This is a genomic window from Nannocystis sp. (genome assembly GCF_016714285.1).
Taxonomy (GTDB): Bacteria; Myxococcota_A; Polyangia; order Nannocystales; family Nannocystaceae; genus Nannocystis.
Window position 1 is genome coordinate 228,929 of sequence record NZ_JADJNN010000038.1, and the last position, 55,712, is coordinate 284,640.

Genomic DNA, 55,712 nt, shown 5'->3' on the forward strand with positions numbered 1-55,712 from the left:
TGGCCGAGCAGGGCCGCGAGGTCGCAGCCGTCGACGTAGTCCATGACGAGGTAGCGCACGCCGTCCTTCTCGCCGTCGCCGTGGACGGAGGGGATCCCCGGGTGGTTGAAGGCCTGCAGCAGCTTGATCTCGTGGTCGAACTGCGCGGCGAGGTGGGCGTGGTCCGGGCTGCGGCTGGGCAGCAGCAGCTTGACCACGTACGAGGGGGCGCCGTGCTCCGGGTCGTCCTCGTGGCGCGCCAGGTACAGGCGGAAGCTCGTGCTGCGGGTGGCCAGAGGCCGGACCAAGCGAAACGTTCCGAGGCTCTGCAGCTCCATGGGCCCCGTGAGTGTGCATGTCGGAGATCCAGCTGTCCATCGCCCGGAGCCTGGTAAAACTCGGGGCCGATGGTCGACCCTTCGCCTCCGGTCGTGGTCCTCGGCGCTGGCCTCACCGGGCTGTCCGCGGCCTACCACATGCGCCGCCCGACGCTGCTCGTGGAGCGGGGCCCCCAGGTCGGCGGGCACGCCCGCAGCGTGCGGCAGGACGGCTTCACCTTCGACGTCACGGGCCACTGGCTGCACCTGCGTGAGCCGCAGACCCGGGCGCTGGTGGAGGGGTTGTTCGCCCCGGGCGAGCTGGTGAGCGTCGAGCGGCGCACGCGGGTGTACACGCACGGGGCGCTGCTGCCGTACCCGTTCCAGGCCAACCTGTTCGGCTTGCCGCTGCCGGTCGTGCAGGAGTGCCTGGTGGGCTTCGTGGAGGCCCGCGAGCGGGCGGCGCGGGGCGAGCAGCCCGAGCCGAGCTTCGAGGCCTTCGCCGAGGCCCGCTTCGGTCGGGGGATCGCCCGCCACTTCTTCGTGCCGTACAACACCAAGCTGTGGGGCATGCACCCGAACCGGCTGACGGCCGAGTGGGTGTCACGCTACATCCCGATCCCTGACGCGGCCCAGGTGATCGGCGGGGCGATCGGGCTGGCGCAGGAGGGGCTCGGGTACAATGCCAACTTCCTGTACCCGCGGGCTGGGGGCATCGACGCGCTGCCGCGGCGCCTGGCGGCGGCGCTGCCGGCCAGCGCCCAGGTGCTGCTCGGCAGCGACGTCGAGGCGATCGACCCCGGGCAGCGGCGGGTCAAGCTGACGGCCGAGGCCGACTGGCGCAGCTACGCGGCGCTGGTCTCGACGATGCCGCTGCCCGAGCTCATCCGCCGGATCGTCGGGGTGCCGGCGGCGGTGCGCGAGGCGGCGGCGGCGCTGCGCTGGGTCGGCTGGCGCTACCTCGACGTCGCCACGCGCAGGCCCGTGCCGGCCGACTACCACTGGGTCTACGTGCCGGAGCTGCGTTACCCGTTCTTTCGCGTCGGGGTCTACTCGAACGCGGTCGCCAGCATGGCGCCGCCGGGCTGCAGCAGCCTGTACGTCGAGCTCAGCGCGCGCGAGGGGGCGATCGATCTGGCGGCGGTACTGCAGGGGCTCGTCGAGGTCGGCGCGCTGGCTGCGGTCGACGACGTGCTGTTCACGGCGGTGCGGGAGATCGAGTATGCCTACGTGGTGTTCGACGACGCCCACGCCGCGGCCACGCGCACGATCTTCGCCTGGCTCGAGCAGGTCGGGATCCGCAGCTGCGGGCGCTACGGGGCGTGGGTCTACAACTCGATGGAGGACAGCGTGATCCAGGGCCGGGAAGCCGCGGCCTGGGCCATGACCAGCGCCTCGGGACAGGTCGCAAAGGACAGGTCCGTATGACCGATATCGCGCCCGAGATCTCGGTGATCATCCCGGTCTACAACGAGGAGGCGATCCTCGCGAGCAGCGTGCTCGAGCTGTCGCGTGGGCTCGACGCGGCGGGGCTCGTGCGCCACGAGATCGTGATCGCGGAGAACGGCAGCCGCGACCGTACGCGGGAGATCGCGGCCGAGCTGGCCGCGGCGCACCCGCGGGTGCGCACCTTCTCGTGCGCGCGGCCCAACTACGGCGCGGCGCTGCGGGAGGGCATCGAGGGGGCACGCGGCGAGTACGTGCTGTGCGAGGAGATCGACCTCTGCGACCTGGACTTTCATCGGCGCGCGCTGGAGCTGCTGCGATCTGGCGAGGCCGAGCTCGTGATCGGCAGCAAGGCGATGCCCGGGGCCCACGACCGGCGGCCGCTCGGGCGGCGGGCGGCGACGCGGATCTACAACGGGCTGCTGCGGGTCACGCTCGGCTTCCACGGCACCGACACGCACGGGCTCAAGGCGTTTCGCCGGGCCGCGCTGCTGCCGGTGGTCGGGCGTTGCATCGTCGGTCACGACGTGTTCGCCTCGGAGCTGGTGATCCGGGCCGAGCGTGAGGGGGTGCGGGTGCGCGAGATTCCGGTCGAGCTGGCCGAGAAGCGGGCGCCCTCGGTGCGGCTGCTGCGGCGGGTGCCAAAGGTGCTGCACAACCTCGGGCGTTTGATGGCGGCGATCCACCTCGGGGTCGGTCGACGGGAGGACGCGTGAGCGCGCAGAGCACGATCGTCAGCGTCGACCTCGACGACGTCGCCTGCTACCACGCGATCCACGGCCTGCCTGCGCCGGCGTCGGCGAGCGCGGGGGTGGTGCTCGAGCGCTGCTTGCCGCGCTTCCTCGAGCTGTTCGAGGAGCTCGGGGTGCGGGCCACCTTCTTCGTGATCGGCCGCGACTTGCAGCGCGACCTGGCGACCGGCGGGCGCGGGGCGGCGCTGCTGCGCAAGGCGCTGGCGGCCGGGCACGAGCTCGCCAACCACAGCTTCGCCCACGCCTACGACATGGTCACGTGGACGCCGGCCGCGATCTACGACGACCTGCGGCGCTGCGACGTGCTGCTGCGCGGGCTCGGGGCGCGGCCGCTGGGCTTTCGTGCGCCGGGCTACACGCACGACGCCGCGCTGCTGCAGCAGGTCGCGGCGCTCGGCTACCGCTACGACGCCTCGCTGCTGCCGTCGCCGAGCTACTACGCGGGCAAGCTGGCGGTGCTCGGGTGGATGGCGGTGAGGGGCGAGCGCTCGCGGTCGCTGGCGCGGGGCTGGCGGAGCTTCATCGGGCCGACGCGGCCGCACTTCATGCCCGAGTGCGGGCTGTGGGAGGTGCCGGTGAGCGTGTCGACGGTGCTGCGGCTGCCGATGGTCGGCACCTTCGTGATCGGCGGGCGGGCGCTGCTGCTGCGGGAGGCCGAGACGCGGCCGTACCTGCACCTCGAGCTGCACGGCATCGACCTCGCCGACCCTGACAGCGACGGCTACGACGCGGTGTTGCGCAAGCGTCAGCCCGAGCTGCGGGTGCCGCTGCAGCTGCGCCTGGATCGCCTGCGGCGGCTGCTCACGGCGCGGGGGACGGGGACCTCGATCGGCGGCGCGTTCGCGTCGTAGTGCACTGGCCGGCGGCGGCTCACGGCGCGGGGGATGGGGGCTTCGCTCGGCGGCGCGTTCGCGTCGTCGTGCTCTCGCGGCGCACCGCCATGGTCGCGAGGGCGTCGGCCTCCTCGTTGCCGCTGTGGCCGGCGTGGCCGCGGACCTTGAGCAGCTCGACGTCCGGCGTGGTCACCATGCGCTCCTTGATCGCGGTGATGAGCTCGAGGTTGGCCTTGGCCTTCCAGCCGCCGACCAGGACGCCGAGGCTCCACGCGCTGTCGGTGTAGATCAGCACGTGGGCGGCCTGCTCCTCGGGCTTCAGCATCTCGAGCGCGCGGAGGATCGCCGTCAGCTCGGCGATGTTGTTGGTGCCCTCGCCGATGAACTCGGAGTGCTCGAGGATCTCGCCGTCGGGGCGCTCGAAGAACACGCCGATGCCGGCGGGGCCCGGGTTGCCGCTGCAGGCGCCGTCGGTGTGGATGATGATGGTCGTCGGGCCGACCGCCTTGATGGGGTCCTCACGGACGGCCTGGCTCGATACTGCCGGGGCTGGTGCGCCGCCGAAGTCCTCGTCCGGGAGGATCTCGCTGTCCGTCTCGATCAGGTTGTCGGGGGCGGCGCGATAAGACTTGGTGGCGCCCAGGCGGTAGCGCATCTCCACGCGGCCTCGGTGTACGATCGGCTTGCCGGTGGCGAGCACCCGTACGAACACTGTTTGGTCCTTGAACTGGAACTGCTTCCAAGCCATGGCGGATCTCCGAGGGGGAGGGCGAGGCGCCGCTCAAATCGAGCCGCAGCAGCGGTCCAGGGCGGCGTGTGCGGAGCCTCGGAGTACCATGGATCAGTGCGGCTGAACCGGCGAAAAGGCACGCCTTTGGCGCGCTGCGCCCCCGGTTTTTTTGTTGCGGCGGCCAATTTCGGGGGGTACAAGGGCCCCCGATATGAAGCGAACGATCTCTGTGTCCATCGCCGCAACGGCGCTCTTCGGCCTTGTCGGCCTCACTGCATGCCCCGGTGGTGGCGCGACGGGCACCAGCGGCAAACTGATCCCCGAGCAGGCCACGATCATGGTCGGCATCGATGTGGGCGGTCTGATGAAGACCAAGCTCTACACCGACAACAAGGCCGAGTTCGAGAAGCAGTCGGAGTACAAGGAGATGGCGGACGCCGCGAAGGCCTGCAATCTCGACCCCGAGAAGGCGCTCAGCTCGATCCTCATCGGCACCGACGGCAAGGCCAACGTGGTCGCCGTGCTCAAGGGTGAGGGTCTCGGCGTCGAGGCGAACCTCAACTGCATCGCCGAGAAGGGCAAGGAGAAGAACGGCGGCAAGGTGCCCTTCACGATCGCCGACGACGGCGGCAAGAAGATCCTCAAGATGGAGGGCGACAAGGGCACTGGTTACATCGTCGACGGCACGACCCTGGTGTTCGCCAGCGCGGCGTGGACCGGCGCGGTGAAGGACCTGATCGACGGCAAGGGCAAGCCCGCCATCGACGGTCCCAACAAGGACCTGTTCGCGCGCGCCGACCAGAGCAAGCACATCTGGGCCGCCGGTCTGGTGCCCGCGGAGCTGGCGGGTGGGGCCAAGAGCGTCGGCGCCGAGCCGAAGGACATGTCGGGCTCGCTCGACCTGAGTGACGGCATTGCGATCAAGCTCGCGGTCGGTCTGGCCTCGGCCGACCAGGCCAAGGAGCTGAAGAAGAAGGCGGACGAGGCGATGCCCGGCGCCAAGATCGGCGCGGCGATGGTCGGTCTCCCGGCGAAGGCCGTCGAGACGATCAAGATCGACACCAAGGACAACCAGATCACGCTCGAGGCCTCGCTGACCAACGACGACATCAAGACCCTGAAGGAGAAGGCTGGCGCCCTCCTCGGTGGTTTCGGTGGCGGCATGGGTGGTGGCGGCATGGACGACGCGCCCCCGCCGATGCCGGTCGAGCCGGTGGCTCCGCCGCCGTCGGCTGCTCCGGCCGAGCCGGCGCCCGCGCCGGCTCCGTGAGCCCTGCCGCGAGCCAGGGGTTTGCGGGGGCTTGCGATGTCTCCGCGGATCTCGTAGACAACGGCGGCCCGATCCAGGTGGATCGGGCCGCGTTGTTTTTTCCCTTGTAGCTGCCTGGTGGCGGCGACCATCGAGGTGAACCCCATGTCCAAGCCCTCTCCCCTTCAGAACGTCAAGAAGCTGTTCGGCTCCAAGGAGCAGCTCATCGCCAAGGTCATCGACCTGCTCACTCCCGGCGACGGCGAGTCCCGCGAGGCCTTCAGCAAGCGCCTGAAGTACGTCGCCAACGCCAAGCTCCTGCGCCTCGCGCAGGTCGGCGAGAAGATCAAGAGCCTCGGCGGGCGCGAGGCGCTGGTCGCTAAGCTCGCGGAGCTCAAGGGCGAGGCCAAGGACAAGGACTTCGTCGCCTCGCTCAACAAGCTGTCGTTGCCGCGCCTGCTCGACAGCGTGCAGAGCCTGAGCAAGAAGGTGAAGCCGGCCGGGAAGCCCGCTGGGAAGCCCGCCGCCAAGCCCGCTGGGAAGCCGGCCGCCAAGGCCTGAGTAACCCTGTCCCGAGGGACGGGTCGAAGCCGCGTTGCTCGTCGGGCGACGCGGCCTTCGTCGTGTGTATCGAGGCTGTCCGAGGGACAGCTGACGAGCCCGCGCTGCTCCGCATGTCGGGGCGACGCAAGGCCTTCGTCGTGGGTCAGCGGCCGACGCCGAGCAGGTCGAGGAGGCCGTTGACGAAGGTCAGCGGGTGGGGCGGGCAGCCGGGGATGTAGAGCTGGGGGGTGAACTCGCCGAGGAAGCTGCGATCGACGGCGTAGGCGTCCTGGTAGGGCGCGCCGCTGATGGCGCAGGAGCCGGCGGCGATGACGAGCTTGGGGGCGGGCATGCCGTCCCAGGCGAGGCGGAGGGCCTCGGCCATGTTGGCGGTGATCGGTCCGGAGAGGACGAGGCCGTCGGCGTGGCGCGGTGAGGCGACCCAGTCGATGCCCCAGCGGCCCATGTCGAAGTTGACGTTGGCGCTGGCGTTGAGCTCGAGCTCGCAGCCGTTGCAGCCGCCGGCGGAGACCTGGCGCAGCTTGAGCGAGCGGCCGAACAGCTTCTTGAAGGTGGCGGAGGCGAGGAGGGGGGTGAGGGCGCGGTCGCCGTCGCGGCGGACGAGGGTCTCGCGCGAGGTGCTGGCCATCTTGAAGTCGTTGCTGAACGAGAGCTTCTTGTCGGGGCAGACGTCGGCGCACTCGCCACAGAACACGCAGAGGCCGAGGTCGAGGCGGAAGGGATCGAGGGCGATGGCGCTGGTCGGGCAGAGGTCGCGGCAGGCCGAGCAGCCCTCGCGGCAGGGGCCTCGGCGACGTGCGGGGAGGCCACGAAAGCCCTTCGGGCTCGCGGCTCGCACGTCGGGGATGAACTGCCAGCCCTGGGACCGGCGGACGCGGATGGAGTGCAGCATGGGTCCTCTCAGAGGTCGGTGCCGGCGTACGACAGGTCGAAGCTCTTGTTGCAGATCGGGAAGTCGGAGATCTCGTTGTTGCGGACCGCGAGGGCCAGGCCGAACCAGTTCTGCAGCGACGGGTCCTGGACCTTGTAGTGGCGCAGGCGGCCGGCGGCGTCGGTCTCGATCGCGTGGACGATCGGGCCGCGCCAGCCCTCGACCACCGCGAGGGCGAGCGAGTCGGGCGCGAGCGGGCCGATCAGGACGCGGGTGCGGGTGAGGGTCGGTGTTGCTGGCGAGCAGCTCCTGCAGCCAGCGCACGGACTCGTCGATCTCGCGGATGCGGAGGACGAAGCGGGCCCAGCAGTCGCCGGTGGGCTCGACCACGCTGCGCACGGGACGGGCCGAGAAGGCGGCGCCGGGCAGCAGGCAGCGCATGTCCATGTCGATGCCGCAGGCGCGCGCGTGCATGCCGACCAGGCCGATGCCGGCGGCCTGCTCGCGGGTGACGACGCCGGTGGTCTTGAAGCGGTGCTGGACGGTCTTGGACTCGCAGCTGAGGGCGTTGCACTCGCCGATCTCGCGGGACAGTTGCGTTAGGACCTTCTGCAGGTCGTCGACGAGGGCCGGGGTGATCGGCGCACGCCGCCGCCGGGCGCAGCCAGTCGCGGCCGAAGCGGCTGCCGCAGACCCGCATCGACGCGTTGATCGCGGCGGTGCGGATGCGGCCGTAGGTGGAGGAGCCCTGCAGGAAGCCGATGTCTGTCGTCAGGCCGGAGAGGCCGACCAGGTGCATGGCGATGCGCTCCAGCTCGAGGCCGACGGCGCGGTTCTGCTCGACGGTGGGGTCGACGGTGACGCCGGCGAGCGCCTCGATCGCGCTGGCGTGGGCCCAGGCGTAGGCGATCGAGGAGTCGCCGGCGATGCGCTCGACCAGCGCGGGCAGGTGGGCGAGCGGGCGCTCGAGCAGCAGGCGCTCGACGCCGCGGTGCTGGTAGCCGTTGTGGATCTCGAGGTGGTAGACGACCTCGCCGTGGCAGCTGAAGCGGAACGCGCCGGGCTCGATCACGCCGGCGTGGATCGGGCCGACGTTGACCTCGTGGACCTCCTTGCCCTCGATGTGGAAAAACGCGTAGTCGTTCATGCGCCCGAGGTTCTTGCCCTCGAAGCGGACCGGCTTGAGCCAGGGGTGGCGCTTGAAGCCGATGCCGTGCTGCTCGTGGATCTCGCGCTCGAACACGTGGAAGGCGGGCAGGTTGCGGGTGATGGCGAACAGCGGGTGGTCGCGGTGGGCCGCGCCGCGCAGCAGCTGCAGGCCGTCCGGGCCGAGCAGCGCGGCGGTCAGGACCAGCTCGCTGGCCCTCGTCGCCGGGGCGGGCGTAGTAGGTGATGAGCTGGGCGCCGGCGGTGACGCGGTGCCACAGCTCGCGGGTGAAGTCGTCGGCGGGCAGGGTCGGCAGCTCGGCGACGCGGGCGAGCGCGGTGGGGCTTCGGGTCGTCATGGCAGGCCTCCGGGGCTGTGGGCGGACAACGCCGACGCGAGGCGAGGAGGTGGTCGACTGCGGGTCGTCATGGCAGGCCTCCGAGGCTGTGAGCGACCTGGCGCAGCAGGTCGTTGAGGGGCGTCGGCATGTAGATGCCGAGGGTGAACAGCAGCAGCAGGAACAGGGCCTTGGGCGCGAGGTCGACGACGGACTCGCGGTGGCGGTCGTGGGCGCGGGGGTGGGTGGCCCAGATCATGGGGAACATGCTGCGGCCGGTGGCGACGAAGACGATGAGGAGGATCAGGCACAGGGCCGAGAACAGGATGGTCTGGCCGGCCTCGATCATGCCGCCCATCATCACCAGCTCGCCGACGAAGCTGCCGAAGGGGGCGAAGCCGAGGAGGGCGAAGGTGCCGAACATCAGGAAGATGCCGGAGAAGGGCATCTCGGTGAGAGGCCGTCGACCCCATCGGTGCGCTTGGTGCCGAAGTGCTCCTCGATCTCGCCGGCGGTGAGGAACAGGCGAGCCTTGATCAGGGCGTTGCTGACGGCGTAGAGGAGGGCGCCGTAGATGGCGCTGCCGCCGACGCCCGGGCCGGGGCGATCGCGCCGGCGTGGTTGATCGAGGCGAAGGCGATGATGCGCTTATAGTTGCGGGTGGCGACGATGTTGATCGCGGAGACGACCATCGAGGCAAGGCCCATCGCGGTGAGGACGCCGCGGATGGCTCCTGGTCGCTGGCGCCGAAGGTCTGAGGACCGGAACAGGGCGACGAAGCGATGTTGAACTGGACCGCGGCGAGCAGGTGGTGACCGGCGGGCGGGCGGTGTCGTAGGTGTCGGGCAGCCAGCTGTACATCGGCGCCAGGCCGAGCTTGGTGCCGTAGCCGAACAGGATCAGCAGGATGCCGAGCTTGTGGGCGAAGTTCTGCGAGTCGCGGCTGGCGAGGTCGAACTGGTCGAGGAAGAAGGACAGGCCCTCGTGCTGGCTGGTGATCTCGACGCTGCGCGCTCGAGGCAGACGAAGCCGAGGAAGGTGAGGGAGAGGCCGACGGTCGAGAGCAGCAGGTAGCGCCAGGAGGCGCGCCAGGCCTCGCCGGTGCGGTCGTGGGCGATCAGCGGGACGGCGAAGAGGTGGTCGCCTCGACGAAGGCCCAGGCCATGAGGAGGTGGTTCGACAGCACCGCGAGGTTGGCGGCAGCCATGAAGCCGAGGGCGTAGCCGGCGAAGCGGTGGCCGAAGCCGCGGTGCCCGTCGGGGCGCGCGTGGGTCAGCATGTAGGCGGCGACGCCGAGGAAGACCAGGTTGATCAGGCTGGTGAACAGCTGGGCGGTGGCGTCGAAGACGAAGTAGTTCTCGCCGAAGCCGAGGCCGAAGTAGATGACGGCGGTCGCCGGCGTGACGACGGTGAGGCCGATGCTGACGCCGAAGGTCGCGACCGCGATCAGCAGGAGCAGTTGGAGGGCGACCCGGCGGAGCGGGGGCAGGAGCATCAGCAGCGCCGGCGGCCGGCAGCAGGGCGGTGAGCAGGATCGGGTTCATACGTCCTCCGCGGGGAGCTGGGCGGCGGCGGCCGGCAGCAGGGCGGTGAGCAGGATCGGGTTCATACGTCCTCCGCGGGGAGCTGGGCGTTGGCCGCGTTGGGCGCGTTGGCCTCGTTGGCCTCGTTGGCCTCGGCCGTCTCGAGGCGGCGGAGCAGCACGCCGCCGAAGGCGATGATCGACATCAGGAAGACGCCGGTGAGGGCGAGCTCGACCGGGAGGGCGACGTGGTGCTTGAGGAGGAGCTCGGAGCAGGACCACGCCGTTCTCGATGGTGACGGCGCCGATGACCTGGCCGATCGGCCGGGTCTGGAGGTGAGCACGTAGAGCCCGAGCAGCACGGCGGTGAGGGCGACGCCGAGGTGCAGCGAGGGCAGGGTGTCGACTGGCGGGATCTTGAAGCCGAACCACAGCGCGGTGATGACGATGAACACGGCGATGCCCCAGAACACCAGGTTGCTCGGGACCAGCTCGAGCTCCGAGGAGCGCACGCGGCCGGCGACCATGCGGTGCAGGAAGTAGGGCACGAACAGGCCGCGCAGGACGACCAGGTCGGCGATGAGGACCCAGACGGCGATATCGTCGCCGTGCTGGCCGAGGTTCTGGTAGGCGATGATCGCCAGCAGGAGGCCCTGGAGGCCGAGCATGCGGAACATGACGCGCCAGGTGCGGGCGAACAGCGGGGCGATGACCGCGATGAGGATCGCGACGAGCAGGACCATCACAGCGAGCCTCGGTGCGCAGGGTGACGAGGACCAGCGCGATGGCGCTGGCGAGCACGGCGACGCCGGCGTAGGCGGGCAAAGTGCGCATGCGCAGGCGGGCGATCAGGGACTCGATGGTGCCGACGAGGACGGCGACGGCGAGGGTGAGGCCGAGCGCGACGCCGGCGGCCAGGTGGGGCTGCGCGGCCCAGGAGATGGGGTTTAGCAGGGTGGCGAGGAGGCCGGCGCAGATCGTGATCTTGAGGCCGGCGGCGTACTGCAGCATGGCCAGGTCGGGGCCGCGTGGTCGAGGATCGCGACCTCGTGGATCATGGTGAGCTCTAAGTGGGTCATGGGGTCGTCGACGGGGATCCGCGCGGCCTCGATCTGCAGGAGGATCATGAGGGCGACGAAGCACAGCGCCTTGATGCCGAGCGCGAAGGGGCCGAGGTCGCCCCACGAGAGCAGCGCGGCGAAGCTGGCCCCGCCGGTGGCCAGCAGCAGGGTGCCGAACACGAGGAACAGGGCCGGCTCGATCACCGCGCCGTAGGTGGCCTCGCGGGCGGCGCCCATGCCCTCGAAGGCGCTGCCGACGTCGAGGGCGGCGAGCAGAGGAAGACGCGGCCGAGCGCGAGGACGTAGGCGAAGGCGACGAAGTCGCCGGCGAAGGCGAGCGGCGAGGCCGGGCCGAGCATCGGGGACAGCATGCCGGCGACGAGGCCGGTGGCGACGGCGACGACGGGCCCGAGGCGGAAGACCTCGCTGCTGACGTTGCTGTAGACCGGGCGCTTGCGCAGCAGGCGGCGCATGTCGTGGTAGGGCTGGAGCACCCGCGGGCCGCGGCGTCCGGCCCAGATCGACTTGACGCGGTTGACGAGGCCGAGCATGACGATCGGCAGCAGCAGCGCGAGCAGCTGGGCCCCGGCGAGGGCGAGTTGGACGGTGGTCACAGGCTACCTCCGGCGATCAGGAAGGCGACCATCAGCACGAGGGTGATGAAGCCGGCGGCGAAGGAGTGGGGGGTGGTCTCGGGCAGGCGCTCGGACAGGCGGGTGACGGTCTGGGCCGCGGTGCCGAGCACGTGGAACATGCGGTTCCTCGACGCCGTCGACGTTGTGGGTGCCGATGCTGGCGCGCTCGGGGAAGAAGCCCTGCGGCAGCTTGAAGCGCTGAAGTACTGCAGCACGCCCTCGAAGGTGTTGCCGAACTGCGAGGCGAAGGAGGCGCCGGTGTACTGCATGCGCGGGGTCGCGGCGGTGTAGCCGCAGCCCCAGGTGACGTGGGCCTCGCTCTCGCGGTTGATCGCGCGGCGCAGCAGGCCGACGAGGACCAGCGCGAGCAGCAGGCCGCCGCACATCCACGCGACCGGGGCGAAGGCCTGGGCCGGGGCGGCGAGCAGCGGGGCCGGGGCGGCCAGGCCCTGGGCGCGCAGGAGGTCAGCGACGGGGACGCGGGCGAGGCCGATGGCGCCGAGCGGGACGGCGGCGACGGCGAGGATGCCGAGCAGGTGGACGCCCATGGTGAAGCGCATGGGCGCGGCGGCCTCCTCGTGGGCGACGCAGGCGGGGGTCACGGGGGACGCCGAGGAAGGCGATGCCGAACGCGCGGGTGATGGCGAGGGCCGAGACGGCGCCGACGAAGGCGAGCAGGGTCATGACGGCGAGCAAGGCCGCGGTCGAGGGCGGTCGGGACCTGCTCGCTGACCAGGCCGCTGTAGATGATGAACTCGCTGACGAAGCCGTTGAAGGGCGGGAGGGCGGAGATCGCGAGGCTGCCGACCAGGAAGAACAGGGCGGTCAGGGCATGACGCGGCGCAGGCCGCCGAGGCGCTCGAGGTCGATGGTGTGGGTCGCGCGGTAGATGGCGCCGGCGGCGTAGAACAGCAGGCACTTGAAGATCGCGTGGTTCAGGATGTGGAGCAGGCAGCCGGTGAGGCCGAGGACGACCAGCAGGGGGCGCTGCCAGGTCAGGCCGAGGTAGGCGAGGCCGAGGCCGATGCCGGCGATGCCGACGTTCTCGGTGGAGGAGTAGCCGAGCATGCGCTTGATGTCGCGCTGCGAGACCGTGTAGAGGACGCCCATCACGGCGGAGAGGGCGGAGAAGCCGACGACGTACCAGCCCATCCACGCGGGCGGGTGGTCGAGCATGCCGGTGAACTTGATCATCCCGAACAGGCCGGCCTTGTGGATGACGCCGGACATCAGCGCGGAGACGTGGGCGGGGGCGGCGGAGTGGGCCCGCGGGAGCCAGGTGTGGAACGGGAAGAAGGCCGACTTGAGGCCGAAGGAGGTCATCAGGACGATGAAGGTGACGTCGCGCTGGAAGGTGTCCTGGGCGAGGAAGTTCGCCATCATCGAGAGGTCGTGGGTCTGGCTGGCGCCGGTGCCGATGACGAAGGCGGCGACCAGGAGCAGGAAGCTCATGTGGTCGAGACCAGGTAGTTGAAGCCGGCGAAGCGGATCTTCTGGTTCTCGTAGTCCCAGATGACGAGCAGCCAGGCGGCGAGGGCGGCCAGCTCCCAGCCGAGCAGGAAGGCCAGCGAGTTCTCGACGGTGTAGATGATGATGAACGACAGCGAGGTCAGGTTGAGCAGGCTGAAGTGGGCGCCGACGTGGCGCTTGCTGGCCATGTAGGGCTTCAGGTAGCCGAGCGCGTAGATCGAGCCGAGCAGGGTCATCGGCAGCGAGAAGCAGAGGAAGAAGGCGTCGAGCGCCTCGATCTGCAGGCGCACGTCGCCGAGCGGCGCCGGCCAGTGCAGCAGCAGCTCGGCCGGCGGAGCGCCGAACAGGATCGGCAGCGCCTCCGGCGAGCACGAGCGCCGTGGCGATCACCTGCGAGGTGACGGCGAGTCCGGCCCGCAGCGGGTTGCCGCGCAGGACGAGCGCGAGGAAGGCCCCGACGAGCAGGGCGAGGGTTGCGACGAACAGCAGCATCTTGGTCCTCCACGCGGAACAGCCCGGCGATCCACGTCCCGCCAGGCGCTCCACCCGTCAATCACGACGACGAAACCAAGTAACCGCAAGCGATCGACCGACGCAAAGACAAAAGCGGCGCGGCGCGGCGGGTCAGGCGCCCGCGCGGCGCGGAAGCCGGGCCGATCGCGGCACGCAAGCTTTCGATCGGGATGCCGATGCGGCGACCCGAGCGACAGCAGATGTCCTTTAGGACAGGTCCACCGCGACATCTCGCGTGTGTTCGGCTCAAGAGCGCAGCGCGCGAGGAGGGCCGCGGATACAGCAGGCACGGAGCCTTTGATGCCGTGGTCCAGTCTCGCGAGGCCACGCGCAGCGGTGCACAGCGCCACGGAGCGGGGAGATCTCCGCAGCGGTTGCGCGGTCGTCGGTCTCGCAGTCGTCCTCGAGGTCCTCGCTGGTGTCGAGGAGTTCGGCCGCCTGGCTCTCGAGCAGACGCGCGGGTGTTGGGGCAGGCGGTGAGCCACGCGAGACCTGAGCCTCGCTGGCACAGCCAAGCCGCTCCGAATGGGTCTCGCTCAACGCCGGTGACAGCAACCACAGCAGCACGCCGAGGGCCGGCAACGCGGCCAAGAGCGGACGGAACGCCGTGTACAAGCGGGACATCGCGGCCAGAAAACCATGGCCACGTTACTCTCCCTGGGTGCACGCGAGAAGCGACATGCGCCACTGATACAATAAATCGTAATACGTATTACAAATAGCAAGATTTTCGTGACCGGACATGTGTAGCAGGACACTTGAGATGCGAGACTTATAGGGCGCCATATGAATCGTGTGTGTAACTTCACTTATCATTGTTCCGCGGGCCTGAAGCCCCGGCAGGCGAGCTGACTAAGCTCTTGCACCGGCGCATGTCTACTCCCGACCCCACGCAAGGTCCCCGAGGACGTCTTCGGGCGGCGCTGGAACAGGCTGCCCACTGGCTCCCCGTCCAGGCACCGCTCGAGGTGTTCGTGCACAACAACCTGCTGGTCGCGTTCCAGCACCTGCCGTTTCATCGGGCGATGGTCGAGGCCCGGCGAAAGTTGGGCGTTCGCGGCTATTGGCCGGAGGAGCGCTACCAGGAGGCATTCGCACGCGGTCGCATCACGGATGAGGACCTCGACGCGGTGTTTGCCGACGAGCCGCTGTCGGATGCCCCGATCGCGGTGAATTTCCCGTCGGCGCGGACGGTCGGGCGAACCGCGACGCGGCACACGATCGGCGCCGAGACGCCGGCCGACCTGCACTGGCAAGTGGTGGAGAAGGCGGCGACCACCGACTTCGCGGTCGGGGTGCCGGACGCGGCGCGCACGGCGATCGTGATGAGCACCGAGGACTGGTTGCGGCCCCAGCTGGCCCACTACCTGGCCGGCCCGACGCGGAGCGGCGGGGAGGCGCTGGCGCGCTTGGTGGTCGGGTGCCCGCCGTTTCGCACGCCGATGGGGGAGCTGACGGCGCTGTTTGGCGATCGGCTGCGTGTCGAGGCCTTCGCCGAACGGCGCGAGGCGGTGGCCGTGCGGGCGCTGTGGACCGCGTGCGTCGATGCCTGCGCCCACTACGACGGGATGCCGGTGATCGGTTCGCGGGTGCTGTGGACCCACCGCGAGCTGTTGCGGGCCTGCAGCGATGAGGACGCCAACGATCCGGTGCACGCGCTGCTGATCCCGCTGTGCGCGGCCTTTCTTGACCGCGGGCAGTCCCACTGGTCGATGCCAGACCGGGGTGACGGGTTCTTGCAGGCGTGGTTGCGGGTCACGCTCGCGGGCGTCTCGATCCGGCCGAGCTGGCTCGCGGGCATCGGCAGGCGGATGCGTGGGTGGCAGGCGCGAGGTGTCACGGCGGAGGACGTGGTGCTCGAGGTGCTGGAGGAGCTCGGGGTGGCGCCGGACGAGGTGGAGGCCTATGTCGAGCGCACGCTGCTGCAGCTGCCGGGTTGGGCCGGGATGTTCTACCGCCTCGAGAGCGCACCGGGCCCGATCGGGCGCTCAGCCGCGAAGATCGAGCTGATCGACTTCCTCGCGGTGCGGCTGACGCTCGACCTGTTCGCGTTGAGGGACATCGCCCGGCGCCTCGGCCATCGCGGGCCCGCCGCGGCGATCCGCGACTTCTGCCGGGGTCAGCCGCGGATCGCCCCGCCGGCGGTCCGTGGCCCGCATGACACTGCGTGGCCGCTGTTCCTGCTCGCGCAGTACACCGGCGTGTCGGCGCCCACGATCCGCGACGCGACCCGCGGGGCGATCGACGCGGTGATCGCCTGCCTCGACCGCCACGATGACATGACGCGCATGCGCCTGTGGCACGAGGCCTACGAGCGCCATTACCGGTGCGAGCTGCTCGACGCGATCGCGGCCAACCTGCGCTCGGTGGCCATGCCGAAGCAGCCGCCGCGTTTCCAGGTCTTGCTGTGCCTCGACGACCGCTTCGAGTCGTCGCGCCGCTATCTCGAGGAGATCTCGCCCGAGGTCGAGACCTACGGCGGCCCTGGCTTCTTCGGCGTCGCCTTCGCGTACCAGGGCATCGATGACCCGCGGACCTTCCCGCTCTGCCCGGTCATCGTCACGCCGCAGCACCGCATCGACGAGACGCCGCTGACGCAGCAGTACAACCTCGCCGAGCTGCGCAAGCACCGGCTGGCGCAGCTCGGCAGGGCGACGACCCTGTTTAGCCGGGCCTCGCGCTCGCTGTGGCTGGGGCTGCTGGTGAGCATCATCAGCGGGCTATTTTCGCTGGTGCCGCTGCTGCTGCGGGTGTTCGCGCCGCGCACCGCCGGTCGGCTGAGCGCCGGGCTGCGCCGGCGCTTCCTGCCGGAGCCGAAGACGCGGTTGACGCCGGCGCGCATCGGCGCCGAGAAGCTGGCCGACGAGCAGCTGTGGGATGGTTTTTCGGTCGACGAGATGACGGCGCGGGTGGCCTCGTTGCTCGAGAACCTCGGGATCACGAAGCGCTTCGGCAAGCTGATCGTCGCGCTCGGGCACGACACCTCGGCGGTAAACAACCCGCTCCTGGCGGCCTACTCCTGCGCGGCCTGCGGTGGCCGCAGCGGGGCGCCGAACGCCCGCTACCTCGCCAGCATCGGCAACCGACCCGACGTTCGTCAGCGCCTCGCCGAGCGGGGGATCGTCATCCCGGCGGACAGCACCTTCGTGGCCGGCTGCTACGACACCTGCGCCGAGCGCATCACGTGGATCGACGAGGAGCTGCTGCCTGCGGCGGCGCGGGCGGAGCTGCGGGAGCTCGATGTGATCCTGGCCGAGATGTGCCGGCGCAACGCGCTCGAGCGCTCGCGTCGCTTCGCCTCGGCGCCGCGGCACCCGACCCCGGCGCGGGCGCTGCGTCACGTCGAGGGCCGGGCGCTCGACCTCAGCCAGCCGCGCGCCGAGCTCGGCCACGCGACCTGCGCGTGCAGCATCGTCGGTCGGCGCGAGCTCAGCTACGGCCTGTTCCTCGACCGCCGGGCGCTGCTCATCTCATACGACCCGACGATCGACCCACAGCACAAGATCCTCGAGCGCACGCTGGCGGCGACCAGCCCGGTCGGCGCCGGCATCAACCTCGACTACTACTGCTCGTCGGTCGACCCCGGCAAGCTGGGCTCGAGGCAAGCTGCCGCACAACGTGACAGCCCTCGCCGGGGTGATGAACGGGGCGGCCAGCGACCTGCGTACGGGGCTGCCGACGCAGATGACCGAGCTGCACGAGCCGGTGCGGCTCGAGGTGGTGGTCGAGTCGACGCCGGCGGCGCTGCAGGGCATCCTGACCCGCCAGGCGGCGGTCGCGGAGCTGGTCCTAAACGAGTGGGTGCGGGTGACGGCGATCGACCCGGAGACCCGCGAGATGTTCACGTACGACGCTCGCTTCGGCTTCCGCAAGTATGAGCCGCGGCCGGTGCACTTGCCGGAGGTCGCGTGCTCGCAGGACTGGTACGTGGGGCGCATGGACTGCGTCCGGCCGGCGCGGATCGTGACGCCCAACCTGCGCGAGGTGAAGCATGCTTCCTGACATCCTCTCGGCTGGCTTCGCGCTGGCGCCGGTGTGGCCCGCGATCGCGGCGATCGTGATCACCGCCTTGCTGCTGCTGCCGCGGCGCCCGAGCGAGGGCGTCGTCGTGGGCATCACCCGCGCGGCGATGTGGTTGTGCTTCGCCAGCGCGCTGTGCGGGCTGCTGTTGTGGTTCACGAGCGGGCCGGTCGATTACCGCGTCGGTAACTGGTACGCGGCGGCGGAGTACAGCTTCCCGCTGGTGCTGTTGTTCGACGGTCTGTCGGCGGTGATGTCGGTCTTCGTCGCGTTGATGCTGATCACCACGGTCCGCTTCTCGGCGACCTACATGCACAACGAGGCGGGCTTCGTCCGCTTCTTCCTGCTGACCCTGTTCTTCGCCGCGGGGATGCAGCTACTGGTGCTCGGCGGCAGCGTCGAGCTGCTGTTCATCGGCTGGGAGTTTGTCGGCATCACCTCGGTGTTGCTGGTCGCGTTCTTCCACGAGCGGGCCGGGCCGGTCCAGGCGGCGCTGCGCGTGCTGGTCACCTACCGCGTCTGCGACATCGGCCTGCTGTTCGGCGGACTGTGGCTGCACCACTGGCTGGGCACGACGGTGTGGGTCGAAGCCTTCGCCCACGTGGGCGAACATCCCGGAGGGATCGCGGCGGTCGGGGTGGCGCTCGCGCTGGTGTTCGCGGCGATGGGCAAGTCGGCGCAGTTCCCTGTCGGCGGCTGGTTGCCGCGGGCGATGGAGGGGCCGACGGCCTCGAGCGCGGTGTTCTACGGGAGCCTGTCGGTGCACGCGGGGGTGTACCTGCTGATCCGTGCGGCGCCGCTGATCGAGCAGTCGCTGGTGGCGCGGCTGATGCTGATCGTGATCGGCCTGACGACCGCGGTGATGGCCGCGCTCAGCAGCCAGGTCAGCGCCGACGCCAAGTCGGCGGTCGCGTACGCGACCGCGACCCAGGTCGGGCTGATGTTCGTGACCTGCGGGCTCGGCTTCTACACGCTGGCGACCGTGCACCTCGTCGCCCACGCGACGCTGCGCTACTACCAGTTCTTGCGCACGCCGAGCGCGCTGCAGGACGCGCTGTGGCAGCAGGCCGCGCTCGGGCGCACCGAGTCGGACGAGGCCGCGGCGCGGTGGGAGGGCGTCGCGCTGCTGCGACGGCGGGCGCTGTACCGGCTGGCGCTCGAGCGCTTCGCCGGGGAGGCGGCGCTCGACCGCTGGATCGCGCGCCCGGTGATGGGCGTCTCGCGCTACCTCGACGGGCTGGAGCGTCGCTTCCTCGCGCTGCACTCGCCGAATGGCCCGGCGGCGCCGCTGCCGACGATGGCCCCGGACTTGGGCCTGGGGCCAGAGGTCGAGGCATGAGCGGCTTCTTTGGCGTAGCGATCCCGCTGCTGTGGGTGCTGCCCCTGGTGGCGGCCTTCGTGGTCCAGTTCATGATCCGCGAGACTCGGCGCCAGCGTCAGGTGGCGATCGTCGTCGCGGGGGCGGTGTTCGCCATCGCTCTGGCGATGTTCGCGATCAACGGCTGGCTCGAGGACTTCGCCCGCGACGACGTCGAGTCGGGGGCGGTCTTCATGTCGTTGCACTTTCACATGGCGGTCGACGGGCTCAACGCGATGCTGTTGCCGATGACCGCCGCGGTCGCGTTGGCGACCTTGATCTCGACGCCGCGCTCCGACCTGCGCGGCAACACAGCGGCGCGGATCCTGGCGATCGAGGGGACGCTGCTGGCCAGCTTCATGGCCCTCGACGCGGCGCTGCTGTCGCTGTTCTGGGTCGCGTCGATGATGCCGCTCTGGCAAGACAGCCGGCGCAGCCACTCGCGGCCGCTGCACGTGGTGATGACGCTGTCGATCGTGGCGACCGCGGGGGCCCTGCTGGCGGCGCTGATCTTGATGGCGCAGCAGGGCGCGGCGGCCGGGCTGGCGGCGCCGCTGGACCTGCTGGCGATCGCGCGCTCGAACGTCGTGATCACGCCGCTGGTCGGCTGGTTGTTCCTGTTTGTTGGGTTGCTGCGCATGGGTATCTTTCCGGCGCACCTGTGGCTCACGGCGTCGGCCTGGCGGGCGCCGGGCTACTCGGCGATGCCGGCGCTGTTCACCTCGCTCGGCTCCTTCGGGCTCGCGCGCGTGGTGATGCCGCTGTTCCCCGGGCTGTGCCAGGACGTGTCGGCGCCGCTGGTGATCATCGGCGCGATCACGGCGCTGTACGGGGCGCTGCTGGCGATCGGACAGTACGATCTGCGGCGCTTGATCGGCTACTTCTGGGTCAGCCAGATGGGGCTCGTGCTCACCGGTCTGGCGACGCTCAACGCTCCGGGGGTCGCCGGCGGGCTGCTGCAGGCGATGTCGTCGGTGGTCGAGGTCAGCGGGCTCATGCTCATCGCGCTCGAGGTCGAGGCGCGGGCGGGCACCACGGACATGCGCCTGCTCGGCGGCCTGGTGCGTCGGGCGCCGCGGATGGCGACGGGCTTCTTCCTGCTCTCGGCGGCCGCGGTCGGCTTCCCCGGGACGATCTCCTTCGTCGCCGAAGATCTCGCGATTCAGGGTCTGCTTCATCAACACGAGGTGGCCGCGGGCGTGCTGCTCGTGGTCACGGCGCTCAACGGCATCACCCTGTTCAAGGCGTTCAAGCAGACCTTCCTCGGGCCGGGCTCGCAGCACGCCAAGGACCTGCGATCGTTCGAGGACCTGCGCGGCTGGGAGTACCGCGCGTCGGTGGCGATGATGGTGACCTTGCTGGTCGGCGGCTTCATGCCGCAGCCGCTGCTCGGGGTGCGGGCGGGGGTGGTCGACGCGCTCAAGCAGATCTCGCACGACGGTGTGGTCCGCGAGGACATGCGCTGACGCGTCACTGCGACGCGTTCACGCAGAGCTCGCACGACGGTGTGGTCCGCGAGGACCTGCGCTGACGCGTCACTGGACGGTGGCGAGGAAGCTCGCGGCGGCGGCGGCGAGCCTGGCCGGGTCCTTGATCGGTCGGGAGCAGGCGCTGTCGGTGCAGAGGTAGACCGCGGCGGCGCCGATGTCGGGGTAGCGGGCGCCGGGCGGGCTGACGCTGACGAGGGTGCGTGGATCGTCGAGGCCGAGGGCGGCGCGGTGCAGGGCGGCGCGGGCCGGGTCGTCGGGCTGGCCGACGATCGTGACGTCGACGGGGTGAAGGTCGCCTCGGCGAGGGCGAGGGCGTACTGGCCGAGCATGCGGCCCTCGTCGGCGATCGCCTGCGGGTCGGACACGGCGCGCAGGGCCTGATCGCGGCGTCGGCGTGGGATGAGGGGGCGGGCAGGTGGTCGATCTGGCGGTGCAGCTCGAGCAGGAAGCGGGCGGCCATGCCGTTGTCCTCGATCGGCTTGCGGCGCTCGGCGAACACGCCGACGGCCCCGGGTCGCGGGTGTGGGCGAAGAAGCCGCCGTGCTCGCGATCTTCGAGGGGGCGCGCATGAGCTCGCGAGGTCGAGGGCGTGCACGAGCCAGCGCTCGTCGCCGGTGACACGATGCAGCGCGAGCAGGGCGCGGCCGACGGCGGCCTGGTCGCGCAGGTGCAGAGGGCCGGGCAGGTCGGCGTCGTGGCGAAAGCCGCCGCCGGGCTCGCGGTGGGCCGAGAGCAGGCGCTCGCCGGCTTGCAGGGCCGCGGCGAGGGCGTCGTTGTCGGGGCCGCCGTCCGGGCCGGGGACGCTGGCGTGGAGCTGACACAGCGCGGAGATCGTGCGGGCGTTGATGTCGGCGTAGCGGTGAGGGTCGACGCGCGGGATGCCGAGTTTGCGGCGATCGGCGTCGCCCCGGGCGTAGTACTCGGGGCCGGGCACGGGCTCGGCGTCGGGCGCTGGAGGTCGGCGTCCTGGCTGGTGAAGAAACCGCCGCCCGGGTGCTGCATCATGCCGAGGATGTAGCTGCGCTGGCGGTGGGCGGCGCTGCGCCAGCGGGGCTCGGGGCTGCGGAGGTGGGCGCGGGCGAGGGACTCGAGCGCGCCGGCCTGGATGGCGCCGATCTTCTCGTAGTGGGGCCGGTCCCACGCGCCGCCGACCGAGTACTGGTACATGCCGCCCCACACCGGGTCGATGAGCTGGATCTCCGCGGCGATCGTGGTGAGCGCGCGGGCCTGCCATTCGGGGGCGGCGAAGACCCGGGCGCGCAGCAGGGCGAGCTCGTCGAGCGCGGCCAGCGGGTACTTCTGGCCGCGACCCCAGCCGCCGTGCTCGTGGTCGTAGGCGGCGTCGAGCTGGGCCCAGGCGGCGCGGCGCAGGGCGACGAGGTCGGTGTTCGCGGGTGCGGGCGCGGGGCCCCGGGCGTCGGCCCTGGAGGCTGCCGGCAGCCTGCTCGGCGACCAGCTTGCGCAGCAGGGCGGCGAACTCGGCGGGCTCCTGGAAGCCGCGCAGCTCGAGCACGGGGCGGGCGTCGCTGGTGAGCACGGCGGTGGCGGGCCAGCCCCACTCGGCGTAGCGCTCGGCGAGGTCGGGGCGGGCGTCGGCGTCGACGCGGATCGGCATGAAGTGGTCGCGCAGCAGGGCGGCGACCTGCGGATCGGCGTAGGTGCGGTGGTCCATCACGTGACACCAGTGACACCAGCTGGCGGCGACGTTCACGAGCAAGATCCGTCGCTCGCGGGCGGCGCTGGCGAAGCTCTCGGGTCGCCACTCGTGCCAGGTGAAGCTCGCGGCGGCGGGGGCCGGCGTGCTCGCGGTGAGCGGCGGTGCTGCGGCGCAGGCGTGGCTCAGGGCGAGGGCGAGGAGCGCGGGCGAGAGCCTGGCCAGGAGCGAGCAGGGGCGGGACATGGCGCTAGCGTACGTCGGGCGGGGGGGGATCGGGTTGAGTTGCGGCCTGTCCTGGGGGGGGTCGGGTTGGTGCGGCCTGTCCCTGGGGACAGATGGCTAGCTGGGGGGGGGGACGGGAGATCGGGTTGGGTGCGGCCTGTCCCGGGGACAGGGATGTCCCGGGGCAGGTTGTGATGGCTGTCTCCGGGGACAGGTCAGCCGGGCGGCGAGACTGGGACGCTCTCGGCGGGTGGGGCCTCGCCGGGCGGTGGGGCGAGGGGACGGTCTCGGCCGGAGTTGTGGCGGGCGGCGGGGCGGGGCCCTCGGGCGGCGGGCGACAGGCTCAGGCGGCGGGGCGGGTGCGGGCTCGGGCGGCGGGGCGTAGCCGGCGTTCGGCAGGGCGTAGCCCGGACTCGGCGCGGGGGCGGGCTGCTGCGGCTGGGTGAGGTGTACGGGTCCTCGGGGGGCGGCGCCTGGTGGCGCTGACGGCCGACGCCGAAGCCGAACACGAGGCCGGCGCGGATGCCCCAGCGCAGGCCGCAGGCGCCGAAGAAGACGACGTTGCTGGTGGCACCGGCGTAGCTGTAGGCGGCGTCGCACTTGTCGCCGGGGAAGCGCATCGAGAAGTTGACGCCGATGTCGAGGGCCATGCGGCGGCCGATGCCGATGAGGAGGCCGGGGCCGGCGTTCCACTCGCCGACGACGCCGCGCTTGTGGTTGAGGAAGACCGGGCCGACGCCGCCGTAGATGTACGGGGTGAAGCGGTAGCTGCGGTAGAGCATGACCGTCACGCCGGGGATCATGCTGAACTCGTTGGTGGGGATCTGCTTCTCGATCCCGGGGTAGTCCTGCTTGTAGTAGCTGGGCAGGAAGGTGCTGAAGTTGCGCAGCTGGAGGCCGAGGGCGAGGTTGTTGACGAAGAAGTAGTTGAGGCCGGCGGCGACGAGCAGGTTGCCGCCGCCGCCGCGGTAGAAGGAGCCGCCGAGGCCGAAGCTCGGCATCAGGGTGCCGCGGGTCCACGGCTTGTCGTCAGGCTTCGGCGAGAAGGGCCGGGCCGCGGCCAGCGAGGGCCACGCGAGCGCGGCGACGACGAGCGAGACGGTGAGGGGAAGGGCGCGCACTGGGACCTCCGGACAGGCGAGTGTGGCACGCTCCGGGCTCGGCGTGCAGGCGGCCTGGGCTTCGCCCCGGGGGGGGCCCGGGGGGGCAGGGGGTGGGGGGGGGGGGGGCGCGGCGGCCCCGGGGGCGGGGCGCCGCCCGGCGGGGGGCCGGGGGGGGGAGGGGGGGGGGGGGGGGGGGCGCGGGGGGCAGGCGGGCCTGGGCTCGTCGCGTGGGGCGCATGGGCACCAGGTTCGCGCCCCAGGAGGCCACCATGGAGATAGTGCTCGGACCGATCCTTCGACTGCGCGCCGTGGAGCCAGCGCCGGCCCGCTGGCGCGTCAGCGTGCTGGTCGTGGTCACCGGCGCGGAGGCGCCGACGCTGACCTGGACCAGCAGCGCCCGCGAGACCAGCGCCGGTGCGCCGCTGCGGCTGGCCACGCATGGTGCTCGCACGGTGTGGTCGATCGAGCTGGCGGTGGCCCGCGGCGCGCGCGCCGGTCGAGGTCACGTACCGGATCGGCGGCGCGGGCTCGTGGCGCTTCACGGTGCCGGCGACGCACGAGCGGCCGCGAATGGCCTACAACACGTGCAACGGCTTCGCGACGCTGAAGACGGCGAAGTCGGTGCGCGACCCCTTCGCGCTGTGGGTCGAGGTCGCGGCTTGCACGCGCAGACGCCGTATCACCTGATGATGATGGGCGGCGACCAGGTCTACGCGGACCCGCTGTGGGAGACGATCGACGAGCTGAGCGATTGGAGCCACAGTGGGTCGTTCATCGCGGATGTGACGGGGATGTCGGGCGCGCTGGCCGAGAAGGTCGACCGCTTCTACTTCGAGCTCTATTGCAAGCGCTGGGCGCAGCCGCAGGTGGCGGCGATGCTGGCGTCGATCCCCACGGTGATGATGTGGGACGACCACGACATCTTCGACGGCTGGGGTTCGTACCCGGACTCGCGCCACCGATCGCAGGTCTACCAGGGCATCTTCGCGGCGGCGCGGCGGTGGTTCTGCGTGTTCCAGCTGCACCGCCGGCCGGCGAGGCGGCGACCGACGAGTTCATCGCGCCAGGGCCCAACCTCAGCTACGCGCACCGCATCGACGACCTGGCGATCGTGGCGCTCGACCTCCGCTCGGAGCGCTCGTCCTCGCAGGTGATGAGCCCGGCGGCCTGGGACGCGGCGTTCCGGTGGATCGACCGGCAGGAGGGGCTCCGGCACCTGATCGTGATGACCAGCATCCCGGTGGTGTACGTCGATCTCGGGGCCGTCGAGGACGCGCTCGGGTTCATGCCGGGGCAGCAGGAGCTCGAGGACGACCTGCGTGATCACTGGTCGAGCCGGGGTCACCACGGCGAGCGCCTGCGGCTGATCCACCGCCTGCTCGACTTCGGCAAGGCCCGCGCCACGCGGGTGACGATCGTGTCGGGCGACGTGCACGTGGGGGCGCTCGGTCTGATCGAGTCGAGCCGCGACGACCAGTTGCAGGTGATCTCGCAGCTGATCTCGTCGGGCATCGTGCACCCGCCGGCGCCGGCGATCTTCATCTACGCGCTCGACCAGCTGTTCGACGCGGGCGGGTCATCGACCGCGGGATCGAGGTGCGCATGCTGCCGTTCCCGGGCACGCAGCGCCGGCTGCTGGCCGCGCGCAACTGGCTGAGCCTCGAGCCCGACCTCGCGTGGGACACCAGCCGCAAGCGCATGTGGGCCAACTGGCACGTGGAGGGCGAGATGGAGCCGTTCACGAAGGTGATCCACCCGCAGTGACCGCGGATCGGCTAGGCTCGGGGCCCCTCCGGGGGGAGGAGACGCGATGAAACAACACATCGAGACCATCACCCAGCTCCTGCTCGGCGCCGCCTACGCGGACAAGCGCCTCGAGGGCGCCGAGGTCACGCGCATCGAGGCGATCTTGCGGCAGGTCCTCGGCGGCGAGCCGCCGGCCGAGCTGCTGGCCTCGCTGCACCACTTCAGCCCGGCGGCGTTCAACGTGCACAGCGCGGCGGCGACGCTGCGGGGGCTCGATCCGGCCGACAAGCGCAAGCTGCTCGAGCTGGTCGCCAGCGTCAACGACGCGGACGACGAGCTCGACCTGGCCGAGGACGCGTACCTGCGCCACGTCGCGGTCGGCATCGGCGTGCCGGAGGCGGAGATCGCGGACCTCACGCTCGAGGTGCTCGACGACGAGGAGCTGTTCGGGATGCTGCAGTAGGCCGCGTCACTCGACGCGGTGCAGCTTGTCGAACACGCCCTTGTGGAACAGGGCCTGCGGGTCGAGGCGGGCCTTGGCGGCGGCGTAGCGGGGCTCGTCGTAGATCTGGAAGAAGCGCTCGCGGTCGTAGTGGTTGCGGGAGATCAGGGTCTTGACGCCGTCGTGGGCGAAGGTCTGGGCCTCGAAGACCTCGGACCAGTCGCGCTCTGGCTCGCTGTTGGGCATGCCGTAGATGGCGCAGTCGATGAGCAGGGTGTCGGCCATGCGCCGGGCGTGCTCGTCGCTGACCCAGGGGTAGATCGCGGGCATGCGGTAGGGGATGACCCACAGCGGGAAGAAGCGGGCCTCGGCGGCGTACCAGGCGTAGAAGTCGGCGAAGCGGCGGTCGGGGATGAAGAGGTCGACGACGACGTCAGGGCGGCGCTTGAGCTTGCCGAGCAGCGGCGCGAGGCGGCCGGACCAGCGGATCAGGTTGGTCGAGCCGAGCACGGCCTTGCCGAGCAGGAAGCGCACGGCCTGGTTCTCGAGGCCGGGAACGTGGCGGTGAGCCAGTGGCACTCGGTGTCGTAGCGGAAGCAGTAGTCCTCGGCGCTGGGGTAGTCGCGGGCGCGCTCGCGGGTGCTCTTGTAAAAAATGTTGAGCCAGCGGTAGTTGCTGAGGTAGGGGGCGTCGGCGACGAACTCGCCGAGGCAGAGGGTGAGGTGGTCGGGGGCGTGGACGATGCCGTCGATGAAGTCGAAGTCGCCGGCCTCGCAGTGGTGGCGGAGGGCGGCGTGGAAGGCCGGGAAGTCGTGGAAGCGGAGGTAGCTGAGCTTGACGAAGGGCTTGGCGGGGACCAGGCGGAACTCCAGGCGGGTGACGACGCCGAGGGTGCCGTAGGAGCCGTGGACCATGTGGAAGAGGTCGGGCTCGCGGGTGGGGAGAGCTCCAGGACCTCGCCGGTGCCGGTGACGAGCTCGAGGGATTGGACGCTGTCGAAGAAGCCGCCGAGGCGGAAGGACATCGACTCGACGGCGCAGCCGGCCACGGCGCCGCCGAGGGTGATGCCCTCGAGCTCGGGGACGACGGTGGGGACCAGGCCGAGCGGGAGGGTGGCGCGGACGATGTCGCGGAAGGTGACGCCGGGCTCGGCGGTGCAGCGGCGGTGGTGGGCGTCGATGGTGAGGATGTGGCGGAGGGCGGAGGTGTCGAGCTTGGCGCTGCGAAAGCGCGGGTCGCCGGGGATCGGCACGACGTGGTGGACGCCGCCCTTGTCGATGTGGACCAGGGCGCCAGCGGCGACCCGCTCGCGCACCTGCGCGGCGATCGCCTGGACGCGGGAGTCGTGGTCGCTCATGCGGTGGTTCTATCACTCGCGGTAGAGGCTGGTCAGCGGGACGTCGTCGAGGGTGACGACCTCGGCGGGGGCCGTGCTGCGCAGCGACTCCCACAGCTGGATCTCGAGGCTCTGCATGTGGCGCTCGTGGAACAGCAGTCCCTGGCGCGCGCGGGCCGGGGTGGCGGGGGTGTTGCCGGCGGGCCAGCGGCCCTCGCGAGCGTACTGCTGGCGGGCGAGCTCGTGGAGGTCGTGGAGGTAGATCGGGGCGCCGGGCTGCGTGAAGACGCCGGGCGGGAGGGCGTGGCCCCAAAACCCGCGCAGGAGGCCGAGGTCGGCGGCGCCGCGGGCTCCGCCGACCAGCGGTGCGTACTGCGACATGCCGTGCGGGTGGCCGTCGATCGTGCTCCACACGCCGGGGACGAGCACGAGCAGCAGCGCGGCGGCGGGGGCGTGGCGCCAGCGGCCGCGCAGGGCGGCGGCGCGGGTCAGGGCGATGAACGCGGTCGCGGCGGCGAGGGCCATGAAGGGGTAGGCGGTGAGCCAGTGCTTGGTGCCGCCGAAGATCGGGATCGTCGGGACGGCGATCAGGGCGAGCGGGAAGCCGGCGAAGAGGGCCCACAGGAGGCCGTCGCGGGCCGGCTGACCGCGCAGGGGGGCGCGCCAGGTGGGGGTGTCCGAAGGGACAGGTGAGGTGTCTCTTGGGGCAGGTGTTAGATCGCGGCGGAGACCGAGGGCGAGGCCGAGGAGGGCGAGCAGGAGGGCGCCGGTGGGGACGGTGGCCCAGGTGAGCACGAAGGGGTAGGAGATCGGGAGGGGGGGGCGGTTGTAGTTGATGCCGAGGAATTCGGTGTTGTAGTAGGCGTGGAATTGGTGGAACTCGATGTAGTCGCGGAGGCGGCCGACCGGGTCGCTCCACAGCCAGGGCCACAGGGCGAGCACCGTGAGCGGGGCGAGCACGGCCATCGCTCAGGGAAGGGGGAGCAGCAGCTGGCCGGGGCGCGGGCGTCGGCGGGCGAGCAGGAGGCAGAGGACGTAGTGGAGGGCGAGCAGGACCGGGATGAAGAGGGCGTTTAGCTTGATCGAGACGGCGACGCCGAGGGCGGGGCCGAGGGCGAGGGCCCAGCGCGCAGAGTGCAGGGCGCGGCGGTAGATCAGGACCACGGCGAGGGTGGCGGCGGCGACCGGGACGTCGAAGCAGTGCAGGCCGGCGTGGAACCCACGTGCGGGAGGGCGATGAACCTGGGGCGGCGCACAGGCCGGCGAGGAGGGGATAGTGCTGTCTGGAGGGACAGGTTGGGTGGTCGGAGGGACAGGTGGGATCAGGGTGGTCGAAGGGACAGGTTGGGTGGTCAGGGGACAGGTTGGGGCTTGGCCGGGAGCGGGGCGGCCAGGCTGGCGCCGGTGAGGAAGAGGAGGGCGACGGCGAGGCCGGCGAGCAGCTGGGCGGGGAGGCGCATCGCGGCGCCCTCGGGCATGAGCGGGAGGAGGCCGGCCTGTGCGGGCTCGGGCTGGCCGGCGGGGCGCCCGGGCTGGGCGAAGATGCGGGCCGAGATGCCGCCGGCGATCTTCATGAGGGCGGGGTGCTCGTGGTTGACGCTGAAGGCGCGGTCGCGGGCGGGGGCGGCGAGGGCGGTGCCGGGGGCGTGGAGGAGCTGGGCGGCCCAGGCGGCGTGGTGGCGACTGGCGACGAAGTAGATGCCCTCGTCGCGGACGTAGCCGACGCGGCGGTGGCCGAGCGAGAGGAGGGTGGTGGTCGCGAGGCCGAGGGCGAGCGCGACCAGCAGGCGGTCGCGACGGGTCACGGGGTCGCCTCCGCGGGGTCGGTGAGGGCGCGCAGCTCGAGGCAGGCGGCGCGGCGCGGCTGCGGGGCGTAGCCCTGCTCGGTCCAGGTGCCGCCGAGCAGGGGGGTCAGGCGGAGCAGGACCTCGTGCGGGCCGGGGGTGGTGGCGACGGCGAAGGCGACCCAGCCCTGGCTGTCGGTGAGGGTCCAGCGACCGACGGGGGCGTCGTCGATGCGGAGCTCGAGCAGGGCCGGGGCGTCGTTGCGGAGGCGGGCGTTGAAGTCGGCGAAGCCGAGGTGACCGCGGAGGGTCGTGCCGAGCTCGGCGCGGCGGGAGAGCTCGAGGGTGGCGCCGTCGTCGAGCTCGAGCGCGAGGCAGCGGCGCGGGCGGTAGGCGACCTCGCGGGTGGCGAGGGCGACGCTGCCCTGCTTGCACGACCATGTCCCGGAGGACAGGCGACAGGGGCCGCGGGCGTCGCGGAGGGTGAGGGCGGCGGGGTCGGCGAGCCAGTCGGTGATGAGGACGCCGGCGGCGGGCGCGAGGTAGTGGTGGAGGCGCAGTGGGCCGGATCGTCGCTGGCGAGCAGCTGCGGGGCGGGGAGCTCGGCGAGGTCGGTCTGGAGGTCGTCCGACCAGGCGCCGGCGTGCGGCGAGCCGGCCATGCCGAGCACGTGGAAGCGCGGGACGCCGTGGAGGTCGGGGCGGCGAGCGAGTCCCAGCCGCGCAAGGGTGGGAGATGCTGGCGGGCGCTGGGGCCGAGCCAGGGGGTGCCGAGGTAGACGGGCTCGCCGGGCGGGAGGGTCGCGAGGGCGAGGGCGGTAGCTTGCCAGACCTCGGGCGTGAGGCGGGCGCGGTAGGCACTGGCGGCGGCGAACCACTCGAGCGCGGCGACGGCCGCGAGGACGGCCAGGGCGAGGCGGGCTGGCCGATGGGACAGGTTCATGGGGCGGCCCCCGGGAGCTTGAGGTCGAGGCCGAAGCGGGGTGGGGCCTCGCCGCTGGTCTCGAGCTCGACGCGGAGGTCGACGGGGACGGCCTGCAATGCCGGCGGGACGGCGATGTCGTCGAGGTGGTTGCGGTCGGGGCGGTGGCGGACGGGGAGGTCGGCGAGCGGGGTCCAGTCGGCGGCGCCGTGAGGGCGGGCGGCGATGCGGAGGCGGTGGTTGCCGCGGCGGCGCAGCTTGGCGTCGTCGTCGTCGAGGGCGTACCAGCCGTCGAGGTTGGGGCCGAGCTGTACGTCCGGGAATGTCACTTCGGACATGCCCGATCGGCCAGGTCGGGCGAGGAGGGCGGGCAGGACCAGCATGTCGGTCTTGAGCGGGCCGGCGACGAAGTTGCGGGCCGCGCCGCGCTGGAGGCGAGCGCTGGCGAGGTCGTGCTCGCGGGCGGCGCCCTGGCGGTGGCGCAGGGCGGCGAGGGCGAGGCCGAGGACCAGCAGGCCGATGAGCAGGGCGGGGTGGGTGAGGCGGCGGGCCCAGGGGCGCAGGCGTGGGAGCAGCGGGCGGTGGCGCGTGAGGGCGGCGAGGCCGAGCAGGCCGAGCAGGCCGAGGCCGAGGCCGAGGATGTCGACGCGGCGCCAACGGTCGTAGCGCAGCTCGTAGCTGCCGTCGCGCGCGGGGGCGGCGATGAGGGTGGGCTCGCGGCCGTCGTCGCCGAGGGCCTTGCCGCCGCGCAGCTCGCCGGCGCGGCGCTGGGCCTGGGTGGCGGTGGGGCTGTCCCCGAGGACAGGTACCTCGTACCACTCGACGAGCTCGTCGGGGCTGCCGGCGGCCCCGGCGGGCGTGAAGTGGAGCTGCCAGCGTGGGTAGCCGGCGACGTGGAGGACCAGGCGGCTGCGCTCGTCGGTCACGCCGCGGACGCGGACCCGCAGGCCGTCGCCGGCGAGGGCGGGCTGCTCGACCGTGAGCTCGCCGCTGCCCTCGAGGTGGGCGAGGGGCTCGGGGTCGGCGAGCGCGAACACGTGGATCTGCCCGAACTGGGCCAGGCGGGTGGCGCCGGACGGGAGCATGTTGCTGGTGCTGACGAGGTAGCGGACGCCGAGGCGGCGCAGCAGCGCGGGGTCGCCGGACTCGGGCTTGTGGACGAAGTTGTCGCCGGGGGTGAAGCCCTGCTTGTAGCTCGGGGTGTGGGTGTAGACCGGCGAGTCCATGAACCAGTGGAGGTTGCGGTCGGCGCGGAAGCTGATGCGGTAGTCGGCGTCGCGGGCGTCCCAGGTGGCGCGGGCCCAGGCGAGGAAGGCGGCGTAGTCGGCGGCGAAGCGGGGCGCGCCGGGCATGCGCTGGGTCTGGATCTGGCCGACCTGGCCGCGCTGCATCTGGGCGCGGGTGTCGACGAGCTGCCAGAGGGCGAGGGCGAGGGCGAGGGCGGCGGCGAGGCCCGTGAGTGGGCGGCGGATGGCGCTTCGGACATGTCGGTTCGACCATGTTCGTACGGCCAGGTGGCATAGGCCGCCGAGGGCGGCGCCGGCGAGCAGGAAGAAGCCGGGCTTGGCGGCGATCAGGAAGCGCTGGTACTGGATGTGCTGGAAGCCGCCGGACAGCCAGTCGAGGCGCAGGCCCCAGAACAGGTCGGTGCTGGCGAGCAGCCAGTGGGCGACGGTCCACAGGGCGAAGAAGCGCAGCGGGGCGCGACCCAGGAGGGCCGCGGCGAGCAGGCCGAGGCTGGCGCAGTGGCCGACGGCGGTGGGCATAAATTGCGTCCACTGGCCGTGGCTGGCCATGCGCAGCATGTCGGCGAGGGGGGCGTGCAGCCAGCCGTAGTTGGCCATCCAGCCGCGGTGGGCGCTCATCGGCAGCAGCCACCAGGCCGCCAGCGCGGCGCCGAGGGTCAGGGCGAGGGCGAGGTGGAGGGCGGTCTCGGCGAGCTGCGAGCGGCGTGGGCCACCGCGCAGGCCGACGGTGATGAAGTAGAGCGGGGCGCCGAGGGCCAGCATCATGAGCGCCATCGGGTGCGCGAGCAGGGCGCCGGCGGCGGCGAGGGTGGCGAGGGCGAGGTGGCGGCGGACGCTGTGGTCGCTGTCTCGTGGGACAGGTGGGGGCGGGTCGAGGCTGTCTGGAGGGACAGGTGACGACGCGCTGCCCGAAAGGACAGGTGGAGTCGTGCTGTCCGAAAGGACAGGTGATGCGGCGCGGGCGGCCAGGGCGAGCTCGGCGAAGGTGAGCCAGGCGAGGGCGGTGGCGAGGGTCTGCGGCCACACGCCGTAGAGCACGGTGTAGGTCCAGCCGCCCTCGCGGTAGGCGCCGACGTCGGCGAGGGCGAGCAGGGCGGCGCAGAGGCCGGGCACGGGGCCCCAGCCGAGGGCCCGGCCGCAGCGCAGCAGGGCGAAGCCCTGGGTCAGGAACACGAGGGTGAACAGGAGCGCGTAGGCCTGCGGCCAGTCGAGCAGGCCGAGGCTGAGGACGCGCAGGGCGAGCACGCCGAGGTCGCCGAGGACCGGGTAGAGCTCGCCGAGCGGGAAGCCGAAGAACCAGGTCGGGCTCCAGCCGACGAGGTGGCCGCCGGCCAGCTGCTCGCCGTAGAGGTAGACGCGGGTCAGGTGGACGGTGTGGTCGGCGGACAGCGGCATGACGCCGGTGGGGACCGGCCACAGCAGGTAGAGGCCGAACAGGGTGACCAGCAGGGCGGGCAGCCAGCGGGCGAGACGGCTGGCCCGAGAGACAGGTGTGTTTGGCCCTCGGGACAGGTGTGTTTTGGCTGGCCCGAGGGACAGGTGGCGCGGGGTCGGCTCGCGGGGCCAGGCTGTCCGGAGGGACAGGTGGGTGAGGGTCAGCGGCGGACATCGCCCAGGATCACCGTCCAGGGGAGGGGTCGACGCACGCGGAGCGCGTCGAGGCGGGTGGCGGCGAGGGTGAGGAGGGCGCGGCGGCTGAAGTGCTGGACGTGGCCGGGGGTGTTGCCGAGGGCGCGGAGGTAGCGGCCGCGGGCGAGGTTCAAGATCCGCCACACGGGCTCCCAGGGGGTCGAGATCAGGACCTGGCGGGCGGACACGCGGGCGAGCTCGGCGAGGCCGGCGGCGGGGTCGGCGAGGTGCTCGAGCACCTCGCAGCAGATCACGAGGTCGAAGCTCTGGTCCGGCCAGGGCAGGGCGTAGATCGAGGCCTCGCGCAGGGCGAGTTGGGGGTCGAGGCTGGGGGCGGGGCGCAGGGCCACGTCGCAGGCCTCGAAGCGGTCGGGGCGGGCGCGGCGGATCAGGTGGTCGGCGAGCAGGCCCTCGCCGCAGCCGACCTCGAGCACGCTGCGGGCACCTGTCCCCTGGTACAGGTCAGTGACGGCGTCGGTGAAGCCGCGCATGAGGGCGCGGGCGATCGGGTTGCGGGTGTTGTACTTGTCGTAGACGTTGCCGACGATGTTGCCGGCGTCGACCCGCGGGGTGTTCACGCGGGGTCTCCCGGGTGCAGGGCCAGGCGGCTGGGAGCCGCGAGCGCGGTGGCTTCGGACCAGGGCGTGGCGGTGGTGCGCTGGAGGCCGGGGATCGCCGGGCCGTCGCCGAGGCGACCGACCGCGAGGTCGAGCTGGCGCACCTGCACGAGCAGCTGCTCGCTGAGGCGGCGGTTGGCGGCGATGAGGTCGCCGAGCAGGGCCATGAGGCCGACCAGGAAGGCGAGCACGACGGCGCCGACGCCGACGAGCAGGGATTCGGTGTGGCCGCTCTCCTGCGGCCAGCGGGCGGCGAAGTAGTAGAGGAAGCGGCCGCCGAGGCCGAGGCCGAGCAGGAGCAGCAGGAGGGCGACGAAGCCGAAGGTCTGGACCGGCCAGTACATGCTGTAGGCGCGGACGATGACGGCGGCGTTGCGGCGCACGTAGCCGCCGATCGATCGGAACAGGCGCGACGGGCGGGTCTGCGGGTTGGTCTCGACGGCGACGTTCTCGATGGCGAGGCCGGCGTGTCCGGCCTGGATGATCGTCTCCAGGGTGTAGGTGAAGCGGTTGTGGACGAACAGGGCGGCGGCGGCCTTGCGACCGATCGCCCGGAAGCCGCTGGTGGCGTCGCGCACGGCGGTGCCGCTGGCCCGGCGCACGACGTTGGAGCCCCAGCGCTGCAGCAGTCGCTTGAGCCAGGAGAAGTGGGCGAGGCTGTCGGTGCGGCGGTCGCCGACGACGATGTCGGCCCGGCCGGCGAGCACCGGCGCGACCAGGCGCGGGATGTCGGCGCCGCGGTACTGGTTGTCGGCGTCGGTGTTGACGATGATGTCGGCGCCGAGGTGGAGGCAGGCGTCGACGCCGGCGGCGTAGGCGACGGCGAGGCCGCGGTTGCGCGCGAAGCGGAGGACGTGGTGGGCGCCGAGCTGCTCGGCGAGCTCGGCGGTGCCGTCCGTGCTGCCGTCGTCGATGACGAGCACCTCGATGCTATCGATGCCGGGGATGCTGCGCGGGAGGTCGGCGAGGGTGGCCCCGAGGTGGTCCCGTTCGTTCAGGCAGGGGATCTGAATGATGAGCTTCACGGCCGCGGCGCCGTCGCTTGTACCACGCTCGTGCGGGCCCGGGCGCGGTGAAGGCCGTGGGCGAGAGGCCGCAGATCGGGCTGGGAGGGCCGTCGGGGCCCGTTGCGCGGGTTGCGCGAGCGACAGTGCGGGGCGGCCGGGGTAGGCTCCGGCGTCATGGCTGCGATCGATTCCCTGCTCAAGTTGGTCGCGGCGCAGAAGGCCGACGCGATGATCGTGGCGTCCGAGCGGGTGCCCCTGCTCAAGAAGGGCGGGGCCGACGTGGCGCTGTCGATGCCGAAGGTCAGCCACGACATGGTGGCGATCTTCCTCGAGGACCTGGTCGACGCGGAGCAGCTGCAGGCGATCAAGCAGGGCGGGACGCTGCGCATCGCCCACAGCGTCGGCGACGAGCAGTTCTCGGCCGAGCTCAATGGTGAGGGCGGTCGCTTCCGCCTCGCGTTCTACTTGCAGAGGCCAGGCGGGCCGTCGCCGGCGCGGCGCGGGACCGGGGCGCCGAGCGGGCGCGACGTGACCGAGCCGCACCGCGCGGGTCGCGAGCTCGGGCTGCCCGTGCCGCCGCAGTCGCCGGTCTCGCCGCAACCGCCGCAACCGCCGCAACCGCCGCAGCCGCCGTTTCACGCGGCACCGCTGCGGCCGGCGGTGAGCGAGGCGCCGCCGCGAGCTGTCCTTGCGGACAGGTTGTCGGCGAGCGAGTCGGCGCCGCCGATCGCCTACCGCACGGCGTCCGAGAACGCGGGTGACCTGGTCGAGCTGGCGCTGCAGGCCCACCGCGACGGGGCGTCGGACCTGCTGCTGTCGACCGGCATGCCGGCGCGGATGCGGCTCGGGGGCGCGCTGCGGGAGACGGGGCTGACCTGCGACGCCGGCCAGATCCTCGCGCTGGCGGAGCTGGCGATGACGCCGGAGCGGCGGCACGAGCTCGAGCGCAGCGGCAGCGTCGACCTCGCGCTCGACCTGTCCCCGGGGCCAGGTGCGAGGGCGCTGCGCTTCCGCATCAACCTGTTTCGCCAGCAGCGCGGGCTGGCGGCGGCGATCCGGCCGGTGCGCTCAGAGTGCCCGACGCTGGCGCAGCTCGGGCTGCCGGACGAGTTTCGCCAGCTGGTGCAGTACCCGTCGGGGCTGGTGCTGATGACCGGACCGACCGGCTCGGGCAAGTCGACGACGCTGGCGGCGCTGATCGAGCAGGTGAACGTGAGCACGGCGAAGCACGTGATCACGCTCGAGGATCCGGTCGAGCTGCAGTACGTCAGCAAGCGGGCGCTGATCCACCAGCGCGAGGTCGGCACCGATGTCGAGAGCTTCGCGGCCGGGCTGCGGGCGGCGCTGCGCGAGGACCCGGACATCATCCTGGTCGGCGAGATGCGCGACCAGGACACGATCGCGGCGGCCCTGACGGCGGCGGAGACCGGGCACCTGGTGCTGTCGACGCTGCACAGCGGCAGCGCGGCGATGGCGATCGACCGCATCATCGACGTGTTCCCGGGGCCGAAGCAGCCGCAGGTGCGGCTGCAGCTGGCGGGCTCGCTGCGCGCGGTGGTCACCCAGGTGCTGCTGCCGAGCGCGCAGCTCGGGCGGGTGCCGGCCTACGAGAAGATGATCGTGACCGCGGCGGTGGCCAGCCAGATCCGCGAGGGCCGGGCGCATCAGATCGCCAATCAGATCCAGACCGGGCGCGCCGAGGGCATGATGTCGCTCGAGCAGTCGCTGCTCGCGCTGCTGCGGGCGGGCAAGGTGAGCCTCGAGGCGGCCATGACGGTCGCACCCGATCCGGACGGGCTGCGCCGGGCGATGCGCGCCTGATGCGGATGATGCGGATGATGCGGATGATGCGGGCGAGTCGCGACACGCTGCAGCGAGGCGCCGAAGCGGCGGTGATCGCCGCGCTCGCGCTGGGGCACACGCGGGCCTGGAGCTTCCTCTGCGACGACGCGTACATCTCGTTCCGCTACGCCAGGAACCTCGCGGAGCACGGGACCCTGGCCTACAACCTGGCGGCGCCGCGCGAGCTGGTCGAGGGCTACACGAACCTCCTCTGGGTGCTGCTGCTGGCGCTCGGCGACCGCGTGGGCGTGGCGCCCGAGCTGCTGGCGCCGGTGCTGACGCAGCTGGGCGCGCTGGCCGGGTTGGCGATCGTGTGCTTGTTGCTGCGGGGGCTGCGGGGCGGGTGGTCGCTGGCGCCGGCGCTGCTGCTGGCGTGCAGCCCGGAGTTCATGGTGTGGGGCCAGGGGGGGCTCGAGACGGCGCTGGGGGCGGCGTTGTGCCTGGCGGCGATGGGCGCGGCGGCGAGCGGGCGCTGGCGGACGGCGGGTTGCTTGACGGCGCTGGCGGGCCTGACCCGCCCGGACGCGCTGCTGCCGATCGGTCTGTTCTTTGGGACATGGCTGATCGTACATGGCCGAAAGGTCTGGCCGGGTTGGCGGCGGCTGATGATCGGCGCGGCGCTGGCGGCGGGTCCGCTGGCGCTGCAGCTGCTGTGGCGCGATCACTACTACGGGAGCTGGCTGCCGAACACGTGGCTGGTCAAGCAGTTCGGCGGGCTGCTGCGCGGGACCTACGGGCTTTGGTACGTCGAGGCGTGGGCGCGGGCGGTGGGGCTCGTGTGGCTGTTGCCGCTGTTACCGTGGTTGCGGGCGCGGCACCTGGTGCTGGTGATCCCGATCGCGGGGACGGTGGCGTGGGCGTGGGCGATCGGTGGCGACTTCATGGCCTACTCGCGCTTCTTGATCGTGGCGACGGGGCTGCTGGCGGTGCTGTGGAGCTGGTTGCTGGCGGACGCGGCGGCGTGGATCGGCGGGCGGGTGCGCGGGCTCGGGCGGGTGCCGGTGGCGGCGATCGTGGTGATCGTCGCCGCGGGGTTGTTGGCGGGGCAGGCGAGGGCGCGCTGGCTCGAGGACAGGGCGCAGGCTGGCGGGTGGCTGGCGGGGCGCTGGGAGGGGGTCACGGCGATGGACCGCTTCGCCCGCGAGCGCGTGTACGTGGGCGCGTGGATGCGAGAGAACTTGCCGGCGTCGACGTGGCTGACGGTCGGCGCGGCGGGGGCCCTGCCGTACGCGTCGGGGCTGCCGGTGGTCGATGTGTACGGGCTGGTCGACGCCTGGCCGCGGCGGGTGCCGGAGCTGCGACCGTCGCCGCGCGGACGTCCGGGGCATCAGCTGATGGCGCCGCTGGCCGATCTGCGGGTGCGTGACCCGGACCTGCTGTGTCACGTCGGGCACGTCGGTCCGCGGGTGCCGGCGCAGGCGAGCGCGCAGACCCGCGGGCTCGGGCCGGGGTACCGCTGGGCCTGTGTGGCGCCGGGGCCGGTGGTCGACGCGCGTGAGCCGGGCGGGGTGCTGGACCTCGGGTACTACTGTTGTCTGCGGCCGCAGGGTCGGGTGGTCGGGCCGTTTCGCGATGACGCGGGTGCGACGGGGGTGTCGCGATGAGCGTGGTGTGGGCGCGACGCGGGGTGCTGGCGCTGGCGGGGCTGTGGGTGGTGGTCCTGGCGATCTGCTTCGGGTGGCGGATCGGGTTTGCGCTCGAGCTCGAGTGGATGGAGGGCGGGTCGCTGCATCAGGCGCTGCGCCTGCAGCAGGGGCTGGCGATCTACCCCGAGCCGTCGGCGGAGTTCGTGCCCTTCCTGTACACGCCGCTGTACACGGCGTTGCTGGCGATGCTCGGGTGGGCGCTGCCGCTGGACTTCGCGCTGGCGCGGGTCGTCAGCGTGGCGGCGTGCGTGGCGGTGGGGCGCGGGCTGTGGCGGTTGGTCGGGCAGGAGGGCAAGCCGCGGGCGCACCAGGCGGCGGCGGTGGGGCTGTGGTGCTCGGGCTATGTGTTCAGCTTCCGCTGGTACGACGTGGGCCGCGCGGACAGCCTGTTCCTCGCGCTGCTGCTGTGGGGGCTGGTGCTGCTGCGCGGGGCGAGGGGGCGGCCGCGGCGGGCGGCGCTGGCGGGGCTGCTGGTGGGGCTGGCGTTCTGGACCAAGCAGACGGCGGCGGTGTTCGTGCTGGCGAGCGGACTGTTGGGGCTGCTGGTGGCGCCGCGCGAGCTGCTGTGGTTCGCGGCGACGATCGCTGTGGTGGATGGCGGTGGGGTGTTGCTCGGTCAGCGGATCACGGGGGGGCAGCTGTGGGCGTACATCTACGAGCTGCACCAGAGCCACGCGTTCAACGCGGAGCGCTTCACTCGCAAGACCTGGGGGATGTTCGGGCACGCGGCGCCGTTCCTCGCGTTGTTGCTTGTGGGTCGCTTCGCGGGTGGGATCTGGGGGCTGGCCCGTGGGACAGGTGTGAAAGGACAGGTCGATCGGCGCGGGCTGATCTACTGGGGGGTGCTGATGGCGACGGCGCTGCTGGTCTCGGCGCTCGGCTACAGCACGCAGTGGGCCGAGCCCAACGCGTTCATGCCGGGGGTGTGCTTCGGGGCGGCGTTCGTGGCGGTGGCGCTGCCGGTCGGGCGCGGGGAGGCGGCGGCGCTCGGGCTGGTGGCGGCGCAGCTGGTGTTCGCGTTGCTGCTCGAGCCGCGCTACCAGGCGATCCAGGAGCGCGGGCTGCGGGCTGGCTTTTGGGACAGCTACGCGTGGCAGGACCCGGCGCGCACGCTGCCGGACGCGGGCCAGCGCGGGCGGGCGGCGGCGCTGCGCGAGGAGCTGCGGGCGGCCGGGCCGACGCTGGCGCTGCAGCGGCCGTGGTGGAGCGTGCTGGCTGGTGGCCCCGGGCACGTCGGTTCGATGGGGATCCACGACGTGGCGCCGACGCAGCAGCGGGCGATCGAGCGGGAGCTGGCGGCGCGGGTCGAGGCCGGGGTGTACGTGGCGCTGTACTTCGACGGCGAGGCGCCGGCGTGGCTGCGATCGCCGCTGCAGCGGCGTTACACGCTGGCCCGCACGTGGCGGGGGGAGGAGCGGGTGCTGCCGATGACGGGCTATATGTCGGCGGCGGGGATGGTGACGCCGTGGCGCGGGCCGCAGCTGGTCTACCTGCGCCGCGAGGCTTCGCCCAAGTAGCTGCGGGCCCTGAGGCTTGCCGAAGTCTGGAGGAGTCGGCGGGTGCTGCGAGGAGTCGGTCGATTAAATAGCTGCGGGCCCCGGGTGCAGAGCACCGGGACCCGCCGCAGTCTCGGGCGGAGCGGATCAGCGAGAGACGCGGATCATCTTGCGCTCGAGGGTGACGAACTTGTGCCCGCTGCACTTGTACGCGACCTCGATCGTGACGCTCGTGCCCGCGGGGCCCTTGAGCGCGGTGGCCCAACCCTCGACGCTGTCGGGGTAGGTGCCATCGACCGAGATCAGGCGGGCGCCCTCACGGATGGCGCCGTCGGCCGGCGCACCCGGGAGCACGCTGCGAACCACGACGTGGTCGCCGCGGCCCTGGATCACCGCTCCGATGCCGCTGTACGAGTAGCTGTTGTCGACAGCGCGGTGGGCCGAGCGGCAATCCGTGCCGCCGAAGCGGTACATGATGGCCGCGGAGGTGGCCATCGCGCCGGCAAGGACGATGGAGCCGAGGATGACGCGCCGGGCGGTGCGCCAGCGGGCGATGGAGGTCGCTAAGGAAGATTCAGTGTTCGGAGAACGCATCGGGCTTCGCTCCTGTCCGAGACAGACTTGACGAGTGTTCCACAGCTTCGAAAAGCTTGCCAGGGGGCGAGGGGTTACTGCCGACGCTGTCGCAGCATTCCTCGCGGGCCTTTGCGGGCCTGGCTCGCGGTGGCGGGTGAGGCGCGTGGGGCCCTTGGGCACTGGCCGCGACAGGCCGGGGCTCGCGGCGTGAAACCAGGGCCGATGCCGCTCGTGGTGTCGGGGCTTGTCGCAGCGAGTGGGCCGGAGATCGCCCGGGGCCCTCATCGTTCTCGCCACACCGAGCTTGCGGGGTCTCCGCATCCGTCCTCGCCAGCTTCTTCCGTGGGATCGCGTTCCGCGCTATAGGCTTCGCCCCATGCTCTGGTCTCCACGGCGTTGCCTCTCCCTCGTGACCCTGGCCCTGGCCACGACCGCCTGCACCGCGGACAAGACCGCCGCGACGCCAGGCCCGACGATCCCCGTCGCCCTGCCAGCGGCCGCGATCCCGGTCGCCGAACCCGAGCCCGTGGTGGCTGCGCCCGAGCCCGTGGCCGAGCCTGTCGCGGTGGCCGAGCCGGTGCAGGAGCCCGAGGCCCCGGCGATCCCCGAGACGCCGCGCAAGGTGCTGATCTTGGGCGACAGTCTGGCGGCCACCGGCTTCGGGGCGCTCCTGGAGCGCAAGCTCGAGGCGCACCCCAACATCGAGTGCGACCGCAAGGCCAAGAGCGCGACCGGGCTGGCCCGCCCCGACTTCTATGATTGGGAGGCCGAGGCCAGGAAGCAGGTCGAGGCCAAGACGCCGGACCTGGTGGTCGTGATCATGGGCGGCAACGACGGCCAGGACCTCACGCCGAAGTCGGGCAAGGGCAAGCGGGTCGGCTGGAAGTCGGACGGCTGGAGCGTGGCGTACAAGGCCCGGGTGGCCGACTTCCTCAAGGAGATCGGCGTGGCCGAGCGCAAGGTGCTGTGGCTCGGCCTGCCGAAGTCGGAGCTCAATAGCTTCGAGCAGAAGCTGGAGGTCATCCGCCAGGTCCAGAGCGAGGCGGTCGGCGAGCTCGGCGAGGCCGGGACCTACATCGACACGACGCCCTTCCTCACCGACTCGGCGGGCACGCTGCTGGAGAAGGCGACCGTGGGCAAGCGCAAGGACCAGGAGCTGCGCGAGGACGACGGCATCCACTTCACGATGGCGGGCTCGGAGTACTTCGCCGACAAGGTGTACCCCGAGGTGCTGCGGGTGCTCGGGCTGCCCGACGCCGAGCCCGAGGCGCCGAAGAAGAAGAGCAAGTGAAGAGGCGCGGGGCTGCGCGCGCCCGGGTGCCGCGCAGTCTGCCAGCGCTGTCCTCGGGGAGATCTCTCTGCGGCCAAAAAACGTCGGGGAGCGGGCCCTGAACCGCGTTCAAGTTGCGGCAATGCGGCTGCAGATGCAATGACAGTGCAGGTGGAATTTGCCGAGATGCTGGCGCGTGGGCCAGGGGGTCGGCCGATGGGCGAGCGGCGTGGGGTGGTGTGGTGTGGCGGCCCGCGGGAATAGTGCCCGGGGGCTGCGAAGTACACGCGGTCCCGGGGGTCTGCTACGTTGGCCGACCCGGTCCCTTCGATGCACTTGCAGCGCGCAACACCCCGCCTCCCGAGCCGCCTCTGCGGCCTGCTGGGGTTGTGGTTGTCGCTGCTGTTGATGGCCGTGGTGGCAGGGCACGCGCCGGAGGCGGCGGCGAAGTCGGCGAGCAAGTCGAAGGGCAAGACCAAGAAGAAGAAGGCGGTCAAGAAGAAGGCCGCGCCGGCGAGGGTGAGCCCGGTGTCGCGCGATGTCGCCGGGCCCACGGGGGTGACCAGCGCTGGCGACCTCGAGGACGAGGAGGGCGAGGGCGACGAGGACGACGGCGAGGACAGCGACGGGGGCGACCCGCAGAGCGAGCTCGAGGCGATCGAGCGCGAGATCCTGGCCCAGCCGATCGATCCGGGGCCGGTGCTGGTCGAGCTCCCGCCGGTGGTCAGCGACCCCACGCCGATCGACAGCACGCCGCGCTGGGTGAAGCACACGGTCATCCCCGGCGAGACCCTGGGCGACATCGCGAAGCGCTACGGCGTCGAGCGGCAGCGGTTGGCCCGCTGGAACAACCTCAAGGGCGACAAGCCGGTGCTGCGCTCGGGCAAGACCCTGCGGGTGCACGCCGTCAACCCGCCGCCGCAGCGCGAGCGGGTCGAGCACGTGGTCAAGCGCGGCGATGACTGGGATGGGGTCGCCCGCCAGTATGGGGTCGAGGTTGCAGAGGTGCAGACCTGGAACCGCAGGCTCGGCAAGAGCCTGGAGCGCAAGGAGAAGGTGGTGCTGTGGCGCGACCCGCCGCCGCTGGTGGCGACCAGCAGCACCGGATTGGCGGCCAAGTTGGCGCAGATCCGGGTGCCGGCGGGGGGCGTGAGCATCGGCCGACCGAGCCGTGGTCGCCTGGTCCGCGGCGTCGAGCTGCCCGATCGCCCTGACCTTTACACCCGTCGCAAGCCCGAGGAGAGCTGGGGCTCGAGCCACGCGATCACGCAGCTGATGGCGGCGATCGTCCGCTTCCGCCACGAGACCGGGTTTCGTCGGTCGATCATCATCGGCGGGATCAGCAGGGCGCGGGGCGGACGCTTCCGGCCGCACAAGTCGCACCAGAGCGGGCGGGACATCGACATCCGCATGCCGTTGACGGCGGCGGCCGAGGGCAAGAAGCACGTCGGTCCGGGCGACATCGACTGGAAGGCGACCTGGCAGCTGATCCACGCGTTCATCGTCAGCGGCGAGGTCGAGTACATCTTCCTCGAGCACCCGTTGCAGAAGCGGGTCTACAAGGCGGCCCGTGAGGCCGGCGTCTCGAAGGAGCAGCTCGGGCTGTGGGTCCAGTGGCCGCTGCCGCCGAAGACCAACAAGGGGATCGTGCGCCACGTGAAGGGCCACAAGGTCCACTTCCACGTGCGGGTGGCCTGCGCCGAGAACGAGAAGCACTGCGTGACGGCCCGCTGACGGTTGGTCCGCGGAACTTGGGGCATCGCCTGGTCGCTCCTCGGATGCCGGCTCGCGGGGGAATTTGGGGGCTGTCGCGCCATCGCTAACTCCCGCATGTTGGTCCGCAGGGGAATTTGGGGGCTGTCGCGGCGGCCGGGTCTCGGCTAGCGTCCCGGGCCATGGTGAGCGCAGACAGAGTGAAGCTGTGGAACTTCTCGGCCGGTCCGGCGATCTTGCCCCTGGAGGTGTTCGAGCGGGCGGCTGACGCCGTGCACGAGCTGCGGGCCGAGGGTCACGCGCGCGGGGCGAAGGGCGTGGGCATGTCGATCCTCGAGATCTCGCACCGCTCGAAGCCGTACGAGGCGGTCACCTTCGGGGCGGAGAAGCTGTGCCACGAGGTGCTCGGGATCCCCGAGACGCATCAGGTGCTGTTCCTGCAGGGCGGCGCGAGCCTGCAGTTCGCGATGCTGGCGATGAACCTGCGCGAGGCGGGCAAGCCGGCCGCGTACGTGGACACCGGCGTGTGGTCGCAGAAGGCGATCGCGGAGAGCCAGGGCCTGGGCGAGACGATCACCGTCGGCAGCTCGGCGGCGACCAACTACGACCGCATCCCGGCGTTCCCGGAGGCGGCCAGCTACGCGCACGCGAGCTACCTGCACATCACGACCAACAACACGATCTTCGGCACCGAGTACGCCGAGATCCCGCGGGCGGAGGGCGGGGTGCCGCTGGTGATCGACTTCTCGAGCCACGCGGGGTCGCGGCCGATGGCGCTCGAGCACGCGGCGTTCGGCTACGCCGGGGCGCAGAAGAACCTCGGGCCCTCGGGCGTGACGCTGGTGTACATCCGCAAGGACCTGCTGGCGAAGAAGCCGGCGGCGCACGTGCCGGTGATCCTGCGCTACGCGACGCACGCGAAGGAGCCGAGCCTCTACAACACGCCCAACACCTTCGGGGTGCTGGTGCTCAAGCTGGTGCTCGAGTGGATGCGTGACGCGGGCGGGCTGCCGGCGATCGCGGCGGTCAACGAGCGCAAGGCGGGCAAGCTGTACGCGGCGCTCGACGGCAGCCAGGTGTTTCGCGCGCACGCGCAGCCGGGCAGTCGCTCACGCATGAACGTGACGTGGACGGCCAACGGGGCGCCAGAGGGCGAGCGCGAGGCGCTGTCGGAGCGCTTCCTCAAGCAGGCGCAGGCGGCCGGGTTCGACGGGCTCAAGGGGCACCGCCTGGTCGGCGGGTTCCGGGCGTCGATCTACAACGCGTTCCCGGAGGCCGGGGTCGACGCGCTGTGCGAGTTCATGGCGGAGTTCGAGCGACGGCTGTGAGCGCAGCGGAGCAGGACGCGCCGGGCTGGGCGGCGATCGACGACGCGCTGGCGCGGCTGTACCCGGGGCAGCTGCCGCATCAGTTCGCGAGTCAGCGGGCGTACGAGCTCGACGGCGAGAGCCCGCTGCCGGCGATCGCGGTGTATGAGGGGGCGCGGCCGGAGCACTGGCACTACGTCACCTATGGGCTCAGCGAGCTGTTCGAGAAGAGCTCGGGGGATCCGGATGTCTCGGGGTTTGGCTTCGAGCTGACGATGCGAGTGCCGCGGGCCGCGGGTGAGATGGCGCCGCCGAGCTGGCCGCTGCGGGCGCTGCAGGGGCTCGGGCGCTACGTGCTGGGCACGCGCAAGGGCTTCGACACCGGGCACTGCGCCGACCTGGGCGGGTCGATCGCGGCGGGCATCGACAGCGCGCTGACCTGCCTCGCGTGCGTGCCCGATCCGCTGCTGCGGAAGATCGGCACGCCGTTCGGGGGGCTGTTGTTCTTGCAGGTGGTGGGGATCACGAGCGACGAGCTGGCGGCGATGCAGCGGCTCGATCACGAGGGCGTGGTGCACCTGCTGGGCGAGCTGGATTTTCACGGGATCACCGATCCATCGCGGGCCTCGTATTTTGCGGATCCCCGGAAGGCGCCGGTGTTGCGGCGTTATCAGCTCGGCGTGCTGCTCGAGCGTTGATCGGTCCGACGGCAATGGTGCGGCGCTCAGACGGCGATGGTGAGGCGGCGGTGAGCCGTCAGTGACGCTGCCGCTCTGCTCGGCGAGCTGCAGCTCGCCGCCGTCGTGAAAAACGTCGCGGTCAGGGCGTGGGCGCGGGCTCGGCGGGGACGGGCTCGGGTGCGGGCCCGGGTGCGGGTGCGGGCTCGGGTGCAGCTGCGGGCTCGGGTGCAGGTGCGGGCTCGGATACGGGCGCGGGCTTGGCGTCTGGCTTGGCGTCTGGCTTGGCGTCTGGCTTGGCGTCTGGCTTGGCGTCTGGCTTGGCGTCTGGCTTGGCGTCGGCGCCTTTTTGCTTCTCCAGCGCCTCGGAGGGGGAGAGCTTGCCGTGTTTGCGGAGCTCCCACATCTCCTCGCGCTTCTTGCGGGCGGCCTCGATCTCCTCGGGGGTTCGCTTGAGCATCTTGCGCGAGCCGGCGGCGATCTGGTCGAGGATGAGGACGGCCTGGCTCTGGCTGAAGGCGCTGCGGAGGGTGACCTCTTTGCCGTCGAGGCTGAACTGGGTGTCGTCGTAGAAGCCGCGGACCATGCCACGGACGAGGAAGGGGACCTTCTCGTCGATGAAGCGCGGGAGGTCCTCCTTCCACTGGTTCTCGAAGCGCTTGGCGGCGACCGCGTCGAGGAACTCGGTCTTGATCATGAGCTCGGGGTCGGCCTTGGCCTCGGCCATGAGCTCGACGCTGTCGGGGATCTCGAACGGGCTCTTCTTGATCTTGACGCTGGCGTTGATGTCCTTCAGGACCAGCTGGAGGCCGGCGCGGGGCTCGCGAGCGGCGAAGGTCTTCATCTTCGTCAGGTTGGCGACGAAGTTGCCGGCGGTCTTCTTGCCGTCGTCGCTGTCGCGGGCGATCGAGGGCAGGAACTCCTCGCGCACGTAGACGGCGACTTTGTCGTCGAGGAAGACGAACCAGCGGGGGTCGCGGTCCTTCTCGGGGTCGGCGATGGGGACGGGGTTGCCCATGGTGCGGCCGTCCTTCACCACCCACTCGATGCGCTCGTCCTCGAGGGCCGCGGCGCGCTCGAGGCCGGCCTGCATCTCGGCCTGGGTGAGCTTGTACTCGACGGCGAGGAAGGTCTGGGTGAGGTCGCGGAGGTTGGGGCTGGCGATGACGAGGAAGTTGAAGTCGCGCAGGGCATGGAAGCCGCCGCCCTCGACGATGAATTGGAAGTCGGGGAGCGGCGCCATGATCTCGACGACGCTGTCGGCGAAGGGCAGGCCGGCGACCTTCTTGGCGTTGAGCAACATGTAGAAGTTGCTGTTGGCCGGGCCGAGCTCATCGACCTTGGAGTGCTTCTCGCCGAAGACCTTGGGCTTGGGCGGCTCGGGGGGCTTGTCCGCGGGCTTGGGGCCGTCGATGCCCTCGGGCGGGAGCTCGGGGCCGATCGGCTGCGGGACGACCTCGGGCTCGGGCGGAGGCTCGGGTGGCTTGGACTTGCCGAGCTCCTGCTCGGGGTCGACGAAGTCCATCTCGGTGAGCTCGAACTCGATGTCCGGGAGCTCGATGTCGACGTTGAAGCCGCAGCTGAGGCGGGCGATCGTCGACAGGTGCACGGCGGCCGAGCCGAGGGACGCGAGGATTGTTCTGCGCAGCGGGGTCACGGCGGCGGGCGGCGGCAACGATACCACCTGGTCGTCGGGAACGCTCGCGGGCCGCGGAGGCGCTCAGGAGCCGTAGTGCTCGACGATCTCCTTGACGTGCTCGCGGAAGCGGGCCTCGTGCTGGCGGGCGAATTCTTTCCACGTGCACAGGGTCCGCGGGTCCTCGACGCGGTCGATGAAGAGGGCGCCGGCGAGGTGGTCGCACTCGTGCTGGTAGGTGCCGGCCGTGATGCCACGGACCTCGGCGTCGATCGGGTTGCCGTGGCGGTCCCAGGCCTGCACGCGGAGCTCGACGTGGCGGCGGACGACGCCGCGGAGGTCGGGCACGGACAGGCAGCCCTCGTAGTTCTCGAACTTGGTCTCGGAGAGCGGGGTGAGCACGGGGTTGACGAGGATCGTGAGCGGGATCTTGGGCTTGTAGGGGTAGCGTGGGTTGTCGCTGACCTCCATCACACAGACCTGCACGGCCTCGTGGACCTGGTTGGCCGCGAGGCCGGCGCCGTTGGCGTCGTGCATGGTCTCGATCATGCTGTCGATGAAGCTCTGGAAGGCGTGGGTGTGGAGCTCGTCGCGGGTGACGGGGCGGGCCTTCTGGCGGAGGATCGGGTGGCCGATCTGGGCGACCTTGAGGATGGCCATGGTGGTTTCTCTCCTTAAACGAGGACGGCCGGACCCGTGGGTCCGGCCGTGAGGGTGGCGCGAGGTTGCAGTAAGTTCAACCGCGGACGACGCGGGCCTTGAGGGCGACCTTGCCGTCCTTGATGTAGACCGAGAACTGCACGTCCTTCACGTCGGGGCGCTTCATCAGCTCGGCCGTGTTGGCCCGCAGCTTGGTGGCGAACTTGTCGTAGGTGAAGTTGTCGATGCTCTCGTTGTTCTCGACCTTGAACTTGACGAACTCCTCGAAGACCTCCTGGTAGTAGGCCTCGCGCACGGCGTCGTCCTTGGCCGGCTCGGGCGCGTTGGGGTCGTTGTCGAGGGTCATCAGGTTGCCGATGACGGTCTCGCGGGAGCGCAGCGGCTTGGTCGCGGGCATCGTGAAGAAGCCGGGGCCGCGGCCGCCTGCCTGCGGTCCGCCAGCGGCGCTGGCCACCGGGGCGTGGGCGGTGGTCGGTGCCTCGTCGGGGACATCCTTGCGAGCCGGCTCGGCGGCGGAGGCAGAGGCGCCAGTGCGGCCTGGCGGGACGCGGCGGTTGGAGCGGGTCTGGTTGACGGCGGGCAGGCGACGCGAGACGCGGGCCTTGTCATCGCCGCCCTCATCGACGCCCTCGGCGGCCTGCAGGCTGGAGCGCAGGGCCTCGTGGAACTGGTGGGCGGCCTTGGCGAGCTCACCGATGGGGCCGTTGCCGTAGGTGTCGTAGAAGAGCTGCTGCTGGGTGCCGTTGCGCATCGCGTTGAACTCGGCGGTCAGGCGCTTGAGCGGGCCGGAGACCTCCATGTTCGGCAGGTAGAGCGCGAGGGCGAGGCTGAGTGCGAGGACGAAGATGAGGGCGAGCCAGTGCTCGCCGGTCATGCCGTTGTCCTTGGCCTCGCGGAGGGCGGGGAGCAGTTCTTTCTGGCCGGCGGCGGCGGTCTTGTCGGAGAGGACGACGAGGACGGTGCCGTTGTCGCCGGTGCCGGCGGGACCGGGGACGCGACCGACGGCGCCGATGCGGGCGCCGAGGCCCTCACCTACGCGGTGCACGTTGGAGGCGCCGACGGGGGGTGCGTCCTTGCCGTGCTCCGTGGCGAGCTTGGTGAAGGCGTCGCCGATGTTCTGGTCGTTGATCTTGGCGTTCTCGAGGGTGGTGCCGCCGCGGACCAGCGCGGCCGGGCTGCGGGTGCCGAGGATCTGGCGGAAGAAGGAGTTGGCGCCGAGGTCGAGCGGGTTGATCGCGACCAGGCGGATGCCGTTGCTCAGCGCCTCGGAGACCTTGACGACGGTGAGGGTGCCGTTGAGGGTCGCGGAGAACTGGGCCTCCTGCGTCGGCGCGACGGCGATGTACGCGGGGAGCTTGGCGACCTCGACGATCTTCTCGGTCTCGGCGCCGTGGGACGCGACCACTGCACCGGCGCTGTCGAACAGCGCGACGGTCATCAGCGGGTGGTCCTGGAGGAGGTTGTTGGCGGCGACGTTGGTCAGCGCCGACGGCACGTCGATACCGACGTAGTCCTTCGGCGGCGTGGCCGGTGGGAACAGGGCGCCCTTGAGGGTGGGGTCTTGCAGCATCGCGGGGGCGCGAGACACAGGCGATGCCTGGATCTCCGCCGCGAGCGCGGCGACGCCGGCTTCGGTCGTCGCTTGCAGCGCCGTACGATCGGCTTCGGTGAACCCACCCGCAGTGCCAAAGGACAACAGGAACATCCCCGCGAGGAAGGCCGTCGCGAGGCATGCAAGGATTGCAGCCCAGATCTTCGTCAGCAGCACGATTGGGCCTAGTGTATGGCCAGGGCGTGTGCGCTGGCAATTTCGCGATGCGTCTCGCGTGGTCTGAGCGAGATCACTCGCCGGGGGGTCGGGCACAGCAACGGGTCCGGGGGTCGTGCCGAATCGCGGGGCATGGCGACCCTGTTGCTGGCCCTCGCGTTTGCCGCCGGGACTTGTCTGGGGCTCGAGCTCGGGCCGTCCGGGCGCGCGCCGGCGATCCTTGCGCTGGCGGCCGCGCTGGCGGGGGTGGCGGCCCTCTGGCGGGGGTCGGGGCGGTTTCACGCGGCATGCGCAGGGGTGGCGCTGCTGCTCTGTGGGCGGCTCCATGGCGGACTGGCGGAGCGGCCGCCGGGGCCCTTTCCCGGCGGGGAGGGGGTGGTTCGTCTGGCTGTCGTGGGGGCCAGCACGCCGTATGGGGGTCGCTGCGAGGTCGAGGTCCGGCCGGTGGGGAGCGAGCAGCGCTGGCGATTGTGGGTCGATCCCGCGCGCTGTCCGCTGGCGGAGGGGCAGGAGGTGTGGGCTCTTGCCGGAGATCTCTCCTCGCCCGCGGCGCCCCGGTGGCCGGGGGACTGGCGGGGTCAGGGGGTCGACTTCGAGGTCTCGCAGCTGTGGCTCGCGGCGGCGGCGAGCGAGGGATGGATGCGCCGCTACTGGGCCGCGGTGGCGAGCTTGCGCCACGCGGGTGAGGCGTCGGCGCGTGGAGATCCGGCCCGCGGCTTCGTGCTCGCGGCTGTGCTTGGTCTGCCGGCGGCGCTGCCACCTGGTGAGCGCGGCGAGCTGCGACGAGCGGGGCTCGGGCATCTGGTGGCGGTGAGCGGGATGAACGTGGCGGTCGCGGCCCTGCTGCTGCGGGCGCCGCTGCTGCGCATCGGGCTGTTGCTCGGCGGATCGACGGCGCTGGCGTGCGTGCTGGCGTGGCTGCCGGTGGCGGCGTACGTGGGGCTGACGGGGGCCGCGGCGCCGGCCGTGCGGGCGGCCGTGATGTTCAGCCTCGTGCAGCTGGGGACGCTGCTCGGGCGACCGGCGCACGGGATGACGATGTTGGCGCTGGCGGCCGCGGGTCTGCTGGCCTGGTGGCCCGGGTGGGCGAGGGACCCCGGATTTCAGCTGTCGCTGGCCGCGATGGCGGCGCTGCTGCGACCGGTGGGGCCCGGGGAGGCGCCGCCGGGATTGCTGGCGCAGAGCTGGCACGTGACCTGGGCGACCTGTCCGATCGGGCTGATGCACTTCGGGCACGCGGCGGTGTGGGGGGTGCTCAGCAACCTCGTGGCGGTGCCGGTGTTCACGCTGTGGGTCGCGCCGCTGGGGACGCTCGGGTGTTTGCTGTGGCCGTGGGTCGGGGACGTCGCGCTGGTGCCGGCGGCGTGGGGTGGGCGGCTGGTGCTCGACCTCGCGGCGGTGGTCGCGTGGGCGCCGGAGATCCCGGGCATGGCGCTCGCGGGCGCGGCGGGGCTGATGCTGGCGCTGCGGTGGTCGCGGTGGTTGGGGACGCGCTGGCGTGCGGGTCTGCCGGGGCCGTGGATCTGCACGGCGACGATCGCGGCGGTGCTGGCGACGCGGCCCGGTGAGGGACCGACGCCGCCGGATTGGTTTGCGGTCGGTGGCAGTCGCGAGCAGGCGCTCGTGGTGCCGGCGTCGACGCGGGGGCTGGCGTGTGTCCGCGATCCCAACCTTAGTCCGGAGGCGTGGGGGCCCTTGCTCGCGGAGCTGGGCTATGTGGGGGTCGCGGGGCTGACGACGCGTCGCGGTGGTGAGCCGCCGCATCTGCTGGCGCTGCGAGAGCAGCTGCAACGCGAGGGGCTGTGGCGGCCGACGCCGGGCTGCGAGGCGACGCCGGAGATCGCGGTGCGCACGGCGATGAAGGCCTGTCTGGCGCGTACGGGGCAGAAGACGGCGGCGCTGCGGGCCGGGCCGGAGTGCTTCGTCGGCGGCGCGTGGGTGTCGCTGGCGACGGACGGGCCCGTGCTGGCGGCGCTGCGTGAGGTCGGGAGGCGGATGAGGTGGTGAGTCGAGCTCGTGGCAAGCGCTGTCCGGAGGGATAGACTCGCGCCGACGATGGCCGAGGAGCTGACGATCGCGGTGCGCGAGCAGACGGGCGTGGACGCCGGTCGCGTGCACCAGCTCGGGCTCGGTCGTCACGTGATCGGGCGCGACCCGGCGGCGGCGATCCAGCTGCGCAGCACGGACGTGTCGCGTCAGCACGCGCTGCTTGAGGTGGGGATCGACGCGATCACGCTCACGGACCTCGGCAGCAAGAACGGGATCCACCTGAAGCGGAAGCAGGGGGCCACGCGGCTGCCGGGTCCGACGCGCGTCGGCGACGGGGCGGTGATCGATGTCGGCGGGATCGAGTTGCTCATCGTGCATCCGGGGGCGCAGGTCGAGGGGGCGCTCAGCCGCTTCGGCGAGGCGACGGTCACCCGCGTCATCGGTGACGGCTCGCGCGGGGGGCGAGGCGCGGCGGTGCTGGTGCCGCTGCTGCTGACGGCGATGTTCGCGGCGCTGATCGGGGTGCTGCTGTGGCTGGGCTGAAGCTCCCGCGCGTCGATGCGATCCTGGCCCACCCGAGCCTGGCGGGGCACCCGGCTGCGTACGCGCTGAAGAAGCGGGCGGTGCAAGAGGCGCTGGCGCGGCGGCGGGCGGGGCTGCGCGGTCTGGCTGTCCCGGGGGACAGGTCGGAGGACGCCGGGGAGGCGGCGGATGGGGCTGTCCCGGGGGACAGGTCGGGCGGGGTGGATGGGGCTGTCCTGGGGGACAGGTCGGGTGGGGCTGTCTCGGGGGACAGGTCGGGCGGGGTGGATGGGGCTGTCCTGGGGGACAGGTCGGGTGGGGCTGTCTCGGGGGACAGGTCGGACGAGGTGGCGGCGGTGGCGACGGCGGTGGCGACGGCGCTGAGCGGGCTGCTGGTGGCGCGGCCGCGGGTGCTGCTCAACGCAACGGGGGTGCTGCTGCATACGAACCTCGGGCGGGCGCCGCTGGCGGTGGAGGCGGTGGCGGCGATGGTGGCTGCGGCCGGGAGCTGCGAGCTCGAGTTCATGGTGGAGAGCGGGCAGCGTGGCTCGCGGATGGCGTGGTTGCGGCCGCTGCTGCAGGCGCTGCTGGGGGCGGAGGACGTGCATGTGGTGAACAACGGGGCGGCGGCGCTGCTGCTGGCGTGCACGACGCTGGGGCGTCCCGGCGGGGTGGTGCTGTCACGCGGGCAGATGGTGGAGATCGGTGACGGGTTTCGCGTGGCGGAGATGGCGGGGGCGGGCGGGGTGCCGGTGGTCGCGGTGGGGAGCACCAACCGCACGCACGTGGGTGACTACGCGGCGGCGCTGGACGGCGGGGCGGCGGCGATCTTGTGGGTGCACCTCAGCAATTTCAGTCAGGCGGGCTTCGTGGCCCAGCCGGAGCTGGCGACGCTGGCCGGGCTGGCGCGCGAGCGCGGGGTGCCGCTGCTGGCGGACCTCGGGTCGGGCTCGCTCGGGGGGCTGCCGGGCGATGAGCCGACAGTGCAGGCGTATCTGGCCGCGGGCGCCGATCTGGTGTGCTTCAGCGGGGACAAGCTGCTCGGCGGGCCGCAGGCGGGGCTGGTGGCGGGCCGCGGCGAGCTGGTGGCGCGCTGTCGCAGGCACCCGCTGGCCCGCGCGTTGCGGCCGGACAAGACGACGATCGCGGCGTTGCACGCGACGGCGGCGGTGCACGCTCGCGGCGAGGCGCGGACGCTGCCCCTGTACGCGATGATCGCGGCGACGCTGCCGGAGCTGCGCGCGCGCGCCGAGGCGATCGTCGACGCGCTCGCCTGGCCGCGCAGCTGCGTGCGTGACAGCGAGGCGACGGTCGGCGGCGGGTCGCTGCCGGGGGACGTGATCGCCAGCGTGGCGATCGCGGTGCCGGGTCGGCGGCCTGAGCGGGCGGCGGCGCAGCTGCGGCTCGGCTCGCCGGCGGTGGTCGGGAGGGTGCACGCGGGGGCGCTGCTGCTCGACCTGCGCTCGTTGCCGCCGGACAGCGACGCGGGGTTGATCGCGGCGCTGCGCGGGCTGGCCTGAGGGACAGGTTGTCGGGCTTGCGCGGGCTGGCCTGAGGGTCAGAGGCGGGGGCCGGGGACGCGGAGGTCGCCCTGGCGGCGGGAGATCTGGAGGCGGTCGAGGTGCTCGAGGAAGGGGACCACGAACTTGCGCGAGAGGCCGGTGAGGGCCTTGAGGGCCTGGACGTCGAGGGTGCGGTGCTGTTGGAGGTGTTCGCGGGCGCGGGCGACGAGGGCCTCGTGGTGTTCGCGGGCCAGCGAGAGGTCGGGTGAGACGCGGACGATCGCGCCGGATCTCTGGAGCGCGCCGAGGGCCTCGAGGGCCTGGCGTTCGCCCAGGCCGACCTGGTCCTGGATCTCGCGCAGGGTCGGCGGGGCGATGCCGGCGTTGCGGAACAGGTCGAGCACCGCCTGGACCTGCGGTGGGAGGCCGGGGTCGGCGGTGCTGGTGGAGGGTCGCGTGAGCAGGTCGCCCTCGGCGCGCAGCAGGCCGCAGGCGACGGCGTGGGCGACGGCGGCGTGGGCGACGTCGGGGGCGACGCGCCCGGGCAGGCCTCCGACGGCGGCGGCGCGGCCGAGGCCGGGCTGCAGGGGGTGGGCCTCCTGGAAGCGGGCGACGTGGGCGGCGGCGGCGGTGGCGAGCGGGCCGAGCACGGCGGCGTCGACGAAGCGGGGCTCGCCGAGCGCGATGAGCTCGCGGGTGCTGAGCATGTCTGAGAGGACAGGTTCAAGCTCGACGACGCCGCTGCGGCGCTCGAGCTCGTCGCGCGCGCAGCCGAGGGCGCCGGCGTCGCGCAGGAGGGCGCGGACGCGGGCGCTGGGGCTGAGGTCGAGGAGGGCGCGGGCGAGGGCCAGCCAGCGCGGGCGCTGGCCGCGGCCGCTGCCTGGCGTGGGGTCGAGGAGTTGGCCGCCGCCGACGGTGTGGCCGTGCTGGCGCGAGGCGGCGTTGTTGCGGGCGCTGCGGACGATCAGGCGCTGGCCGTGCCACAGCGGGAGCGGGGCGTCGAGGCGGAGGCGGACCAGCGCGGTCGCGCCGGGTGGGACGGTGAGGCGGGCGGGGCGGGGTGTCTCTTGGGACAGGTCGGTGGTGGCTGTCCCTGGGGACAGGTCGGTTGTGCGGGTTGTGCGGGGCGTCGCTTGGGGCAGGTCGGTGGAAGCAGTGCGGGTTGTGCGTGGTGTCTCTGGGGACAGGTTCGCGGTGGCTGTATCTTGGGACAGGTCGGTGAGGAGGGCGAGGGGGTCGATGCGGGCGGTGGTGTGGGCTGTGCCGGCGCAGAGCTCGATGGTGGTGCCGCTGCGCCAGGGGTGCTCGTCGTGGGGGAGGTGGGTGAGGATCGCCAGGCAGACCTGGCTGCGGGTGACGCGGGGGCCGCTCGAGATCACGTCGCCGCGGGCGAGCTCGTCGGTGGCGATGTTGCCGAGGTTGAGGGCGACGCGGGAGCCGGCGGGGGCCTGCTCGCAGGCTTCGGCGCGGACGTGGAGGGCGCGGGCGCGGAGCTCGCGAGGCTCGCGTTGGGGGCCGGTGGGGATGAGCTGGAGGGCGCGCTCGCGGCCGAGGTCGAGGCGGCCGGACAGGAGGGTACCGGTGGCGACGGTGCCGTGGCCCTTGACCGCGAAGACGCGGTCGATCGGGACGATCGGTCGGTCGCGCAGCGGGCGTGGTGGGATCGCGGCGGCGAGCTTGCGGATCGCGGCCGTGAGTGCTGGCAGGCCCTCGCCGGAGTGCGCGGAGCAGGGCACGATCGGGAGGTCGGCGAGGCCGGGGGCGAGGCCCTGGAGGGCGGCGCGGACGTCGTCGACGGCGAGCTGCACGGCCTCGGGGTCGCCGCCCAGGCGGTCGACCTTGGTCAGGGCGACGACGCCATGGCGCAGGCCGAGCAGCTGGCACACGTGCAGGTGCTCGCGGGTCTGCGGCATCACGCCGTCCTCGGCCGAGACCACGAGGAGGACGGCGTCGATGCCTCCGGCGCCGGCGACCATCGTGCGCACGAAGGCCTCGTGGCCGGGGACGTCGACGATGCTGGCGGAGACGCCGGGGCCGAGCTCCCAGGCGGCGAAGCCGAGCTCGATGGTGATGCCGCGGCGCTTCTCCTCGGGGAGGCGGTCGGTGTCGATGCCGGTGAGGGCGCGGACGAGGGAGGTCTTGCCGTGGTCGATGTGTCCGGCCGTGCCGAGGACGAGGGCGCGGTGGGTCCGGGCCATGGTGGGCGAGTGTATCAGCAAGCTGGGGTACACTCCGCGGCCATGACGGACACGAGGGACGACGTCTTGCACCCACGCCTGACCCAGCTCGCGCGTGGAGGTGGTTGAGCCGCGAAGCTTCGGCTCGGCGACCTGGTTCAGGTGCTCGAGGGCGTGCTCCCGCCCGGTCAGCGGAGCCCTCCGGAGGGAGTGATCGTCGGCGCCGAGTATGCTGACGACGCGGCGGTCGTGCGCCTCGCGGAGGACGGCGAGCGCTGCCTCGTGTTGACGACCGACGTGATCGCACCGATCGTCGACGACCCGGAGCTGTTCGGGGAGATCGCGGCTGTCAACGCGCTGTCCGACGTGTACGCGATGGGCGGGGCGCCGCGCTTCGTGCTCAACCTCGTGTTCTTCTGCGACGAGCGGCTGCCGCTGTCGGTGCTGCACGCGGTGCTGCGCGGCGGGGCCCGGGCCTGCGCGCGGGCCGGGGCCCCGGTGGTCGGCGGTCACAGCGTGCGCGACCCGGAGATCAAGTACGGGCTGGCGGTCACGGGTGAGCTGATGCGGCCGCAGTTGCTGTCGAATCGGACGGCGCGGGCGGGGCAGCTGCTGGTGCTGAGCAAGGCGCTGGGGACCGGGGTGATCGGGACGGCGATCAAGCAGGGCGTCGCGAGCGCGGAGGAGCTGGCGGCCGCGGTCGCGAGCATGACCTGTCTCAACGACCAGGCGCTGGCGGCGGCCCGCAGTCATGGGGTCAGCGCGTGCACGGACGTGACGGGCTTCGGTCTGCTCGGGCACCTGCGCAACATCTTGCGGGGCTCGTCGCTGGCGGCGCGGCTGTTCATGCCGCGCTTGCCGGCGCTGCCGGGGGCGCTGGGGCACATCGAGGCCGGGCGGGTGCCGGGCGGGAGTCGGGCCAACCTC

The 55,712-nt window shown here is 72.0% G+C and carries 50 protein-coding genes and 6 pseudogenes (2 of these 56 running past the window's edge); 26 read left to right on the forward strand and 30 right to left on the reverse strand.

What is annotated here, in order from left to right; translation table 11 throughout:
* A protein-coding gene (locus IPJ59_RS34500) for a serine/threonine protein kinase (protein WP_293275505.1) crosses the window boundary here: on the reverse strand, positions 1-317 show its 5' portion. It extends 724 nt beyond the left edge of the window; 317 of the gene's 1,041 nt are visible here — the first part of the coding sequence; it begins with the start codon at positions 315-317; the stop codon falls past the left edge of the window.
* 69 nt (positions 318-386) lie between these two features.
* Between IPJ59_RS34500 and IPJ59_RS34505 the strand changes: the two genes are divergently transcribed.
* Genes IPJ59_RS34505 through IPJ59_RS34515 form a run of 3 tightly spaced genes read left to right on the forward strand, consistent with a single transcriptional unit; the run spans position 387 to position 3,345 of the window.
* Entirely contained in the window at positions 387-1,724 is a 1,338-nt protein-coding gene (locus IPJ59_RS34505) for a protoporphyrinogen/coproporphyrinogen oxidase (protein ID WP_293275506.1), read from the forward strand.
* A 5-nt stretch (positions 1,725-1,729) separates the two neighbouring features.
* On the forward strand, positions 1,730-2,458 hold the full coding sequence (locus IPJ59_RS34510) for a glycosyltransferase family 2 protein (RefSeq protein ID WP_366524760.1): 729 nt from the start codon (positions 1,730-1,732) through the stop codon (positions 2,456-2,458).
* Positions 2,455-3,345 carry a polysaccharide deacetylase family protein gene (locus IPJ59_RS34515; protein ID WP_293246742.1) on the forward strand — a complete coding sequence of 297 codons (891 nt, stop codon included), beginning with the start codon at positions 2,455-2,457 and terminating at the stop codon, positions 3,343-3,345. Before IPJ59_RS34510 ends, IPJ59_RS34515 begins: the two co-directional genes overlap by 4 nt.
* A 19-nt stretch (positions 3,346-3,364) precedes the next feature.
* Here the strand turns inward: IPJ59_RS34515 and IPJ59_RS34520 are convergent, their stop codons facing one another.
* Positions 3,365-4,075, reverse strand: a complete 711-nt coding sequence (locus IPJ59_RS34520; RefSeq protein ID WP_293275508.1) for a ribonuclease HI — start codon at positions 4,073-4,075, stop codon at positions 3,365-3,367.
* A gap of 211 nt (positions 4,076-4,286) precedes the next feature.
* Here IPJ59_RS34520 and IPJ59_RS34525 point away from each other — a divergent pair, with 211 nt between their 5' ends.
* Positions 4,287-5,327, forward strand: a complete 1,041-nt coding sequence (locus IPJ59_RS34525; protein WP_293246748.1) for a hypothetical protein — start codon at positions 4,287-4,289, stop codon at positions 5,325-5,327.
* A gap of 144 nt (positions 5,328-5,471) precedes the next feature.
* A complete protein-coding gene (locus IPJ59_RS34530) occupies positions 5,472-5,867 on the forward strand; it encodes a hypothetical protein (RefSeq protein ID WP_293275509.1) in 396 nt (131 codons plus the stop codon).
* Positions 5,868-6,012: 145 nt separating this feature from the next.
* On the opposite strand, the gene IPJ59_RS34535 is transcribed toward IPJ59_RS34530, so the two are convergent.
* The 4 genes and pseudogenes from IPJ59_RS34535 to IPJ59_RS34550 all read right to left on the reverse strand — a co-directional run bounded on the left by IPJ59_RS34535 (position 6,013) and on the right by IPJ59_RS34550 (position 8,673).
* Entirely contained in the window at positions 6,013-6,762 is a 750-nt protein-coding gene (locus IPJ59_RS34535) for an NADH-quinone oxidoreductase subunit B family protein (protein WP_293275510.1), read from the reverse strand.
* An 8-nt stretch (positions 6,763-6,770) separates the two neighbouring features.
* Positions 6,771-6,968, reverse strand: a complete 198-nt coding sequence (locus IPJ59_RS34540) for a hypothetical protein (protein WP_293275511.1) — start codon at positions 6,966-6,968, stop codon at positions 6,771-6,773.
* Positions 6,969-7,095: 127 nt separating this feature from the next.
* Positions 7,096-7,380: pseudogene (locus IPJ59_RS38500) on the reverse strand (NADH-quinone oxidoreductase subunit D-related protein); the annotation flags it as partial.
* A gap of 933 nt (positions 7,381-8,313) precedes the next feature.
* Positions 8,314-8,673: a hypothetical protein gene (locus IPJ59_RS34550; RefSeq protein WP_293275513.1), complete on the reverse strand. Its 360-nt coding sequence runs from the start codon at positions 8,671-8,673 to the stop codon at positions 8,314-8,316.
* Between the two features lie 44 nt (positions 8,674-8,717).
* Between IPJ59_RS34550 and IPJ59_RS34555 the strand changes: the two genes are divergently transcribed.
* Entirely contained in the window at positions 8,718-8,879 is a 162-nt protein-coding gene (locus IPJ59_RS34555) for a hypothetical protein (RefSeq protein WP_293275514.1), read from the forward strand.
* Between the two features lie 11 nt (positions 8,880-8,890).
* On the opposite strand, the pseudogene IPJ59_RS38505 reads toward IPJ59_RS34555, so the two are convergent.
* The 7 genes and pseudogenes from IPJ59_RS38505 to IPJ59_RS34590 all read right to left on the reverse strand — a co-directional run.
* Positions 8,891-8,995: pseudogene (locus IPJ59_RS38505) on the reverse strand (hypothetical protein); the annotation flags it as partial.
* Between the two features lie 347 nt (positions 8,996-9,342).
* Complete coding sequence (locus tag IPJ59_RS34560) at positions 9,343-9,720, reverse strand: hypothetical protein (protein ID WP_293275515.1); 378 nt, start codon at positions 9,718-9,720, stop codon at positions 9,343-9,345.
* A 110-nt stretch (positions 9,721-9,830) separates the two neighbouring features.
* Positions 9,831-10,490: a hypothetical protein gene (locus IPJ59_RS34565; RefSeq protein WP_293275516.1), complete on the reverse strand. Its 660-nt coding sequence runs from the start codon at positions 10,488-10,490 to the stop codon at positions 9,831-9,833.
* 204 nt (positions 10,491-10,694) lie between these two features.
* Positions 10,695-11,359 (reverse strand): annotated as a pseudogene (locus tag IPJ59_RS38775) (respiratory chain complex I subunit 1 family protein).
* A 59-nt stretch (positions 11,360-11,418) separates the two neighbouring features.
* Positions 11,419-12,045 (reverse strand): hypothetical protein, encoded by a 627-nt coding sequence (locus IPJ59_RS34580; RefSeq protein ID WP_293275519.1) that lies wholly within the window; start codon positions 12,043-12,045, stop codon positions 11,419-11,421.
* Between the two features lie 223 nt (positions 12,046-12,268).
* On the reverse strand, positions 12,269-12,895 hold the full coding sequence (locus IPJ59_RS34585; RefSeq protein ID WP_293275520.1) for a proton-conducting transporter transmembrane domain-containing protein: 627 nt from the start codon (positions 12,893-12,895) through the stop codon (positions 12,269-12,271).
* Positions 12,892-13,203, reverse strand: a complete 312-nt coding sequence (locus IPJ59_RS34590) for a hypothetical protein (RefSeq protein ID WP_293275521.1) — start codon at positions 13,201-13,203, stop codon at positions 12,892-12,894. Before IPJ59_RS34590 ends, IPJ59_RS34585 begins: the two co-directional genes overlap by 4 nt.
* Positions 13,204-14,298: 1,095 nt before the next feature.
* On the opposite strand from IPJ59_RS34590, the pseudogene IPJ59_RS34595 reads away from it, so the two are divergent.
* The 5 genes and pseudogenes from IPJ59_RS34595 to IPJ59_RS34610 all read left to right on the forward strand — a co-directional run.
* A pseudogene (locus IPJ59_RS34595) lies at positions 14,299-17,013 on the forward strand (putative inorganic carbon transporter subunit DabA); the annotation flags it as partial.
* A gap of 52 nt (positions 17,014-17,065) precedes the next feature.
* Positions 17,066-17,170, forward strand: a pseudogene (locus tag IPJ59_RS38510) (putative inorganic carbon transporter subunit DabA); the annotation flags it as partial.
* A 93-nt stretch (positions 17,171-17,263) separates the two neighbouring features.
* Positions 17,264-17,428, forward strand: coding sequence for a hypothetical protein (locus IPJ59_RS34600; RefSeq protein ID WP_293275523.1), 165 nt, complete (start codon positions 17,264-17,266; stop codon positions 17,426-17,428).
* The gene (locus IPJ59_RS34605; RefSeq protein ID WP_293275524.1) at positions 17,418-18,785 is read left to right on the forward strand and encodes a proton-conducting transporter transmembrane domain-containing protein; all 1,368 of its coding nucleotides are present in this window, start codon (positions 17,418-17,420) and stop codon (positions 18,783-18,785) included. Before IPJ59_RS34600 ends, IPJ59_RS34605 begins: the two co-directional genes overlap by 11 nt.
* Complete coding sequence (locus IPJ59_RS34610) at positions 18,782-20,269, forward strand: proton-conducting transporter transmembrane domain-containing protein (protein WP_293275525.1); 1,488 nt, start codon at positions 18,782-18,784, stop codon at positions 20,267-20,269. Before IPJ59_RS34605 ends, IPJ59_RS34610 begins: the two co-directional genes overlap by 4 nt.
* 4 nt (positions 20,270-20,273) lie before the next feature.
* Here the strand turns inward: IPJ59_RS34610 and IPJ59_RS34615 are convergent, their stop codons facing one another.
* Positions 20,274-22,193 (reverse strand): DUF255 domain-containing protein, encoded by a 1,920-nt coding sequence (locus IPJ59_RS34615; protein ID WP_293275526.1) that lies wholly within the window; start codon positions 22,191-22,193, stop codon positions 20,274-20,276.
* 194 nt (positions 22,194-22,387) lie between these two features.
* Entirely contained in the window at positions 22,388-23,293 is a 906-nt protein-coding gene (locus IPJ59_RS34620) for a hypothetical protein (protein WP_293275527.1), read from the reverse strand.
* A 218-nt stretch (positions 23,294-23,511) separates the two neighbouring features.
* Between IPJ59_RS34620 and IPJ59_RS34625 the strand changes: the two genes are divergently transcribed.
* From IPJ59_RS34625 to IPJ59_RS34640, 4 genes are read left to right on the forward strand one after another with little or no spacing between them, the layout of a single operon-like run.
* The gene (locus IPJ59_RS34625; protein WP_293275528.1) at positions 23,512-24,429 is read left to right on the forward strand and encodes a metallophosphoesterase family protein; all 918 of its coding nucleotides are present in this window, start codon (positions 23,512-23,514) and stop codon (positions 24,427-24,429) included.
* The gene (locus tag IPJ59_RS34630; RefSeq protein ID WP_293275529.1) at positions 24,387-24,932 is read left to right on the forward strand and encodes an alkaline phosphatase D family protein; all 546 of its coding nucleotides are present in this window, start codon (positions 24,387-24,389) and stop codon (positions 24,930-24,932) included. Before IPJ59_RS34625 ends, IPJ59_RS34630 begins: the two co-directional genes overlap by 43 nt.
* Positions 24,878-25,039 (forward strand): hypothetical protein, encoded by a 162-nt coding sequence (locus IPJ59_RS34635; RefSeq protein ID WP_293275530.1) that lies wholly within the window; start codon positions 24,878-24,880, stop codon positions 25,037-25,039. Before IPJ59_RS34630 ends, IPJ59_RS34635 begins: the two co-directional genes overlap by 55 nt.
* Before the next feature lie 46 nt (positions 25,040-25,085).
* The gene (locus IPJ59_RS34640; RefSeq protein ID WP_293275531.1) at positions 25,086-25,484 is read left to right on the forward strand and encodes a TerB family tellurite resistance protein; all 399 of its coding nucleotides are present in this window, start codon (positions 25,086-25,088) and stop codon (positions 25,482-25,484) included.
* 6 nt (positions 25,485-25,490) lie between these two features.
* On the opposite strand, the gene IPJ59_RS34645 is transcribed toward IPJ59_RS34640, so the two are convergent.
* From IPJ59_RS34645 to IPJ59_RS34685, 10 genes and pseudogenes are all read right to left on the reverse strand, one after another.
* On the reverse strand, positions 25,491-25,997 hold the full coding sequence (locus IPJ59_RS34645; RefSeq protein WP_293275532.1) for a hypothetical protein: 507 nt from the start codon (positions 25,995-25,997) through the stop codon (positions 25,491-25,493).
* Positions 25,952-26,377 (reverse strand): hypothetical protein, encoded by a 426-nt coding sequence (locus tag IPJ59_RS34650; RefSeq protein WP_293275533.1) that lies wholly within the window; start codon positions 26,375-26,377, stop codon positions 25,952-25,954. The genes IPJ59_RS34645 and IPJ59_RS34650 overlap by 46 nt, the downstream gene beginning before the upstream one ends.
* Before the next feature lie 38 nt (positions 26,378-26,415).
* A pseudogene (locus IPJ59_RS38515) lies at positions 26,416-26,820 on the reverse strand (FAD-binding protein); the annotation flags it as partial.
* Positions 26,821-26,832: 12 nt separating this feature from the next.
* A complete protein-coding gene (locus IPJ59_RS34655) occupies positions 26,833-27,765 on the reverse strand; it encodes a hypothetical protein (protein WP_293275534.1) in 933 nt (310 codons plus the stop codon).
* A gap of 3 nt (positions 27,766-27,768) precedes the next feature.
* Entirely contained in the window at positions 27,769-27,963 is a 195-nt protein-coding gene (locus tag IPJ59_RS34660) for a hypothetical protein (RefSeq protein ID WP_293275535.1), read from the reverse strand.
* A gap of 188 nt (positions 27,964-28,151) precedes the next feature.
* On the reverse strand, positions 28,152-28,604 hold the full coding sequence (locus tag IPJ59_RS34665) for a hypothetical protein (RefSeq protein ID WP_293275536.1): 453 nt from the start codon (positions 28,602-28,604) through the stop codon (positions 28,152-28,154).
* The gene (locus tag IPJ59_RS34670) at positions 28,601-29,443 is read right to left on the reverse strand and encodes a hypothetical protein (RefSeq protein WP_293275537.1); all 843 of its coding nucleotides are present in this window, start codon (positions 29,441-29,443) and stop codon (positions 28,601-28,603) included. Before IPJ59_RS34670 ends, IPJ59_RS34665 begins: the two co-directional genes overlap by 4 nt.
* Before the next feature lie 78 nt (positions 29,444-29,521).
* Positions 29,522-32,146 (reverse strand): hypothetical protein, encoded by a 2,625-nt coding sequence (locus tag IPJ59_RS34675; protein WP_293275538.1) that lies wholly within the window; start codon positions 32,144-32,146, stop codon positions 29,522-29,524.
* A 200-nt stretch (positions 32,147-32,346) separates the two neighbouring features.
* Positions 32,347-32,958 carry a class I SAM-dependent methyltransferase gene (locus IPJ59_RS34680; RefSeq protein WP_293275539.1) on the reverse strand — a complete coding sequence of 204 codons (612 nt, stop codon included), beginning with the start codon at positions 32,956-32,958 and terminating at the stop codon, positions 32,347-32,349.
* Positions 32,955-34,022, reverse strand: coding sequence for a glycosyltransferase family 2 protein (locus IPJ59_RS34685; protein WP_293275540.1), 1,068 nt, complete (start codon positions 34,020-34,022; stop codon positions 32,955-32,957). Before IPJ59_RS34685 ends, IPJ59_RS34680 begins: the two co-directional genes overlap by 4 nt.
* Before the next feature lie 156 nt (positions 34,023-34,178).
* Here IPJ59_RS34685 and IPJ59_RS34690 point away from each other — a divergent pair, with 156 nt between their 5' ends.
* From IPJ59_RS34690 to IPJ59_RS34700, 3 genes are read left to right on the forward strand one after another with little or no spacing between them, the layout of a single operon-like run.
* The gene (locus IPJ59_RS34690) at positions 34,179-35,825 is read left to right on the forward strand and encodes a type IV pilus twitching motility protein PilT (RefSeq protein ID WP_293275541.1); all 1,647 of its coding nucleotides are present in this window, start codon (positions 34,179-34,181) and stop codon (positions 35,823-35,825) included.
* Positions 35,826-35,851: 26 nt separating this feature from the next.
* Positions 35,852-37,450: a hypothetical protein gene (locus IPJ59_RS34695; protein WP_293275542.1), complete on the forward strand. Its 1,599-nt coding sequence runs from the start codon at positions 35,852-35,854 to the stop codon at positions 37,448-37,450.
* Positions 37,447-39,009, forward strand: coding sequence for a glycosyltransferase 87 family protein (locus IPJ59_RS34700; RefSeq protein WP_293275543.1), 1,563 nt, complete (start codon positions 37,447-37,449; stop codon positions 39,007-39,009). Before IPJ59_RS34695 ends, IPJ59_RS34700 begins: the two co-directional genes overlap by 4 nt.
* A 126-nt stretch (positions 39,010-39,135) precedes the next feature.
* Here IPJ59_RS34700 and IPJ59_RS34705 read toward each other — a convergent pair whose 3' ends face one another.
* Positions 39,136-39,483, reverse strand: a complete 348-nt coding sequence (locus tag IPJ59_RS34705; protein WP_293246807.1) for a PDZ domain-containing protein — start codon at positions 39,481-39,483, stop codon at positions 39,136-39,138.
* A 457-nt stretch (positions 39,484-39,940) separates the two neighbouring features.
* Between IPJ59_RS34705 and IPJ59_RS34710 the strand changes: the two genes are divergently transcribed.
* The 4 genes from IPJ59_RS34710 to IPJ59_RS34725 all read left to right on the forward strand — a co-directional run bounded on the left by IPJ59_RS34710 (position 39,941) and on the right by IPJ59_RS34725 (position 44,552).
* A complete protein-coding gene (locus tag IPJ59_RS34710; RefSeq protein WP_293246810.1) occupies positions 39,941-40,855 on the forward strand; it encodes an SGNH/GDSL hydrolase family protein in 915 nt (304 codons plus the stop codon).
* A 309-nt stretch (positions 40,856-41,164) separates the two neighbouring features.
* Positions 41,165-42,568 carry a penicillin-insensitive murein endopeptidase gene (locus IPJ59_RS34715; protein WP_293246813.1) on the forward strand — a complete coding sequence of 468 codons (1,404 nt, stop codon included), beginning with the start codon at positions 41,165-41,167 and terminating at the stop codon, positions 42,566-42,568.
* 164 nt (positions 42,569-42,732) lie between these two features.
* Entirely contained in the window at positions 42,733-43,875 is a 1,143-nt protein-coding gene (gene serC, locus IPJ59_RS34720; RefSeq protein ID WP_293275544.1) for a 3-phosphoserine/phosphohydroxythreonine transaminase, read from the forward strand.
* Positions 43,872-44,552: a suppressor of fused domain protein gene (locus IPJ59_RS34725; protein WP_293275545.1), complete on the forward strand. Its 681-nt coding sequence runs from the start codon at positions 43,872-43,874 to the stop codon at positions 44,550-44,552. The genes serC and IPJ59_RS34725 overlap by 4 nt, the downstream gene beginning before the upstream one ends.
* Before the next feature lie 121 nt (positions 44,553-44,673).
* Here IPJ59_RS34725 and IPJ59_RS34730 read toward each other — a convergent pair whose 3' ends face one another.
* The 3 genes from IPJ59_RS34730 to IPJ59_RS34740 form a co-directional block, all read right to left on the reverse strand.
* Positions 44,674-46,188, reverse strand: a complete 1,515-nt coding sequence (locus IPJ59_RS34730; protein ID WP_293275546.1) for a hypothetical protein — start codon at positions 46,186-46,188, stop codon at positions 44,674-44,676.
* Positions 46,189-46,251: 63 nt separating this feature from the next.
* On the reverse strand, positions 46,252-46,827 hold the full coding sequence (gene def / locus IPJ59_RS34735; RefSeq protein ID WP_293246825.1) for a peptide deformylase: 576 nt from the start codon (positions 46,825-46,827) through the stop codon (positions 46,252-46,254).
* A gap of 76 nt (positions 46,828-46,903) precedes the next feature.
* Entirely contained in the window at positions 46,904-48,595 is a 1,692-nt protein-coding gene (locus IPJ59_RS34740) for an MXAN_5187 family protein (RefSeq protein ID WP_293246828.1), read from the reverse strand.
* Between the two features lie 393 nt (positions 48,596-48,988).
* Here IPJ59_RS34740 and IPJ59_RS34745 point away from each other — a divergent pair, with 393 nt between their 5' ends.
* From IPJ59_RS34745 to selA, 3 genes are read left to right on the forward strand one after another with little or no spacing between them, the layout of a single operon-like run.
* Positions 48,989-50,602 carry a ComEC/Rec2 family competence protein gene (locus tag IPJ59_RS34745; RefSeq protein WP_293246831.1) on the forward strand — a complete coding sequence of 538 codons (1,614 nt, stop codon included), beginning with the start codon at positions 48,989-48,991 and terminating at the stop codon, positions 50,600-50,602.
* Positions 50,603-50,650: 48 nt separating this feature from the next.
* Positions 50,651-51,127, forward strand: a complete 477-nt coding sequence (locus IPJ59_RS34750; RefSeq protein ID WP_293246834.1) for an FHA domain-containing protein — start codon at positions 50,651-50,653, stop codon at positions 51,125-51,127.
* Positions 51,115-52,626, forward strand: a complete 1,512-nt coding sequence (gene selA / locus IPJ59_RS34755) for an L-seryl-tRNA(Sec) selenium transferase (RefSeq protein ID WP_293275547.1) — start codon at positions 51,115-51,117, stop codon at positions 52,624-52,626. Before IPJ59_RS34750 ends, selA begins: the two co-directional genes overlap by 13 nt.
* Before the next feature lie 38 nt (positions 52,627-52,664).
* On the opposite strand, the gene selB is transcribed toward selA, so the two are convergent.
* The gene (gene selB / locus IPJ59_RS34760) at positions 52,665-54,806 is read right to left on the reverse strand and encodes a selenocysteine-specific translation elongation factor (protein ID WP_293275548.1); all 2,142 of its coding nucleotides are present in this window, start codon (positions 54,804-54,806) and stop codon (positions 52,665-52,667) included.
* Positions 54,807-54,848: 42 nt separating this feature from the next.
* On the opposite strand from selB, the gene selD reads away from it, so the two are divergent.
* Positions 54,849-55,712 carry the 5' portion of a selenide, water dikinase SelD gene (selD, locus tag IPJ59_RS34765; protein WP_463673388.1) on the forward strand. The gene runs 231 nt beyond the window's last position, so 864 of the gene's 1,095 nt are visible here — the first part of the coding sequence; the start codon lies at positions 54,849-54,851; its stop codon lies beyond the right edge, outside the window.

What these genes read in the sequence shown, in the direction of transcription:
- IPJ59_RS34505 (WP_293275506.1), top strand. Translation starts at nt 387, where the DNA reads ATGGTCGACCCTTCGCCTCCGGTCGTGGTCCTCGGCGCTGGCCTCACC.
- IPJ59_RS34520 (WP_293275508.1), bottom strand. Translation starts at nt 4,075, where the DNA reads ATGGCTTGGAAGCAGTTCCAGTTCAAGGACCAAACAGTGTTCGTACGG.
- IPJ59_RS34530 (WP_293275509.1), top strand. Translation starts at nt 5,472, where the DNA reads ATGTCCAAGCCCTCTCCCCTTCAGAACGTCAAGAAGCTGTTCGGCTCC.
- IPJ59_RS34535 (WP_293275510.1), bottom strand. Translation starts at nt 6,762, where the DNA reads ATGCTGCACTCCATCCGCGTCCGCCGGTCCCAGGGCTGGCAGTTCATC.
- IPJ59_RS34550 (WP_293275513.1), bottom strand. Translation starts at nt 8,673, where the DNA reads ATGCCCTTCTCCGGCATCTTCCTGATGTTCGGCACCTTCGCCCTCCTC.
- IPJ59_RS34560 (WP_293275515.1), bottom strand. Translation starts at nt 9,720, where the DNA reads ATGCTCCTGCCCCCGCTCCGCCGGGTCGCCCTCCAACTGCTCCTGCTG.
- IPJ59_RS34565 (WP_293275516.1), bottom strand. Translation starts at nt 10,490, where the DNA reads ATGGTCCTGCTCGTCGCGATCCTCATCGCGGTCATCGCCCCGCTGTTC.
- IPJ59_RS34585 (WP_293275520.1), bottom strand. Translation starts at nt 12,895, where the DNA reads ATGAGCTTCCTGCTCCTGGTCGCCGCCTTCGTCATCGGCACCGGCGCC.
- IPJ59_RS34600 (WP_293275523.1), top strand. Translation starts at nt 17,264, where the DNA reads ATGTTCACGTACGACGCTCGCTTCGGCTTCCGCAAGTATGAGCCGCGG.
- IPJ59_RS34605 (WP_293275524.1), top strand. Translation starts at nt 17,418, where the DNA reads ATGCTTCCTGACATCCTCTCGGCTGGCTTCGCGCTGGCGCCGGTGTGG.
- IPJ59_RS34610 (WP_293275525.1), top strand. Translation starts at nt 18,782, where the DNA reads ATGAGCGGCTTCTTTGGCGTAGCGATCCCGCTGCTGTGGGTGCTGCCC.
- IPJ59_RS34615 (WP_293275526.1), bottom strand. Translation starts at nt 22,193, where the DNA reads ATGTCCCGCCCCTGCTCGCTCCTGGCCAGGCTCTCGCCCGCGCTCCTC.
- IPJ59_RS34625 (WP_293275528.1), top strand. Translation starts at nt 23,512, where the DNA reads ATGGGCACCAGGTTCGCGCCCCAGGAGGCCACCATGGAGATAGTGCTC.
- IPJ59_RS34635 (WP_293275530.1), top strand. Translation starts at nt 24,878, where the DNA reads ATGCTGCCGTTCCCGGGCACGCAGCGCCGGCTGCTGGCCGCGCGCAAC.
- IPJ59_RS34640 (WP_293275531.1), top strand. Translation starts at nt 25,086, where the DNA reads ATGAAACAACACATCGAGACCATCACCCAGCTCCTGCTCGGCGCCGCC.
- IPJ59_RS34650 (WP_293275533.1), bottom strand. Translation starts at nt 26,377, where the DNA reads ATGGTCCACGGCTCCTACGGCACCCTCGGCGTCGTCACCCGCCTGGAG.
- IPJ59_RS34655 (WP_293275534.1), bottom strand. Translation starts at nt 27,765, where the DNA reads ATGGCCGTGCTCGCCCCGCTCACGGTGCTCGCCCTGTGGCCCTGGCTG.
- IPJ59_RS34675 (WP_293275538.1), bottom strand. Translation starts at nt 32,146, where the DNA reads ATGCCGCTGTCCGCCGACCACACCGTCCACCTGACCCGCGTCTACCTC.
- IPJ59_RS34690 (WP_293275541.1), top strand. Translation starts at nt 34,179, where the DNA reads ATGGCTGCGATCGATTCCCTGCTCAAGTTGGTCGCGGCGCAGAAGGCC.
- IPJ59_RS34695 (WP_293275542.1), top strand. Translation starts at nt 35,852, where the DNA reads ATGCGGGCGAGTCGCGACACGCTGCAGCGAGGCGCCGAAGCGGCGGTG.
- IPJ59_RS34700 (WP_293275543.1), top strand. Translation starts at nt 37,447, where the DNA reads ATGAGCGTGGTGTGGGCGCGACGCGGGGTGCTGGCGCTGGCGGGGCTG.
- IPJ59_RS34705 (WP_293246807.1), bottom strand. Translation starts at nt 39,483, where the DNA reads ATGGCCACCTCCGCGGCCATCATGTACCGCTTCGGCGGCACGGATTGC.
- IPJ59_RS34710 (WP_293246810.1), top strand. Translation starts at nt 39,941, where the DNA reads ATGCTCTGGTCTCCACGGCGTTGCCTCTCCCTCGTGACCCTGGCCCTG.
- IPJ59_RS34715 (WP_293246813.1), top strand. Translation starts at nt 41,165, where the DNA reads ATGCACTTGCAGCGCGCAACACCCCGCCTCCCGAGCCGCCTCTGCGGC.
- def (WP_293246825.1), bottom strand. Translation starts at nt 46,827, where the DNA reads ATGGCCATCCTCAAGGTCGCCCAGATCGGCCACCCGATCCTCCGCCAG.
- IPJ59_RS34750 (WP_293246834.1), top strand. Translation starts at nt 50,651, where the DNA reads ATGGCCGAGGAGCTGACGATCGCGGTGCGCGAGCAGACGGGCGTGGAC.
- selB (WP_293275548.1), bottom strand. Translation starts at nt 54,806, where the DNA reads ATGGCCCGGACCCACCGCGCCCTCGTCCTCGGCACGGCCGGACACATC.